We start from the raw sequence: 57,671 nt of genomic DNA, 5'->3' as shown, positions 1-57,671 counted from the left end.
CGCCGGCTCGTCACGGCGGGCGGACTCGCGCTGATGGCCGGTGACTGGCACTTCACCGGCGTCACGGCGGACGGTGAATCGATCGACTCGACCGGCACATCGGTCGAGGTCGCCCGGCAACAGCCCGACGGCACCTGGCGGTACGTCATCGACGAGCCGGCATTCCTGGGTTAGGTGTATGCCCACGAAGGTTGGTGACGGGTCGCACGCGGATGTGATCTCGAACGCGTGAGGGCCCTTGCGGCCTGGTGGTGCGCTGTCGTCGATCGGCAACGGCCCGATTCCATGCGGTAGTCGTATCTCGGGTGGTCGCCCCCGACCGCGGTGGTCCTGCGCGTCCGTGGGGGTGAGCGGCCGTCGATCGTGCGACGGCCGGGTCGGCCTATCCCCCGCTGCCGGAAGGGAGTTCGTCCACCAGGGCGGATCACCGGTGGGGTGTCGGCCACTCGCCGGCCGCACAGGCTTGCCAGTGACCCTGCTGTCGCCGCCGGCCCACGCGCCCGGCATACACACCCACCACCCGGCCGAGGCGTCGAGTCTCGATCGGGCTGGGGCCATGCACGCAAACGGGCGGATCCGCCACGACACACCGACCGAAGGGCGCGATCCGTCGCAAATCGCCCCTAATGTATGTACAACGCGGCCCGCGCCGGCAGAGCGGCCCCGTCCCGGCGGGGAGATCGCATGGCTTCGAGGGTATACACCGGCGGGTGGCCGCGGGTCTGGATCTTGGTATTGGCGATCCTGTTGCTCGGCCTGCCGACGGGTTGCGGGCCGTTCGGTCGGCACCATGAGGGAGGCGAGCCCCCGCCGAGTGCCTGGCAGAAGATCATGGATATGGCCGGTCGCAACGGCGAAGTCTCCAAGGAGATGGCGCTTGCCGCATTCGCCACAGTCTACGAACCGCTCCCCGGGGTGGCACCGGTCTCGGGCGACCGCAGCGAACTGACCTCGGGGTCGGCCGCGTTGCGTTGGGTCAAGTCCGTCTGGGACGAGATCACGCCGGAGCAGCGCGCCGCGATCGATGCCATCCGCACGCCCGACGAGCCGTCCGAGGAAGCCGAACCCGGCGGCACGAAGGGCTCGGCCAAACCGCTCGGGACACTCACGGACCTTCCGGCGAACGCCGCCTGCCCGAAGACGATGCCGAACAATCCAGGCCTTCGCACGCAGCTCGTCGGCTGGTGGATGACGGTCTCGCAAATCATCGGATTGAGCGTTCCCACGCCGAACTTCGGCGCCTGCGTGTCCGCGACGCCCGCACCCTCCGAACCATCGGAAATCATCCTCGCGGACACCCTGGGCTGGTATACGGGAAAAACCCCGCAGTGCCTGATCCATTTCTATCCGAAGTTCTTCGACACGAGCGACCCGGACCACGACGCCGACGCAGCCATCCTCCACGAAGTCACCCACTGCGCGGCGGGCGTGGCCATCGGGGATCTCAAGGCGTACCTCAACATCCCGTCGTGGGTGGCCGAGGGGCTGGCCGATTGGGTGACCGGCAAGCTGTTCGGCAGGTTCAACCAATCCTCCACCAAGTGGAACGGCTACCTCCGCCACGCCGGTAGGCCACTCGTCAAGTCGTCGTACGAAGCCATGGGATTCTGGTGGGAGTTGGACTACCGCGGGATCGACGTGCTGAACCGCTTCGTCCCGGTCGTCCGGGCGTCGGCGGATGCGGGCACCGGACACAGCGATGCCGCGTTCACCGCCGCGTTGGGCAGCAGCGCCGACGACATCCGACAGAGTTGGCCCGCCAGTTACACGCGCGATCCCGCACACGGCCCCGCGTGGACGACGCAGGGGGCGGCCATCACCGGTGCGAAGGAGAATCTGACCACGACTCTCCGCGTCGCCGACGGCACCTCCAAGGACATCGATTCATTGCCACTGGCGGCCGCGGTGACGGCGCTGAACGTCACCGCAGAGGTGCTGCGGTTCACTCCCGGCCCGAACGACGCGCCCGGCGGCAGATTCGGACCCGGCAACGCGGGCGACTTCGTCTTCCCGGCGGCGCTTTCGACGGTGTTCTGCACGATGGGGGCCGACTGCAAGTGTCCGGAGGACACACCGGGTGCGGGCACACGATTCCAGCCCATCCCCAAAGGGCGCGCCTACCTCGGCATCAGCGGAGGCGACAAGCCGGGCACCATGACATTCACCGGCATCCGACTCAATGCCTTCTGCGGCCCCGCGAAGCAAAAGCCGAAGCCCGGCACCGGTTCGGCACCGTCGGCCCCCGCGCCCGCGCCCATGCCCGGCTGTCGGCCACCGAGCCCCCCGGTGCCGCGGCCACGTCCGGCGCCCGCAGGCAACGCGGTACAGGCCGCCCCCGCACGCCCGGCCCTCCCCCGCCGCGAGGGTGAGAGTTGCGGTACGGGCGGCAGCAACGGCGATCCGCACCTGGTGACCTTCGACAACCTGCGCTACGACCTGCAATCGGTGGGCGAGTTCACCCTCGCGCGCTCACCGGCCGACGGGCTGCTCGTGCAGGCGCGCCAGAAGGCCTATCCCGGTTTGACCACGGCGAGCATCAACGGCGCACTGGCCGCGAACGTCGCCGGCGACCGGGTCGGCTTGTATCTGACCGACGGCCCGGAGGTGATCGAGGTTCATCTGAACGGCGTTACGATCGCCCCGCCGGCGGGTGACACGGCGTTGCCCCATGGCGGGGTGCTGACGAGGCAGGGCGAGGGCGCCGCCACGCTGTACAGCGTCGTCTGGCCCGACGGAAGCCGACTGCACGTGAGCACCATCGGCGCTTTCGGCCTCCGGGCGGACGTGGTCGTGCCGTCCGCTCGGCGGGGGCGCATGGAGGGCCTGCTGGGCAACTTCGACGGCCGGCCCGACAACGATCTGGACATGGGCGCGGGCAACACACTCGCCGTCCCCGCCAGGCCCGACGACCTGCACGGCCCGTACGCCGACCGATGGCGCATCACGCAGGAAGCCTCGTTGTTCGACTACGCCCCGGGCCAGTCGACGGCGACGTTCACCAATCGCCGATTCCCCACGCCTCCCACCGCCTTGGCCGCACGCGACCGGGCCGACGCGACGTGTCGGGGCGCCGGGGTCACGGACCCCGAACTGCTCGAGGACTGCGTCTTCGACGTGGCCCCGACGGGGCGCGAGGAGTTCGCCGCCGCGACCGCGGCGCAGGAGGCGTTCCAAGCGGCCACGCGCCGCACGGCACCGACCGACGAGAACCCTCCGGACCGGTCCGAATGTCGCGCTGAGGACAACGGCGACGTCACCCCCCGCTTCACGCTGATCATCGGGGACACCGAACAACTCGGCAGTGCCTTCGCCTGTACGGGCTTCCTCCCGGCGGGAAGCCCGAGGTACGAACTGCGCTTCGCGAGCGAGGGCGGGCAAAAGACGCACTTCAACCACCTGCCGGGGGGTGAATGCCGGTTCCGATGGCGGCTGTACGGGAGCGTCGACGACGAACGAAAGGGAGTGGCACCGCTGTTGCCCGCCGTCTCGATCTGCCAGGATCTGGGCGTACTCACCCTCCCGGAAACCTCGACGTACGTCATCGTCGTCGACAAGCCGGACCCGGCTCTCTCGGGCACGTACGGGTTCGGACTCACGACGCGCTGAGAGCCGAGGCCGGTGCGGGGGCGGCGACGGCGGCCGGCAGGAGGTGGTCTGTCGCAGCGCCCCCGGAGCGTGACGACGGGAGCTCCGGGGCGTTCGTGGCGTGGCGCCCGGAAGTCGAGTGGGCGCGTCGTCGAATCGTTCTTTTCGCCGGGGTGTTCCCGCCGACGGTCGGCATGCGCCGGGACTGTGCTCCGGTCCTGTGGGTCGATGGGTCGATGGGTCGGACGTCGAGGGTCCCCGTCGATGGGCAACATGGGGCGGCAGGCCGTATCGCGCGCCGGTGAAGTCCTCGAACGGCCTGGCGGTGTCGGGCTTTCCTCGCCGCCGTCCGCCGCGTGCCGGCCGACACAGGAAGGTCGAGCCCTCCCACCGGACGGTCCACGATCGTCACGGCGACCGCCACACTCCCGTACGCGCCCTCACGCACCGCCGACGATCGGTCCACGGCTCGGGTGGCGGCCTCTCGCCGACTCACCGCGACGGCCGGAGGCGGGAGCAGTCGTCCGGCGTCGGTGTTACAGGCCGCCCGCGATGGCTCGGCGTACCGCGTCGGCGCGGTCGCGGATGCCGGCCTTGGCGAAGAGGTTGTTGATGTGGGTTTTGACGGTGGCCTCGCTGATGAAGAGTTTCTCGGCGATGGCCCGGTTGGGCAGGCCCTGGCCGATGAGGGCGAGGACTTCGCGTTCGCGGGGTGTGAGGTCGTCGGGAAGGTTGTGGCTCGGCGTCGTGGCCCGGGTGCGGACGGTGGCCAGCAGGCGGTCCTGGACCTCGCGGTCGAGGACGGACTGGCCCGCGGCGGCGGCTCGGATCGCGCGGACGATGTCGCGGCGTCCGGCGTTCTTGGTGAGGTAGCCGCGGGCGCCCGCGCTCAGGGCGGCCAGGATCGAGTCGTCGTCGGCGAAGGTGGTCAGGACGACGACGGCCACCTCGGGGTGTTCGTCGGTGAGTCGGCGGGTCGCCTCGATGCCGTCGGTCCGGGGCATGCGCAGGTCCATGAGCACCACGTCCACCGGGCCCGCGGCAGCCGCGGCGAGCACCTGGTCCCCGTCCTCGGCGGCCGCGACGACGTCGATGTCCTCGGAGAGCGCGAGTACGGCCGCGAGCGGTTCGCGCACGGCGGCCTGGTCGTCGGCCACGACCACCCGCAGTCGCCGGGGCACATCGGCCGCCGGCGCGTCGTGACGCGTGGTGTCGCCTGTGTCGCTCATTCCGGGATCACCGCCTCCACCTGCCAGCCGCCTCGGTCCGGTCCCTCGGTGATCGGTCCGGCGGTCAGGGTTCCGTCCACCATGGCGATGCGTTCGCGCATCCCGATCAGTCCCATGCCGCTGCCGGCCCCGGCCGCCTCCCGGGTGGCGGGGCCGTTGCGGATCCTCAGTGTCGTGGATGCGGCGGCGAACGTCACCTCCACCCGTACGTCGCCTCCGGGCGCGTGCCGAGCGGCGTTGGTCAGCGCCTCCTGGGCGATCCGCAGCAGGTGCTGGACCACGCGGGCCGGTGGTTCGCGTACGGTGCCGTCGACGGTGAGCGCGTCCCGATGGCCCGACGACTCGATCATCGCGGTCAGGCTCCCCAGCAGCGGCAGCGTGTCCTCGCGCAGCGCGTGAACGGTCCACTGGGCCTGCTTCAGACTCTCCTTGACCAGGCTGTGCGCCCGGCCGTTGGCCTCGCGGATCCTGGTCAGGTCGCCCGTGTCGAGGAGGGCGTCCACCAGTTCGAGTTGCATGTTGATGCCGGCCAGGGAGTGTGCGAGGACGTCGTGCACGTCCCGGGCGATGCGGCTGCGCTCGGCCAGGGCGGCCGTGCGGGCCTCGGCGCGGGCGGCGCGCTCGGCGGATTCCGCGGATTCGATCACGGCGTCGATCGCCCGCTGCCTGCTGCGGCTGACGATGCCCACCACCACCGGCAGGGCGGCGCACAACCCGATCCCCCAGGACAACGACTCGTGCCCCGGGCCCAGGTGCAGATACAGCACTCCCCCGCAGAGCCCGCCGGCCAGCGCCGCGAGCGGGACGGCCCATACGGGCGGGAGCCGGTAACCGATGTGGCCGACGAGAAAGAACGCGAACAGGTAACCGGTCCCGGTACGGGCGGCGCCGATCAGGGAGGCCGCCGCGACGATGCCCAGCGACGCCCATACGACGACCATCCGTGCGGGGACCCGGTCCTGGGGAACGTTGCGGCCCAACAGGAACAGCGAGTTCAACGCGACGAGGACGACGACGGCCAGGCCGCGACCGCTGAAGCCCATCGGGCGGATCGTCGCGATTCCCACGACGATCACGCCCAGGGTGAAGGCCCACTGCACCCGGGGGTCGTGCCGGACCATCGCTCGCGGACCGGGACCGCGCCCCGAAGACGACCCGGCTACGGGAACGCTCTCGGATTCGGGCACGGCGCGACCATATCCCACCGTCAGGCCACCCGGTCCAGGGACGACACCGCACGCGCCGCCGTGTTCGCCGACCGTGCGGAGCCCACCATCCGGCTCCGGACGAAGATCGTGGCCACCCGGGTGACGACCTCGGTGAGCGCCATCAGCACGAACGCAGCCACCCACGCCTGCCCGCTCGTAATGTGGTGGTCGAGGCTGAAGCGGGCCACATCGTCGGCACCGCCGTGGTCGACCCACACCTGGAACCCCATCCGCGCGCCCATGCCCACCACCCACAACACCGCGGAGACCGCACCGGCCTTGATCAGCAGATGCCCGCCGGCGGAGCGGATCCGGGTGAAGATGCCGCCCGCCACGCCGAGCGCCGCGCCGATCGCCATCAGGGCGCCGATCAACACCGTGTCGTTGCCCGCGGTGGGAATCGTGTCCAGGTACTTCCACGCCACGAAGGCCACGATCCCCAACGGAATGAGGAAGGTCTTGCGGTCCAGCCGGTCCTCCCGCAACTGCCGAAAGACGATGAGAACGAGAAGGATGTCGGTGATCCAGTCTGTGGTGTTCATGTCCCCAGGCTGCCGCCATCGCCCGTTCCGCACCTGGACCCACGGGTGGAAACACGGGTGGAGACGCGGGTGGACCCCGGTGTGAGTCAGCCGTTTTCGAGGTGGAATGGTTCGGCGGCGCGGCGGATCCGACCGTGTCCGGGTTTCAGGGGATGTATCGGGAAGCGGAGCGTTCGATTCCCCGCGTCGTAATGTCGTACGTGGTGTCGCGGATTGTTTCGCGGCGGTTAATCTTCGGGGGTTTCGTGGGTGCGCCGCAGCGGGCATCTTTCCGGGGTCTACGCGGGACAACCGCTGGTCGTGAGCATGATCGAGACCGCGCCGAGGGCTTTCGGGACGGTGGTTTTCGGTCGACGGGGGGCTCTAAGTAGTTTCACCGATGCGCCCGGTGGGCGACTCCCCAAGACTCGAAGGGCATTCGCAATGTGGTCTCTTACGGGGAGAATGCCCATGCGTTATGAACTGCTCGGCCCCTTGCGCGTCTCGGGTGAGCGCGGCCAATCGATCCTCAGTGCGCCCAAGACCGAGGTGTTGCTGGCCGCCCTGCTCATCGGAGCCGGGCGTGTGGTGACCAAGGACCAGCTCATCAACGAATTGTGGCGGGAGAACCCACCGCGGCGGGCGACGCCCGCCCTGCACGTCTATGTGTGCCAGCTCCGCAAGTTGCTCACCGCCGTGGGCGGGCGCGCGGATGCCATCGCCACTCGGATCCCGGGGTATCTGCTGCGGGTCGAGGACGGCGAGTCGGACCTGCACGACTTCCAACGCGCCGCCGACAGCGGACGCGCGCATCACCGGGCGGGACGCTTCGCCGATGCCGTGGTCGATCTGGAGAAGGCGTTGGCGCTGTACCGGGGACCGGTCCTGGACGGTGTGGGCGAGGGTCCCATCGTCAGTGGATTCGCCACCTGGGCCGAGCAGGAGCGGCTGGACTGCGAGGAGATGTGCATCGACGCGTACATCGCGCTGGGCCGTCATCGCGAGATCCTCAGTCGGCTCTCCAGGCTGACCGCGCACCATCCCCTGCGTGAGGCGTTCTACCGGCAGTTGATGCTGGTGCTGTACCGCTCCGAGCGGCAGGCCGAAGCCCTGCAGGTCTACCAGTTGGCGCGTGGGGTGCTGCATTCGCAGTTGGGGTTGGAGCCGTGCCGGTCGCTGCGCAATCTGCACCAGGCGATCCTCGTCTCCGACGATGTCCTCGACGAGCCGGTGGCCAGCTGATCGCGGTCGCACGATCGAAGGGTTGTCTCTCACATGAACCGCACCGCGGCCGCGCCTGTGGGCGATCCGCTCGAATACACCTTCCGAGACCTGCATCGACAGCACAGATTGGCCGCCGAGTATCCCCGGATACCCGGCCTGCTGCGTGACTTGCCGCCGCCCGAACTCGTCGACGCGGGTCGGGTGTTGTCCCGGCTTTCGGTGGACGAGGTGGTGGAGCTGCATCCACGGACTCCGGTGGTGTCGGTCGCGGTCACCGGCCACGGCACCGTCACCGGGGTCACCCCGTCGCTCACCGCCGAACTGGCCCGACACGGGCTGCTGTTGCGTCCGCACGTCACCGATTTCGACGCCTACGTCTTCGAACTGTCCGATCCGAACAGCGCGCTGTACGCGGCCCGCCCCGACCTGGTGGCCTGTCTGCTCGACCACACGGTCGTGTTCGACGAGGTGCCGGTGCCCTGGGGACCGGAGCACGTGGAATCGGCCCTGGCGGCCACCGAACGCCGGTTGACCACGCTGGCCGACACGTTCGAGGCCGTGGGGCACGGCACGCTCGTGTACAACACGCTGCCGCTTCCCCGGGAGTACGTCGCGCAGTTGGTGGACCACCGCTCACGGGCCCGGCTGGGCGCGCTGTGGCGCGAGGCCAACGCGCGGGTGTTGCGCCTGATGGAGGACCATCCGCGGCTGATGGTGCTCGATCTGGAACCGTTGATCGGCTCTGGGCTGCCCGGCCGGGACGTGCGGCTGAGCACGTACACCGGGACGCACCTCTCCCCCGAGTTGACCGCCGGCTACACCCGGGAACTCGCCCACCTGGCCCGCGGCCTGTCCGGACGGGCCCGCAAGTGTCTGGTTCTCGACCTGGACAACACCGTGTGGGGAGGTGTGCTCGGTGACGACGGACCCGAGGGAATCGAGGTCGCCGGGAGCTATCGGGGCGAGGCGTTTCGCGCCGTGCAGCGCACCGCGCTGCAACTGTCCGCCCAGGGCGTGCTGCTCGCCGCCGTCAGCAAGAACGATCTCGAACCGGTCCGGGAGGTGCTGCGCGAGCACCCCGAGATGACCCTCGGCGAGGAGGACTTCGTTCGGATCGTGGCCGACTGGGCACCCAAGCACGACAACCTGCGCTCCCTGGCCGCCGATCTCAACATCGGCCTGGACAGCCTCGTCTTCGCCGACGACAGCCCCTACGAATGCGGGTTGGTCGCCCGGGAGTTGCCCGAGGTGGCGGTCGTCCGGCTCGACGGCGATCCGGCGACGCACGTACAACGCCTGCTCGCGGACGGCTGGTTCGACGTCCGCGAGGTCACCGTCGAGGACGTCGCCCGCCCGGCCAGATATCGCGAGGAGTCGCAGCGCAAGGACTTCCTCGACAGCTTCGCCTCGATCGACGACTACCTGGCGGGCCTGGGCATCGAAGTGGAATTCGCCCAGGTGACGCCCACACAGGTGGCGCGCGTCGCGCAACTGACGCTGCGCACCAACCAGTTCAACCTCACGACCGAACGTCTGGGACAGTCCGACGTGGAAGAGCGTGCGGCGGCGGCGCGGGCACTGGTGCTCGGCATCCGATCCGCCGACCGGTTCGGCGACAACGGGCTGGTCGGCGCGGTGTTCGTGGACCGGGACGAAAGCGTCTGGCGCATCGAGAACTTCCTGCTCAGTTGCCGGGTGTTCTCGCGGGGCATCGAGTCGGCGTGCCTGGCCGCCCTGCTCGAACACGCCCGCGCCGAGGGCGCGCGACAGGTGCTGGCGACCTACCGGCCGTCCGCGAAGAACGACAAGGTGCGGGACTTCTACCCGCGCAACGGCTTCGAGACGGAGAGTGTCGACGACGACGGCACGATCCGATTCCGGCACGACCTGATCCATGTCCCCGAGCGGCCGCGACACCTGCGGCTGAGCGGAAACATCGGGAGGACGCAACTGTGATGACCCTCGACGACTTCGTCCTGGTGCTCCGCGACTCGCTCGGCCTGCCGGTCACCGCCGAGGTGGTACGGGAGGACTTCGACCAAGTGCCGGGCTGGGACTCGGTACACCTGCTGGCCCTGGTCACCGTGTTGGAGCGGGAAACCGGTCGCCAGGTTTCCCTGCCGGACGCCCTGGAGGCGCGAACGCTGAAGGACATCTACGACCTCGCCACCGTCGGCTGAACCGACGGCAGCGAGCATGACTCGCCGGGCCGCACCCGCGTTCACGGGTGCGGCCCGGCTTCGTCTACCCCCCTCCTCAGTCCCCCGTCGAGACGCCCAGCTCGTCGTCCAGCGCCCGGAACAACTCGTCGTCGCCGACGTCGGCCAACGCGCTCTCGTCGTCCGTGTCCGCCTCGCCGACCGGTATCGTGCGATCCCACACACGCAGCAGACTCCGCAGCCGGGACCCGATCCGGGCATGCTCCTGCCGGTCCACGCCGGTCCGCGCCAACAGCGCCTCCAGGCGGCGCAGTTCCTCCGCCAACACCTCCGCCTCGCCGGGCCCGGCCTCGGGGGTCAGCAGCAGGCCCACCCTGGCCGCCAGCGCCGCCACGTTCGGGTGGTCGAAGACGATCGTGGTCGGCAGCCGCAGTCCCACCCGCGCGGAGAGCCGATTGCGCAACTCCACCGCCGTCAGTGAGTCGAGTCCGAGGTCCTGGAGTCCGCGCCGCGTGTCCACGGTGCCGGGATCCGGATGGCCGAGCACGTCGGCGACCTCCTGCCGGACCATGTCGATCAGCACCGACTCGCGCCGCTCGCCGTCCAGACCCGCGAGCACCGGCCCCGCCGGCCCGGCCGCCTCGCCGGCGCCCGCCGCACGGCCTCGCACCGGCGTACGCACGGCCCGGCGCAGGATCGTGGGCAACCCCGGGAACCCGGACTCGTCCGCGCCGCCGGAGGTGTCCAGCCGCGCCGCGACCAGCGTGGGCTCACCCGCGCCCAGGGCGGCGTCGAACAGCGCCAGGCCGGCGGCCGCGGACATCGGCGCGATGCCGGAGCGGGCCAACCGGGCCCGGTCGACGTCCCCGAGCGCACCCGCCATCCCGCCCTCGTCCCACAGGCCCCAGCCAATCGACAACGCGGGCAGCCCCTCGGCGGCGCGTTGTCCGGCCAACGCGTCCAAAAACGCGTTGGCGGCGGCGTAGTTGGCCTGCCCCGGCGTGCCCACGGTGGCCGCGATCGAGGAGAAGAGCACGAAGGCCGACAGGTCCCGTCCCTCGGTCAGCCGGTGCAGGTTCCAGGCCGCGTCCGCCTTCGGCCGCAGCACCGCGTCGAGCCGGGGCCCGGTCACGCCGGTGAGTACGCCGTCGTCCAGGACACCTGCCAGATGTACGACGGCCGTCAGCGGATGCGCGGCCGGCAAGGTGTCGAGCAGCCCTGCCAACGCCTCGGCGTCGCTCACGTCGCACGCCGCCATCGTGACCTCGGCCCCCGCCTCGGCGAGTTCGGCGAGCAGCTCCCGCGCGCCCGGGGCCTGCGGCCCTCGACGGCCGACGAGCAGCAGATGACGCACGCCGTGCGCGTGCACCAGGTGTCGGGTGAGCAGTCCGCCCAGGAGCCCGGTGGCGCCGGTGACCAGGACGGTGCCCTCGCTCGGGAACGACACCGCCTCGCCCCGGGCCGGTTCGGGACGCCGCGCCACCAGGCGGGGCGCGTACGGCACCCCGCCGCGCACCGCGATCTGTGGCTCCGGCGACGCAGCGGCCGCTTCGATGCCGTCCGCGGTCTCGGCTCCCGCTTCGAGGTCGAGCAGGGTGATCCGGCCGGGGTGTTCGGCCTGCGCGCTGCGCACCAGTCCCCACACGGCGGCGACGACCGGATCCGCCACCTCACCGGGATGCACCGCCACTCCCCCGGACGTCAGCAGGACCAGGGGGGCGTCGGATGCGGCGTCGTCACCGAGCCACTCCGTCAACCGCTCGACCGCGCCCAACGCCGCGGCGCGGGTCCGCTCGGGCGGTGCGCCCCGACCGGCCGCCGACTCGGACCGCAGGTCCACGACGGTGGCGGGCCGGTCTCCGCGCCCGGCGAAGCCCGTCACCGGACTCCACTCGACCCGGTACAACCCGGCGCCGTCCGCGTGGGCCGGGCCGAGTCCGTCGGCGGGCAACCCGCGAAGCACCAGCGCTTCGGCTCGGGCGATCAACGCGCCCTGCCCGTCGGCCAATTCGACGCCCACGGAGTCCTCCGCGACGCCGGGCGCGATCCGCACGCGGGCCTCGACGGCACCACTCGCGTACAGTTCCACCCCGCTCCACGCGAAGGGCAGGCGTACCCGGTCGGCCTGTGCCGGCCCGGATTGCGGATCGCCGAGCGCGAGCGGTCGCAGCGCGGCGTCCAAAAGCGCGGGGTGGATCCCGAACGTCCGGGCCTCCGGCGCGGTCTCGGCGGGCAGCCGAACCTCGGCGTAGGTACTTCCGTCCGGGTGCCGCCACACGCCCCGCACCCCCTGGAAGGCGGGCCCGTAGTCAACACCCGCTTCGACCAACCGCTCGTCCAGGTCCTGGAGGTCAAGCGGTGTCACTCCCGGCGGGGGCCACGCGGCGGTGAGCGTCGTGTGTGGCTGCGCCGCCGTGCCTATGACGGGGCGCGGCGCGAGTACGCCGTCGGCGTGCCGCGTCCAGGCCGGCGCGTCGGGCCCGACCGACGCGCCCTCGGGGCGGCTGTGCACGGTGATCGAGTGCCGACCCGCCTCCAGGGCCCGAACCACCACCTGCAGCCGCACGGTGCCCTCCTCCGGAAGGATCAGCGGTGTGTGCAGGGTGAGTTCCTCGACCAGGGCGCAGCCCACCCGCTCTGCGGCACGCGTCGCCAGATCGACCAGTGCGGAGGCGGGCAGCAGCGCGAGGCCGTGCAACCGGTGGTCGCCCAGCCAGGGCCGGTCCGCGAGCGAGAGCCGCCCGGTCAGCAGGAGTTCGCCGCCGTCGGCGACCTCGATCGCCGCGCCGAGCAGCGGGTGGTCGGCGGTGTCCTGCCCGGCCGCGGCCGCGTCGGCGGCGGCGGGCTGGTCGAGCCAGTACCGCGTGCGCCGGAACGCGTACGTCGGCAGCGGGATCGGCCGGGCGCCCCGCCGAGCGAGCGGCACGGCCCAGTCGACGGCGCCCCCGCGCAGGTGTACCGCGGCCAGCGCCCGGGTCAGGGTGTCCCCTTCCGGCCGACCGGCGCCCAGCACCGCCACGGATGTGGGCCCCTGCTCGTCGAACGTGTCCCGGACCATCGCCGTGAGCACCGGGTCCGGGCCCAACTCCAGGCACGAGTCGACGCCGTGCTCGCGCAGGGCATGCAGTCCGTCGTGGAAGCGGACCGTTTCCCGAACGTGCCGCACCCAGTGTTCGGGGGAGGCGAGTTCCTGCGGGGTCGCGATCCGGCCGGTGAGGTTGGAGACCACGGGGATGGCCGGGGTGCGGTAGTCCACACCCTCGGCGACCCGGCGAAACGCCGCCAGGATCGGGTCCATGTGCGGCGAGTGGAACGCGCGGCCGACCCGCAGCCGCTTGGTCCGTATCCCCTGCGCCCGGAACGTCCGGGCCAGGGCGTCGGCGGCCTCGGCGTCGCCGGAGACCACCACCGCCTCGGGGCCGTTCACCGCGGCCAGGCTCAGCGACCCGGCGTACGCGTCCAGGTGGGGGCGCACGAGATGTTCGGCGGCGCCGATGGCGAGCATCGCACCGCCCTCGGTCGCGCTGTGCATCAACCGTCCGCGCGCCTCGACCAGGACGCACGCGTCCCGCAGCGACAGCACCCCTGCGACGTGCGCGGCGGTCAGTTCGCCGAGCGAGTGGCCGATCACCGCGTCGGGGGTGAAGCCGAAGTGTTCCACCAGCCGGTACAGCGCGGTCTCCAGGGCGAACAACGCCGGCTGGGCGTAGCGGGTCGATTCGAGCAGGGCCGCCTGTGGGCTGCCGGGTTCGGCGAACACCACCTCGCGTAGGGGGTGGTCCAGGAGCGGGTCGAGTTCGGCGCGGACCGCGTCGAACGCCGCGGCGAACACCGGTTCGCTCTCGTACAGTTCCCGCCCCATGCCCGGGCGCTGGCTGCCCTGGCCGGTGAACAGCACGGCGGTGCGACCGGGCGGCCCGGCCACGGCCCGCAGTACGTCGGGCGAGCGTTCGCCGCGGGCCAACGCGCTCAGGCCCCGGAGCAGCTGCGCGTGGTCGGTGCCGACGACGGCCGCGCGGTGTTCCAGAAGCGAGCGAGTGGTGGTCAACGACAGCGCGATGTCGGCCGGGTGCGGCTCGGGTTCCTCGGCCAGCCACTCCAGCAGCCGTTCGGCCTGGGCCGGCAGCGCCTCGGCGGTGCGGGCGGACAGGATCCACGCCGACGTCGCGGGGTCGGGGTCCGCGCGCGGCGGGGCCGGTCGCGGGTCCTGCGCGGCCTGCTCCACGATCACGTGGGCGTTGGTGCCGCTGATCCCGAACGATGACACCGCCGCACGGCGCGGGCGGTCCGCGGCGGGCCACGGCTGTTCCTCGGTGAGCAGGCGGACCGTCCCGTCGGACCAGTCGACGTGCGGCGACGGCCGGCCCGCGTGCAGCGTGCGGGGCAGCAGGCCGTGCTGCATCGCCGATACCATCTTGATCACCCCGCCGACGCCGGCGGCGGCCTGCGCGTGACCGATGTTGGACTTGAGCGAACCCAGCCACAGCGGCCGGGCATCGGTGTGCTCGCGGCCGTAGGTGGCCAGGATCGCCTGGGCCTCGATCGGGTCGCCGAGTGTGGTGCCGGTACCGTGTGCCTCGACCGCGTCGACGTCGGCGCCGCTGAGCCCGGCCGCGGCCAGCGCCTGCCCGATCACCCGCTGCTGCGAGGGGCCGTTGGGCGCTGTCAAGCCGTTGCTGGCGCCGTCCTGGTTGACCGCCGTGCCGCGTACCACGGCGAGCACGGGGTGTCCGTTGCGCCGGGCGTCCGAGAGGCGTTCGACCAGCAGCATGCCGACGCCCTCCGACCAGCCGGCGCCGTCGGCGTCCGCCGAGAACGACTTGCAGCGGCCGTCGGGCGCCATCCCGCGCTGGCGACTGAATTCGATGAACACGCTCGGCGTCGCCATCACCGTCACCCCGCCGGCGAGCGCGAGCGAGCACTCCCCCTGACGCAGTGCCTGTACCGCCAGGTGCAGCGCGACCAGCGAGGACGAGCACGCGGTGTCGACGCTGACCGCCGGCCCTTCGAGGCCGAAGGTGTACGCGACGCGGCCGGAGGCGACGCTGTGCGCGCTGCCGTTGCCCAGGTATCCCTCGAAGCCGGCAGGCGCCTGCCTGATCCGTGAGCCGTAGTCGTTGTACATCACGCCGACGAACACCCCGGTACGGCTGCCGCGCAGCGATGCGTGCGGGATTCCGGCGCGTTCGAACGCCTCCCAGCCGGTTTCCAGGAGCAGGCGTTGCTGGGGGTCGGTGGCCAGTGCCTCGCGCGGGCTGATCCCGAACAGGTCGGCGTCGAATCGGTCCGCGTCGTGCAGGAAGCCGCCTCGGGTGGAGTAGCTCTTGCCCGCCCGGTCGGGGTCCGGGTCGAACAGTTCGGTCGCGTCCCAGCCGCGTCCGCGCGGCCATTCGCCGATGGCGTCCACGCCGCCGGCCACGAGCGCCCACAGGTCCTCGGGGGAGGCGACGCCGCCCGGGTAGCGGCACGACATCGCGACGATCGCGATGGGTTCGTCGGCCCACTCGGCGGGCCGTGTCGACGGCGTCTCCTCGGCCGGGGCCGGCTGCGCGTCGACGACCGACTCCGCCAGGTGGCGGGCCACCGCGTCCGGGGTGGGGTGGTCGAAGACCAGCGTCGCGGACAGCCGCAGTCCGGTCGCGGCGGCGAGGCGGTTGCGCAGTTCCACCGACGTCAGCGAGTCGAAGCCGGCGTCCTTGAACGCCCGTGCGCCGTCGACGCGACCGGCGTCGGTGTGCCCGAGCACCGTGGCCACGTTCGCGCGGACCAACTCGCCGATCTCGGCGAGCCGATCGGCCGGCGCCAACGCGGCGACGCGGCCGGCCCAGGTACCCTCGGCGCCCGCCCGGGCGGCCCGCCGCGCGGGGATGCGCACCATCTCGCGCAGTACGGCCGGAAGCAGCCCGGCGACGGCCTGGGCACGCAGCGCCGACCGATCCAGCACGGCCGCCACCGGTGCGGGCCGGTCGCCGCGCAGCGCCGCGTCGAACAGTGCCAGGCCCCGGTCGGCGGGCAGCGGGGCGATGCCGTTCCTGGCCATCCTGGCCGTGTCCACCCGATCCAGGTGGGCGGTCATGCCGCCGGCCGGCGCCCATAGGCCCCACGCGAGCGACAGCACCGGGCCGCCTGCCCCGTCGTGGTGGGCGAGCGCGTCCAGGAACGCGTTCGCGGCGGTGTAGTTGCCCTGCCCGGCGCTGCCGAGCGTCGCGGTGACGGAGGAGAACAGCACGAGCGGCACACCGTCGAGACGGCGGGTCGCCTCGTACAGCCACCACCCGGCGTCGACCTTGGGCCGCAGCACCGTGTCGACCCGCTCCGGGGTGAGCGCGTCGATCGTGGCATCGTCCAGGACGCCCGCGACGTGTACGACGGCGCTCAGCGGCCGCTCGGTCGGGATCCCCGCGAGCAGCGCGGCGAGTTGTGTTCGGTCGGCCACGTCGCAGGCCACGACGTCGACCTCGGCGCCCGCTTCGGCGAGCTCCGACACCAACTCACCCACGCCGGGCGCCTGCCCACCGCGCCGGGCGGCCAACACCAACCGGCGTATGCCGTGTTCGGCGACCAGATGCCGTGCGGTCAGTGCCGCGAGGGTGCCGGAGCCGCCGGTGATCAGTACCGTGCCGGCCGGGTCGAAGCGCACCGGGGGGTGCTCCGGCTCCGGCCCGGACCCGGTGGCCCGGACCAGCCGGGGCACCCGGATCGTCCCCGCGCGCAGGGCCAGTTGCGGTTCGTCGAGGTCCGTGAGCGCGCCGGCCGGGCCGGCGGCGGACGCCTCGTGGTCGTCCAGATCCAGCAGTACGAACCTGCCCGGCTGCTCGGCCTGCGCGGAGCGGAGCAGGCCCCACACCGCCGCGCCGGCGAGGTCGCGCACGCGGTCGTGGGCGCCGGTGGCCACCGCGCCCCGCGTCACGACGACCAACCGGGTCTCGGCGAAGGCGGGTTCGCGCAGCCACGCCTGCGTCTGCGCCAACACCTGCCGCACGACCGCGCCCACGCGCGCCGGGACATCGAGGCGCGGGTCACCCTCGGGCACCGCGAACAGCACCGCCGCCGGGAGCGCGGCTCCCGCACCGACGGACTCGGCCAGTGCGGCGACATCCGGATACCGCCCGGGCGGGCCCGCTTCGGTCACCGCCGCCGCGAGCGCGGCCGTTCGCGGCTCGTCGTCCCCGAGCACCGCCCAGGACTCGGGCGGTCGGCCTCCGCCGCCGGACCGGGCCGGCCAGTCCAGGGCATACAGGTCGTCACCGACCGATGCCGCCGCCAACTGCCCCGCCGGCAACGGCCGCAGCGCGAGCGAGGCCACCGTGGCGACGAGTGTGCCTTCGGTGTCGAAGACGTCCACCCGCAGTGCGTCGGTACCCGTCGGACCCAGCCGCACCCGCAAGGCCGTGGCCGTCGAACCGTGCAGACGCACCCCGCTCCACACGAAGGGCAACCGGGGTGATCCCGGTCGGGCCGAGGCGTCGTCCGCCGGCACGAGCCCGGCGTGCAGGGCCGCGTCGAACAGCGCCGGGTGAAGTACGAAGGCCGGATCGGCGTCGGCGTCCTCCTCGGTCCGCTCGATCTCCGCGAACACGCGGTCTCCGAGCCGCCAGGCAGCCCGGACCCCCTGGAAGACGGGCCCGTAGCCGTAGCCCGTCGCGGTGAGGTCACGGTAGAGCGCGTCGACGTCGAGCACCCGCGCGTCCGCCGGGGGCCAGGCATCGATCGGCGCCGCGGCCGGGCCGGGGTCGTCGGCGGATTCCGGCTCGACGATCGCCGTGGCATGCCGGGTCCAGGGCACGTCGGCCGCGGCATCGCGCTCACCCGGCTCGGACCGGGAGTACACGCTCACGACCCGCCGCTCGTCCTCTTCGAGCCGCGGCTCGACCACGAGTTGCAGCTGCACCGCCCCGGCGCCGGGCAGCGGCAACGGCGCCTCCAGGGTCAGCTCGGCCACCCGATCACACCCGACCCCGGCACCGGCGAAGACGGCCATCTCGACGAAAGCCGTCCCCGGAAGCAGGACGGTCTCGTGTACGGCGTGGTCGGCGAGCCAAGGATGGTCGGCCGTGGACAGCTGCCCCGTGAGCACGAGCGCGCCGGTGTCGGCGATGTGCACGGCGGCGTCGAGGAACGGGTGACTCGTCGTGCTCCGGCCCGGCCCGCCCGCGTCCCGCCTCCGGGGCGCGGTGAGCCAGAAGGTGTCCCGCCGAAACGGGTAGGTGGGCAGATCGCCGTCCGGCACAGCGGAGGTCGGCTCGATCGCATCGGCGCCGAGTACGTGGGCGTGCGCGAGGGCGATGTGCCATTGGCGCAGATCACCCTGCCCTCGGCGCAGGGTGGCGACGGTGGCGGCCCGGACGCTCGGAGTGCGCGCCTCGATGGTTTCGTCGACTGCGGCCGTCAACCCCGGGTGTGGGCTGGTCTCGATGAAGAGGGTGTGTCCGTCGGTGAGGAGGGCTTCGACGGTCTCCTGGAAGCGGACGGTGGTGCGGAGGTTGGTGTACCAGTGTTCGGGGGTGAGGTGGGTGCCGTCGATGGGTGCCGCCGTGACGGTGGAGTAGAGGGGGGTGGTGGTGGGTTGGGGGGTGATGGGGGCGAGGTTGGTGAGGATGTGTTGGTGGAGTGGTTCGACGTGGGGGCTGTGTGAGGCGTAGGTGACGGGGATGCGTCGGTGTCGGATGTCGTTGTCGAGGCAGTGTGCCTGGAGTTGGTCGAGTGCTTGGTGGTTTCCGGAGATGACGGTGGAGTGGGGGCCGTTGAGGGCGGCGATGGTGAGGTGGGGGTGGTGGGTGAGGAGTTCTTCGACGGTGTGTGGGGGTTGGGCGATGGAGAGCATGCCGCCGTGGGTGGTGAGGGTGGTGATGGCTTGGGAGCGTAGGGCGATGATGCGGGCGGAGTCGTGGAGGGTGAGGGCTCCGGCGATTTGGGCGGCGGCGATTTCGCCTTGGGAGTGGCCGATGACGGCGTCGGGGTGGATGCCGTGGTGTTCCCATAGGCGGGCGAGGCTGATCATCATGGCCCACAGTGCGGGTTGCACGACGTCGACGCGGTCGAGGCTGGGGGCTTCGTCGGCTCCGGTGACGACGTCGACGAGGTTCCAGTCGACGTAGGGAGCGAGGGCGTCGGCGCACTCGCCCAGCACTCGGGCGAACACCGGTGAGGTGTCCAGGAGTTCGCGGGCCATGCCGGGCCATTGGGAGCCCTGACCGGGAAAGACGAAGACCGTTTTGCCGGGATGGGTGGTGGCGTGGGCGAGGGCGGGGTGGGGGGTGTGGGTGGTGAACGCGTCGAGTGCGGCCGCGAGTTCGTCGCGGTCGTGGGTGACGATGGCGGCGCGGTGGGTGAACGCGGCGCGGGTGGCGAGGCCGGCGGCGACGCGAGCGGGCGTGAGACCCGGGTGTGTGTCCAGGTGTGCGCGCAGGCGTTCGGCGTGCGCGCGCAGGGCGTGCTCGTCCTTCGCGGACAGCGCGACCACGGCCGGGCCCGGCGGGACTTCGTGGTCGGTGTGCTGCGGGGTGGGGTCGCCCTGTTCGAGGACGAGGTGGGCGTTGGTGCCGCTGATCCCGAACGAGGACACCGCCGCCCGCCGGGGCCGATCGGGGGTGCGCGGCCACGGCCGGGCCTCGGTCAACAAGGAGACCGCGCCGGTGTCCCAGTCGACGTGCGGCGTCGGCTCGTCCACGTGCAACGTCGCCGGCAACGTCTCGTGCCGCAACGCCTGGACCATCTTGATCACACCGGCGATCCCGGCCGCGGCCTGGGTGTGCCCGATGTTCGACTTCACCGACCCCAACCACAACGGCCGCTCGCGATCGCGGTGTTGCCCGTACGTGGCCAACAACGCCTGCGCCTCGATCGGATCCCCCAACGCCGTCCCGGTCCCATGCGCCTCCACCACGTCGACCTGATCCGCCGTCAACCCCGCACCCGCCAACGCCGCCCGGATCACCCGCTGCTGCGACGGCCCGCTCGGCGCCGTCAAACCATTGCTGGCACCATCCTGATTCACCGCCGAACCCCTGATCACCGCCAGCACGGTGTGACCGTTCCGTTGGGCGTCCGAGAGTCGTTCGAGCGCGAGCATGCCGACGCCCTCGGCCCAGCCGGTGCCGTCGGCGGCGCCGGCGAACGCCTTGCAGCGGCCGTCCGTCGACAGGCCCTGCTGTCGGCTGAACTCGATGAACATGCCGGGTGTAGCCATCACGGTCGCGCCGCCCGCCAAGGAGAGGTCGCATTCGCCGTTGCGCAGCGCCTGGCTCGCGAGGTGGATCGCCACCAGCGACGACGAGCAGGCGGTGTCGACGGTGATCGCCGGACCCTCCAGACCCAACGTGTACGCGATGCGCCCGGACGCCACACTCGTGGTCGTGCCGGTGAGCAGGTGGCCCTCGTGCCCCCGGGCGGGTTCGTGCAGCCTCGGGCCGTAGTCCTGGGCCGTCGCGCCGACGAAGACCCCGGTGCGGCTGCCGCGCAGCGAGTCGGGGGTGATGCCGGCCCGTTCGACCGATTCCCACGCGGTCTCCAGGAGCAGCCGCTGCTGCGGGTCCATCGCCGCCGCCTCGCGCGGCGAGATCCCGAAGAAGCCCGCGTCGAAGTCGCCCGCGTCGTGCAGGAAACCGCCCTGCCGCGTGTAGGTCTTGCCGGTCCGGCCCGGTTCCGGATCGTAGAGATCGCGCAGGTCCCAGCCCCGGTTGTCGGGTAGGTCCCCGATCGCGTCGACGCCGGCGGCCACCAGTTCCCACAGGCGCGCGGGCGAGTCGGCGCCGCCGGGGAATCGGCAGGCCATCGCGATGATCGCGATCGGCTCGTCGGCACCGCTCGTCCCGCCGCCGGCGACGTGTTCGGGCCCGGCCTGCGACGACGGGTCGCCGAGCAATGCGTCGACCAGGTAGCGGGCCATGGCCACGGGGGTCGGGTGGTCGTAGACGAGTGAGGCGGGCAGCGAGAGACCGGTCTCGGTGCCGAGCCGATCGCGCAGTTCGACGGAGGTCAGCGAGTTGTGACCGTGCTCCTTGAAGGACAGGTCCGGCTCGACGGACTCGCCCGCGTCGTACTCCAGCACCTCGGCCGAGTGCCGGCATACCAGTTCGACGACGAGCGCCCGGCGCCGTTTGTCGTCGAGGGGGCGCAGCCGACGCACCCACTCGCCCCGGGCACCGCTCTCCTCCGCCTCGTCACCATGGTCCTGTTCGGGATCGACCGGATCGACCGCGCCGACGGGGTCCAGGGCTCCGGCCGGCCCAACCGCGGCCCCGTCCGCGCCCGGCCCGGCCGTCGCGACCGCAGCAGCCGCGGGCACCGGCCCGCCCACCCAGTGGCGCCTGCGTTGGAAGGCGTACGTGGGCAGTTCCACCCGCCGGACCGGCTCGCCGCCCAGCAGTGGGCTCCAGTCCACGGGGACGCCCGCGCCGTGTACGCGGGCAACGGCGCGACCGAAGGCGATCAATTCCGGCTGCCGTGCGGCCAGGGTGCCGATCAGCAACTCACCGGCGCCGTCCGGGGCGAACGTGTCCTTCGCCAGGCCCGTCAGCACCGGATCCGGGCCGAGTTCGACGAAGATGCCGACGCCCAGTTCGCGCAGCGTGCGCAGACCGTCGTGGAAACGCACCGGCTCGCGAACGTGCCGTGTCCAGTAGTCGGGCGAGCGCAGCAGTTCGGTGTCCGCGAGTCGGCCGGTGACGTTCGAGACCACCGGGATGGTCGGCTCGTGATAGGCGATGCTCGCGGCGACCTCGCGGAACTCGGCCGACAGATCGTCCATGTGGTGCGAGTGGAACGCGTGGCGGACCGCCAGTCGTTTGGTCCTGACGCCCGATTCGCGGAATCGACCGGCGAGTTCCTCTGCGGCGTCCGCGTCGCCCGAGACGACGACCGCCTCGGGGCCGTTGACCGCCGCCAAGCCGAGGGTGTGCGGGTGGTCCCGGAGCGCCGCCAGCACCGTCTGCTCGTTCGCGTTGATCGCGAGCATCGCACCACCCTCGCGGGCGCGCTGCATGAGCCGGCCCCGGGTCGCGACGAGAAGGCACGCGTCGTCCAGGGTCAGCACGCCGGCCGCGTGCGCGGCGGCCAACTCCCCCACCGAGTGACCGATCAGGTGCCCGGGGCGCAGCCCGAAGGACAGCGCGAGCCGGAACAGCGCGATCTCCAGGGCGAACAGCGCGGGCTGGGTATAGGCGGTCCGGTCGAGCAGTTCGGAGTCTCCTTCCCCGAACATGAGCTCGCGCAGCGGCACATCCACGTGCGGGTCGAGCCGTGCGCAGATCTCGTCGAGCGCTTCGGCGAACACCGGGAAGGCGGCGTACAGTTCGCGTCCGGCGCCGACTCGTTGGCTGCCCTGACCGGTGAACAGGAAGGCCGTCGAACCGGTTCCGACGCCGGTACCGCGTATCGCTCCGGTTCCGGTGCGGCCGGCCGCGAGGGTGGTCAGGGCGCGGAGGAGCTCGTCGCGGGTGGTGCCGACGGCGACCGCCCGCTGCTCGAACGCGGTGCGGGTTTCGATCAGGGAGTGCGCCACGTCCACGGGGTCGACGTCCGGGTTGGCCTCGACGAACTCGGCGAGCCGGGCCGCCTGTCCGCGCAGCGCGGCGGCGGTGCGGGCGGACAGCGGCCACGCGAGCAGCCGCGGCCGCGCCGGCCGGGTACGGGGGGCGCGGGCGACGGGTTCGGGAGCGCCGGCGAGCACGAGGTGGCAGTTGGTACCGCCCATGCCGAACGACGACACGCCTGCCAGGCGGGGCCCGGACGTATGGGGCCAGTCGGCGATTTCGGTCTGGACCCTCAGGCCCAGCCGATCGAGGGGGATGTCCGGATTGGGGGTGCGGAAGTTCAGGCTCGCGGGGATGCGTCCGTGGTGCAGGGCGAGTGTGGTCTTGATCAAGCCGACGATCCCCGCGGCGCCTTCGAGGTGCCCGACGTTGGTCTTGGCCGAACCGACGAGCAGGGGGCGGACGGGGTCGCGGGTCGCGGCGAAGACCGCGCCGAGGGCCGCCGCCTCGACGGGGTCGCCCACGGCCGTACCGGTGCCGTGCAGTTCCACGTAGTCGACATCGGCGGGGGTGGTGCCAGCTCGGGTGTGGGCGAGTCGGATCACCTCTTCCTGGCCGGCGCTGCCGGGCACGGTCAGGCCGGGGCCCGCGCCGTCGTTGCCGACGGCTCCGCCGAGGATGACGCACAGCACGTCGTCGCCGTCGGCGGTGGCGTCGACGAGGCGCTTGAGGACGACGACGCCGCCGCCTTCGCCGCGGACGTAGCCGTTGGCCCGGGCGTCGAAGGTGTAGGAGCGGTCGTCCGGGGAGAGGCCGCCGAACCGGTCCACCGCGAGGGTGCTCTCCGGCGCGAGGATGAGGTTGACCCCGCCCGCGAGTGCCATCGACGACTCGCCCTTGCGCAGGCTCTCGCACGCCTGGTGCACCGCGACCAGTGCGGACGACTGCCCCGAGTCGACCACCAGGCTGGGGCCGTGCAGGTCGAGCGTGTAGGAGACGCGGTTGGCGATGATGCTGCGGTGCAACCCGGTGGAGGTGTGTGCGCCGATCGCGGCCGGTCCGAGGCGGTGCACCACGGTGGCGTAGTCGTCGAGGATCGCACCGATGAACACCCCGGTGCGGCTGCCTCGGATCCGGTCCGGGATCCGGCCCGCGTGTTCCAGCGCCTCCCAGGCCAGTTCCAGGATCAGCCGCTGTTGCGGGTCCATCGCCGCCGCCTCGCGGGGCGAGATGCCGAAGAAGCGCGCGTCGAAGGTCTCCACGTCTTCGAGGTATCCGGCCTGCCGCGCCCGGATCGCCCCCGTCCCGGCGGCGCCCCGATCGGGTAACCCGGCCGGGTGCCGGCGTGCCTCGGGGGCGTCGCCGATGGCGCTCACGCCGTCGCGGAGGAGTTCCCAGAACGATCGCGGGTTCGGGGCACCCGGGAATCGACACGCCAGTCCGACCACCGCGATCGGGCCCTCGCCGGCCACCGCCGGGCGGGTGTGGGTGTCGGTGCCGGCGGAATGCATGTCGTTCGCCATGGGGCGTCCTCACACTGTGCTCGGTGGAACCGGTCACTGGGCACCGGTCCGACGGTGGGCGCGGCCGGCGCCCGGGTCGTCGCGGGGCGGTGTCGCCCGCGCCCGCGGCGGGCTCCGACCGGCGGAGGGCGTCCGGACCGCGACACACCCGTGCCGGGGAGTCGGGCCAGGGTGTTCGGCGGGGCTTAGGACGACCTTTGTCCGGACTAAATCCGCTGGTGGTCCCGGATTTTCGCGCGCGGACGGCGCGCCGAAGGGCACGGCGGGAGGCACAGCGGGGGTTAAGCGTGGTTTAAGCCGGTACCCGAACCGTGGGGGTTCGGCCCGTTCGGACCGCGCTTTCACCCCCGGCCGTTCGAAAGGTTTTCCTTCCGTGGTGAACAACGAGGACAGGTTCCGTGACTACCTCAAGCGGGCGACGGCGGACCTGCGTCGGACCCGCCGCCGGTTGGAGGAGGTCGAGGAGCTGCAGCACGAGCCGATCGCGATCATCGGCATGGCCTGTCGCTATCCGGGCGGCGTCGACTCGCCCGAACAGTTGTGGCGGCTGCTGGCCGAAGGCGGTGAGAGCATCGGCGAGTTCCCCGCGGACCGGGGCTGGGACGTGGCGGACCTGCACGATCCGGATCCGGCGGCGGTGGGCAAGTCGTCCACCCGCAACGGCGGTTTCCTCTACGACGCGGCCGATTTCGACGCGGAGTTCTTCGGCATGGGTCCCCGTGAGGCGATGACGGTGGATCCCCAGCAGCGGCTGCTCCTGGAAACCGCGTGGCGGGTGTTCGAGGACGCGGGGATCGTGCCGGAGTCGTTGCGCGGGAGCGACACCGGGGTGTTCGCCGGGATCATGTACAACGACTACGGCGCCCGGCTTCGGCCCGCTCCGCGGGAGTACGAGGGATACCTCGCGAACGGCAGCCTGGGCAGCGTGGCGACCGGCCGGATCGCCTACACGTTCGGCCTGGAGGGCCCGGCGGTGACGGTGGACACCGCGTGCTCGTCGTCGCTGGTGGCGCTGCATCTGGGGGTTCAGGCGCTGCGTCGGGGAGAGTGCGCGCTCGCGCTCGTGGGCGGGGCCACGGTGATGTCGACGCCGCACACCTTCGTGGAGTTCAGCCGCCAGGGCGGCCTGTCCCCCGACGGACGCTGCCGGGCCTTCTCGGCGGACGCGAACGGCACGGGCTGGAGCGAGGGTGTCGGCCTGCTGCTCGTGGAGCGGTTGTCGCAGGCGCGACGCAACGGCCATCGGGTGCTGGCGGTGGTTCGCGGTACCTCGGTCAACCAGGACGGCGCCAGCGCGCAGTTGACCGCGCCCAACGGTCCCTCGCAGGAGCGGGTGATCCGACGGGCGTTGGCGGACGCGGGCCTGGGCACCGAGGACGTGGACGCGGTGGAGGCGCACGGTACCGGGACCAGGCTCGGCGATCCGATCGAGGCCCGGGCGCTGATGGACGTGTACGGCGCGCGGCGCCCGGCGGATCGTCCGTTGTGGCTGGGCTCGCTGAAGTCGAACATCGGGCACACCCAGGCGGCGGCCGGGGTCGGCGCGGTGATCAAGATGGTGTTGGCGCTGCGGCACGGCCTGCTGCCGCGCACGCTGCACGCCGGGGAACCCACTCCGCATGTGGACTGGGACGACGGCACGGTGCGGCTGTTGAGCCGCGAGCAGCCCTGGGAGTACACGCCGACGCGGCCCCGGCGCGCGGGTGTGTCCGCGTTCGGCATCAGCGGGACCAACGCGCACGCGATCATCGAGGAGCCGCCGGTCGGCGATGCGGCCGACGCGCCGACCGACCCGGAGGTCGCGCCCACCGACGAGGAAGCCCCCGTCGGTGGCGGTGGTGTGGTGCCGTGGCCGCTGTCCGCTCGGACCCCGGCGGCGTTGCGGCAATCCGCCGAGGAGCTGCGGCGGTTCCTGGCCGAGCGTCCCGAGTCGGACCCGGTGCGACTGGGCCGCGTGTTGCACACCTCCCGGACCGTGTTCGAACACCGTGCGGTGCTGCTTGGCACGTGCCCTGCGGAGTTCTCGGGCGCGTTGTCGGCGCTGGCTCGGGACGAGCCGTCGCCGCGGGTGGTGCGCGGCGTCGCGGCGCCGGCTCCGCGCATCGCGTTCCTGTTCACCGGTCAAGGCAGCCAACGGCTCGGCGCCGGGCGCGAACTGTACGCCGAGTTCCCGGTGTTCGCTCGGGCGCTGGACGAGGTGTGCGCGTTCCTGGACCCGTTGCTGCCGTTGCCGCTCAAGCAGGTGTTGTTCGCTCCCGAGGGCAGCTCCGAGGCGGGGTTGTTGGATCGTACGGTGTTCACCCAGGCGGGCCTGTTCGCCGTGCAGGTCGCGCTGTTCCGGCTGACGGCGCGTTTCGGGGTCGGTCCGGACGCGGTGTTGGGCCATTCGATCGGGGAGTTGGCCGCGGCGCACGTGGCGGGCGTGCTGGATCTGCGGGACGCGTGTGTGCTGGTGGCGGCCCGAGGAGCGTTGATGCAGTCGGCACCGGCGGGGGGCGCGATGGTCGCCGTCGAGGCGTCGGAGGAGGAGGTGCGCCCGCTCCTGGCCGGACACGAGGACGAGATCGCGATCGCCGCGCTGAACGGCCCGGCGTCCACCGTGGTCTCCGGTGATGTGGACGCGGTGGAGCGTGTGGCGGGCCACTTCGTCGCGGCGGGCCGGCGGACGTCGCGGTTGAAGGTCGATCATGCCTTCCACTCCCCGCACATGGCGCCGATCCTCGACGACTTCGCCAAGGTCGCGGAGGAGTTGACCTATCACGAGCCGTCGCTGCCGGTGATCTCCGATGTCACCGGACGGGTCGCCGAGCCCGGCGAGTTGAGCGATCCGCGCTACTGGGTGCGGCACATCGTCAGCCCGGTGCGCTTCGTGGACGGAGTCCGGGCGCTGGCCGACTTCGGGATCACGGGCTATCTCGAACTGGGGCCGGAGCCGGTATTGACCGCGCTCGCCCGGCAGTGCCTGGAACAGGCTCCGGGGGAGCCGGTGTTCGCGTCCACGCTGCGCGCGCGGCACGGCGAGTCGCACACCCTGCTCGGTGCGCTGGGCACGTTGCACGCGCACGGACGGGCCGTGGACTGGGAAGTGCTGCTGCCGGCGGGTGAGCCGACCTCGGCACCCGGGTTGCCCGACGTGCGGGAGTCGCCGGAGCTGTCGGGGTTGCCCGGCTATCCGTTTCAGCGCGAGCGCTACTGGCTCGAACCGGTGCGTGGCGCGGGCGATGTCGCCTCGCTCGGGCTCGCCGCGGCCGGAAGTCCGCTGTTGGACACCGTGATCGATCTGGCCGACGGCGCGCTGCTGTGGACCGGGCGGCTGTCGGTGGCCGCGACGCCGTGGCTGGCCGACCACCAGGTGGTCGGCGCCACGCTGCTGCCGGCGACCGGTTTCCTGGACCTGATCCTGCACGCGGGCGCGCACGTCGGCTGCTCGGGCGTGGACGAACTCACCGTCGAGGCACCGCTGATCCTGCCCGAGGAGGGCTCCGTCGCGCTGCGGCTCACGGCGAGTGGCCCCGACGACAGCGGGCGGCGCACGGTGGAGGTGCACACGCGCGCGGACGCGGCCGGGGCCGATGCGGTGTGGACCCGGCACGCCACCGCGAACCTGGTCGCACCGGATCCGGTGGCGCCGCCTGCGGTGGCCGGCCCCTGGCCGCCGCCCGGCGCGAGCGAGGTGGACCTGAGCGGCGTCTACGAGCGCCTGGCCGAGCGCGGCTACCACTACGGCCCGGCCTTTCGCGGACTGGGCGCGCTGTGGCGGGCGGGCAACGACCTGTACGCCGAGGTGCGACTGCCGCAGGGCGTCGGGGCCGGCGGGCACACGCTGCATCCGGCGCTGTTCGACGCCGCGCTGCACCCGCTGGCGATGGTCCGGGCGGAGAGCGGCGGCGACGGCTTCGCCCAGGTCGCGCTGCCCTTCCACTGGGCGGGGATCCGGCTGTACGCGAGCGGCGCGAGCGAGGTGCGGGTCACCCTGACCCGGACCACCGAGGACACCACCACCATCGTGCTGACCGACCCGACCGGCGCCCCCGTGGCCGCGGTGGACACGCTCACCACCCGGCAGGTGCCGGTGTCCCGACTGGCGGCCGCGCGGCCCGCGTCCGCCGGTGCCCTGCACGTGGTGCGTTGGACACCGGCGGGCTCGGACACCGACGGCCGCGCGAGCGCGTGCGCGGTCGTCGGGCCGGACCCGCTGGCGCTGGCCGCCGCCGTGCGCACGCCCGGGGGGCCGGCGGTGCCGGTGTATCCGGATCTGGCCGCGCTCGGCGCGAGCATCGAGGCGGGCCTGCCCGTGCCCGATCGGGTTCTGGTCACCCTGGGCCGTCCCGACGCCCGGGTGGACGACGACACGAGCACGCCGGAGGCGGTGCGCGTCGCGGTGCACCGCGCCGCCGAACTCGCCCGCGACTGGGCCGGCGACGACCGATTCGCCCACGCGTGCCTGGTCGCCGTCACGCGCGGCGCGGTGGGCACCGCCCCGGGGCCGGAGATCCGCGATCTGGCCGGCGCGGCGGCATGGGGCCTGCTGCGTTCGGCCCGTACCGAGAATCCGGGCCGATTCGCCCTGCTCGACGTGGACCATCCGCCGGCCGCGGCGCCCGCGGACCCGACTGCCGCGCCGTCCCGGGACCGGGAGCCGGACCCGGCGCTGCGGGCGATCGTGGCCGGCGACGAGCCGGAGGCCGCGCTGCGCCAGGGCACCACGTACGTTCCCCGGCTGGTGCGCGCGGACACCGTGCCCGACGTGCTGACTCCCCCGTCGAATTCACCGGCCTGGCACCTGGCCACCACCGACAACGGCACCCTGGCCAACCTGGCCCTGGTGGACGCACCGCAGCTCGCCGAGCCCCTGGGGCCCGGTCGGGTGCGGGTGACCATGCGGGCCGGTGGGCTGAATTTCCGGGACGTGCTGATCGGGCTCGGCATGTATCCGGGCGACGAGGCGCGGATCGGCGGCGAGGGCGCGGGTGTGGTGGCCGAGGTCGGCCCCGGGGTGACCACGGTGGCCCCCGGGGACCGGGTGATGGGCCTGTTCCCCGAGGGGGGCCTCGGTCCGGTCGCGGTCACCGACCACCGGCTGCTCTCCCGGATGCCCGAGGGGTGGTCGTTCGGGCGGGCCGCGGTGGTGCCGGTGGTCTTCCTGACCGCCTATCACGGCCTGGTCGACCTGGCCGGGGTCCGGCCGGGCGAATCGGTGTTGGTGCACTCGGCCGCGGGCGGGGTCGGCATGGCCGCGCTGCAACTGGCCCGGCATCTGGGCCTGGAGGTCTACGGCACCGCCGGTCCCGGCAAGTGGGACGCGCTGCGCGCCCAGGGCCTGCCCGACGAGCGCATCGCGGGCTCTCGGACACCGGCCTTCGAACACACCTTCGCGCACGCGACCGGCGGGCGCGGCGTGGACGTCGTGCTCAATTCGCTGTCCGGGGAATTCGTCGACGCCTCGCTGCGGTTGCTGTCGCCGGGCGGGCGCTTCCTGGAGATGGGCAAGACGGACATCCGCGACCCGCTGCTGGTCGCCTCGGCGCATCCCGGGGTGACCTACACGGCCTACGACCTGAACCGGGTCGCACCGGAACGCATCCAGGAGATGTTGACCATCCTGGTCGAGTTGTTCGAAAGCGGACGACTCGCGCCGCTGCCGATCACCGCCTGGGACATCGCCCACGCGCCCGAGGCGCTGCGCTTCCTGTCCCAGGCCCGCCACATCGGCAAGACGCTGCTGACCCTGCCGTCCGGGCTCGACCCGGAGGGGACCGTACTGATCACGGGCGCCACCGGCACCCTGGCCCGGCTGCTGGCCCGCCACCTGATCACCCGGCACGGCGTACGCCGCCTGGTGTTGGCGAGCCGCCGCGGCGGGCAGGCCGTGGGGGCGGGCGAACTGCTCGCCGAATTGGCCTCGCTCGGCGCGGAGGTGCGGTTGTCCGCGTGCGACGTCGCCGACTTCGACGCGGTGGCCCAACTCCTGGACGGGATACCGCCCGAGCATCCGTTGACCGCGGTGGTGCACACCGCCGGCGTCCTGGACGACGCGACGGTGGACGCGCTCACGCCCGCGCGGATCGACGCGGTGCTGCGGCCCAAGGTCGACGGCGCGTGGCACCTGCACCGGCTGACCCGCCGCCTCGACCTGGCCGCGTTCGTGCTGTACTCCTCGGCGGCGGGCGTGCTCGGCAACCCGGGACAGGGCAACTACGCCGCCGCGAACACCTTCCTGGACACTCTCGCGCACCACCGCCAGGCGCTCGGCCTGCCCGGCATCTCCCTCGCGTGGGGACTGTGGGGCGCGCAGAGCGCGATGACCGGCCGACTCGACGACACCGCGCTGGCCCGCCTGTCCCGGGGCGGCATCGTGCCGTTGTCCGTCGAGCAGGGTCTGGCCCTGTTCGACGCGGCGCTCGAACAGCGGCACGCCGCGCCCGTCGCGGTCGGGCTGAACCTGCCCGCGCTGCGGGCCCGCGCCCGAGCCGGGGAATCCACTCCCCTCTTCGCCACGTTGACCGCCGTCGAGCCCTCGCGGGCCGCAGTCACGGAGACCCCGACCGCCGGGGCGCCGACACTCGCCGAACGGCTCGCGCCGCTGCGCCCGAGCGCTCGGCGGCAGTTGTTGAAGGACGTGGTGAGCGGCCATGTCGCCACCGTTCTGGGACACTCGTCGGCGGGGGCGATCAACGGGAAGCGCTCATTCAAGGAACTGGGCTTCGACTCGCTGTCCGCGGTCGAGTTGCGCAATCGGCTCAACGTCGACACCGGGCTTCGATTGCCCGTCTCCCTCGTCTTCGATCACGCCACGCCCTCCGCACTGGCCCGGCATCTGGAGGAGGCCCTGGCCGTCCCGGCCGAATCGGCCGCGCCGACGGTCGCGTTGACGTCGCTGTTCGCCGAACTGCACCGGGTCGAACTCGCCGTGGCGGACGCCGCGGTGACGCGGCCGGACGCGGATCGGCTGGCGGAGCGGCTGCGCGAACTGCTGGCGGCGCTGTCGACGCCGGCACGGCGACCCGCGGGCACCGGTGAACCCGCCGCGTCCGCACATCTCGCCCGAGCGAGCGACGACGAGATCTTCGATCTCATCGACAACGAACTCGGCCTCGGCTGAGCGCTCCCCGCGCCGGACCGGTGCCGCGTTCCCTCGTCGGCGCCGGGCCGGTGCGGCGCCGAGGACGTATCGGGCCCGACGCACATGGCTCATCCGCGCGTCGCTGATCTATACTTGCGTCGTCCACATTCCCCCAGTAGGGGAACGCTGGTCGACGAGGGGGAACAACGCGCAGGACGGTCCCGGGTGACGGGTGCGGGTTGGCAGACGCACACCCGGAGACGGAACCGTGGGGCACGCGTGGCGTCGGGCCGTGCATCGTCCGCCGGATCCGCCGCCATCCCGCGCCGGTCGCACCGACGACATCATCCCGAGTCGGCTTTCACGCACCAAGTACCGCATCGCGGTACTCGATTGCAGGACATACGGGGTGAGTTCCACGAAATCTCCATTGCGTCCGAATGCCGGGACCGTTCGTCGACACGAGATACAACGACTCGTCACCTCGCTCGATCGATTACCACGACAACGGGGCATGGTGATCGAAGTCGCCGGGGGAATCGGCAGCGGCAAGAGCAGACTTCTGGCGGAGTTCGCCGCCGAGGCACACGAACGGGACATTCCCGTGCTGCACGCCCGAGGCACCGCCTACGGGCAGAACAACGCTTTCCACGTCGTGGTGGCGGCCCTGCACAGCGACTTGGTCTCGCAACGTCTGGACCACCTTCCCACGCACACCGCGGCCTCGCTGCGCCGAGTGCTGCACGCGCCCACCCACCTCGGTGCCGCCGACCCCGACGCGGGGCCCGCCCAGGTCGGTTCCCATCGGCTGCGCCTGCTGCTGCGACACGTCACCCACGACGGCCTGGTGATCATTCTCGACGACATGCACTGGGCGGATCCGCAATCGCTCGCGTTGATCGACCAGTTGATCTCCTCGCCCCTCGACGTTCCGCTGCTCGTGGTGATCGCCGATCGCCCCCGCCAGGCCCCGCCGCAACTGCGCGAGTCGCTCGCCCACGGCCTCGTCCAGGGCACGGTGGAACGCATCGCCCTGCCCGCCCTCACCCGGGAGCAGTGCGCCGAACTCCTCGGCGTGGGCGCGGAGGATCCGCGACTGCGCGATTTGTACCGGGAATCGGAGGGCAACCCGCTGTATCTGCTCGCCGCGGCACACGGCGGCGAGCGCGGTACGCACGGCCCGACGGCACATCCTCCGTCGGCCGTCCCGACCGGCCCCGTCGACGATCCGCAAAACCAGTACGCCGCCCACCTGTTGGCCGAGATCTCCGGGTTGTCCGGCATCGAGGCGCAGGTGCTGCACGCGGCGGCCGTCTTCGCCGAACGCTTCGACCTGGTGGCGGTGGCGGCGGTGGCCGAACTCGACATGCGCCAGGTCTGCGCCGCCACCGACCGTCTGGTCCGTCGCGATCTGCTGCGTGTGGTCGACGCCGGCGTGCAGTACTCCTTCCGCCATCCGATACTGCGCCGGCTCGCCTACACCGAAAGCGATGCCTGTCGGCGGCTGCGCCTGCACCGCAACGCGCTGGCCGTACTGGTCGAGCGCGACGCGCCGGCCGCCGCGCGGGCCCCGCACATCGAGCACTCCTTCACCGGCGAGAACGCCCGCGACGCGGTCGCGACGCTCGTACGGGCCGCGGACGAGGTGATGCGCTCCGCGCCTCGCCAAGCCGGCCAGTGGCTGCGCCTCGCCGGTTCGCTGATCGACCGCGACCCGGGGGTTCGGGACCAACGCACCACGGTGTTGGCGAAGACGGCGCACGCCCTGTTCCTGGAGGGCAGGACCGCGGAGAGTCGCGAACTCCTGGAGGCGGCGCTCGCGATCCGATCCGGCGACGGTGTCGACGACCGCGTGCGGCTGATCAAGCAGCGCACGATGATCGACCTGTTCCTCGGCAACCACACCCAGGCGTGGGCGTCGTTGACCTCCGAGATCGCGGCGCTGCCGCAGCCGCGCTCGGCGACCGGCATCCTGTTCGTCCTGCGCACCGTCATGGGCGTGGTGGGCAGCGGCATGTGGCCCTCCTCGGAGGAGTTGCGCACCACCCTGCGGTCCGCCGGCAGCGGCCCCGACGGGGATCTCGAGGGCAGTGCCCTGGCGCTGTACGGGCTCTACGAGGTGATCGCCGGGGACCGGGCCGCCGGAGCCCGGATGATCGATCGGTGTGCGACTCGGCTGGATCACATCCCGAACGACGCGCTGGTCGACGGTCTGGAGGTGTTGCCGCTGCTGGCCTGGGCCGAGATCTTCCTCGGCCGGTTCACCGACGCCCAGCGGCACATGCTGCGCGGACTGGGCATCGCGTACACCACCGGCCAGGTGTACCTCCTGCCGATCATGATCGACGGCCTGTGCCACATCTGCCTGTTCGTGGGGCCGACGGCGGGAGTCGAGCCGATCATCGACGAGGCGTACGCGATCGCCGAGCGCATTGACTCCGACGAGGTCCGCGGCCTCACGCTGGCCCTCAAGGCCCTGCAGACGTCCTGGAACGGCGCGCACGACACCGGCCGACAACTCGCGGAGCAGGCGGTCGCCGCACTCCAACCGGGCAGCCTGTGGCGGGTCAGCGCGGCCCTGGCGCTGGCCCGCGCCACGGTGGTGGCCGATCCCCGGCGCAGCCGGATGCTGATCCTCGACGTCGGACGCGGGCCCGACCTGCTCAACCTGCCCGCGATGCTTCGACCGATGTGTCACCGGATGCTCACCGTCGCCACGATCGCGGCGGGCGACCCCGACGCGGCGTTGTGGGCGAAGCGGGCCCGGGACGCGGTGCGCGAGTCGGAACTGTCGTTCCAGCACGCGGAGGCGCTGCTCGCCGAGGCCGAGGTGGCCCGGTTCGCCGACGACCCGGACACCGCCTCGGACCTGTACCAGCACGCCGCCGACCGACTGGCGGCGGCCGACCTGACGCTGCCGCGGACCACCGCGCTGCTGGACGCCGCCGAATGCGAGGCCGTGGCCGGCCGGGTCGACGACGCGACGAAACTGCTGGTCCTCGCCCGCGAACTGGCCCGCCGATCCGGCGCGGACACGCTGTATCGCCGGGCCGAGGAGCGTCTGGCCGCGCTGGCCTGGACCAAGGGGTCGACCGAGCCGGGCGCCGCGACGGCGCTGTCCGTACTGACCAATCGCGAGCGCGAGATCGCCGATCTCGCGGGAACGGGCATGCGTACCCGTGAGATCGCCCAGGTGTTGCGGCTGAGCCCGCGCACGGTGGACGCCCACCTGGCCCACATCTACCGCAAGCTCGACCTGAGTTCGCGCGCCGAGCTGGCTCATCTGGTCACCGGACTGCAGAGCGGACCGGCTCCGCCAAGCTCGGCTTTAGGTCTGTCTAAGTGCGGCCCCTGAACATCGCAGCGACGGCCGGGACCGCGCCCGCGCACCGTGCGGTGCCCCCTCGACGTCCCGGCCGGACGAGCGAAGGGGAAGATCATGGCGCACCCGACGAAATGGTCCCGCGCCCGCAGTGCGGCGCTGGTCGCGCTGTGCGTGACCACCACCGCGACGGTGATGGCGTCCGACGCGTTCGCGGCGGACGGCGACAAGCGGGGCAATCGATGTGTGGAAGTCGGCGGAGTCACCGAGCAGACCGTCAAGTACAGCACGGTCGGCTCGGCGAACCCGCCGATGCAGCAGATCGGTGACACCGCCACCTACTACGACGTGATCTACGACAAGCAGGACAACATCATCGGCGACGCGGTCGGATTCGTCACGATCACCGGCCGCCGGCCCTCGGACGGCCACCTGATCAGCGAGTACCACGAGGCCGTGCATCTGCCGCAGGGCACCTTCCGGGACTCGGCCACCGGCATCGACCGGGACGGGATGATCGCGGGCGAGTGGCTGCACCTCAAGGCGATCGGCACCGGCGGCTCCTTCGCGGGCAAGCACGGATACCGCCGCTGGCACCTGATTCCGCCGCTGTCCAATCCCCCGGTGCCCAGCGAACGGGCGGCCGTGGTCATCCGGCTGTGCGGCTGACGTGGACGGCGATGTCCACATCCGGTCGATCGGCACCGCGCTGCCGGGTCCGGCGATCGACAACGCCACCCTGGGGCGGCGGTTGCGCATGGGCGGGCAGTGGGAGCAGTGGGTCGAGACGTTCATCGGCACCAGGAGCCGGCACCTGTCGATCGACCTGGACACGGCCAAGCCCGCGCACTCGTTGGCGGACCTGTGCGAGACGGCCGGCCGACGTGCCCTGGAGGGCGCGGGGCGGGCCGCCGAGGACGTGGACCTGCTGGTCCTGGCCACCGCCTCACCGGACCTGTTGATGCCCACGACGGCGAACGTGGTCGCCGACCGGTTGCGGATCAACGGCGTACCCACGTACCAGATCCAGTCGGGCTGCTGCGGCGCGTTCCAGGCGCTGAGCCTGGCGCAACAGTTGCTGGCGGGCGGCGAGTATCGCAACGCCCTGGTCCTGGGCGGCGACGTGTCGGCCAAGTTCTACGACTTCGACCTGGATTTCGCGACGCTGCCGCCCGACCAACTGGTGCACTACGTACTGTTCGGCGACGGTGCCGGCGCGGCGGTCCTGGAGCGTACGTCGGCTCCCGGCGCGGCGGTGATCCGCCAGTTGTTCACCAGGCTCACCGGTCTGGACCGGGAACCCGGGCAGACGCTGGACTGGTACGGCCCGGGGGATCGGGGCTCGGATCGGCCGCCCGCGATCGAGGACTACAAGGCGATCGAGGAGCGGGTGCCGCTGATGTCCGCCGAGATCCTGGACGAGCTCCTGGACGACACCGGGTGGCAACGCGACGAGATCGACTACCTGTTGCCGCCGCAGTTGTCCGGGCGGATGACCACGAAGATCGTGGATCTGCTGGCGCTGCCCGGAGCGTACGAGATCAGCCGGGTGCGCGAGATCGGCAACAACGGCAACGCCACCCCGTTCTTCCAATTGGAGAGCGCCTTCGAACGGGCGATCCCCGGTCAGCGCCTGCTCGGCATCTCGGTGGAGTCCAGCAAGTGGATCAAGGGCGGTTTCGCCGTCGAGACCGTCTGAGCACCGCCATCGACCCGGCCCGTGATCCCGTCATGGGGTCCGCGGCCGGGACCCGACCTCGCGACAGCGTAAGGAGCCCCTCGTGCGAAGCACTCCGGTGCCCCGGGAGCGCCGCCACACCCTGTACTTCCTGGAGCAGACCCGGGGCTTCGCCCCGGTGTTCCTGGACACCGACGTCGACATGTCCCGCGTGCGCGAACACCGCGCCGGCCACCGCGAGGCGGGGCACTCGTACTCGCTGGTGTCCTACGTGGCCCTGGCCGCCGGCCGCGCCCTGGCCGCACATCCCGACGCCAACGCCGCCATCCGCGGTCGGCTGCGGCCGAGGGTGGCGCACTACCCGTCGGTCGACGCCAAGATCACCCTGGACCGGGTGCTGAACGGCCGAAGGGTGGTGCTCGCGACGGTCGTTCCGCGCGTGGACACCGCCGGGATCGACGAAATCCAGGACCGTCTGCGGCCGTTCCGGGACGGGGATCCGGCGCAGATGCCGGAGTTCGCCAAGGTGCGCCTGCTGCATCGGTTGCCGATGCCGTTGGGGCGGTTGGCGTTTCGGCTCGCGACCCGCCCGCTGGCGCGCCGGGCGGAGTCGTTCGGCACCGTCGCGATCACCTCGCTCGGCCACCGCCCCGTGCACGGCTTCCACTCGGTGGGCGGCACCACGATCACCCTGGGCGTGGGACAGGTGCGCGACGTGGCGGTGGTGCGCGACGAACGGGTGGTGGTCCGCCCGATCATGCGCCTGAGCCTCGCGTTCGACCACCGGGTGATCGACGGGGCGGAGGCGGCCGACGTCCTGACCGACATCAAGGACAACCTCGAAACGCTCGCATCCGTCGGGGAGGGCGAGACACGGTCCGGATCCGCCGAGGACCGGCACCTCGACGCGGTCGCGCGGGAGGCCCCCTCCCCCGTCGACCCCGACCCGTCCGTCCTGGCGCGGGGCACGGGCTGACCCGAACCGACCCGGTTCGAGGGGATTCGACGCAACGACGACGTCGCCGCCGGCGGGAGATCCCACCGGCGGCGACGTCGTCGTACGCGGTGTGCGCCCTACCCCTCGAATCCGCCGACGACCTCCTCGACCCGGTCCCGCTTGGCGTACATGTCCCAGAACCGATCCGCCAGATCCTCGGGCCACACGCGCACGACGCCCTGCGCGGACGTGAACGCGGTCTTGGCGTCGAACTTCTCCTGGGCCTCGCTCTTTTCGATCAGCGCGCCGATGGTCAACGCGCCGGCGTACACACCCTTGTCCGCGAGGGAACTGTTGAGCGTGTAGATGTAGTTGCGCAGTCCGGCGAAGGCGATGCCGACGTTGCTCATGAAGGACACCGGCTGACTGCCGACCGAGCCGAGACCGAACAGCAGCCCGCCCTCGCCACGTTCGATCATGGCGGGCAGTACGTGCCGCACGAGCACGATCGGCGCGAGCAGGCGCACGTCCAGCTGTGGTTGGAGGTTGTCCAGATCCAGGTCCAGCGTGGCGACCGGCTGTTCGGTGATGCCCGCCGGGCTGTACTCGATCACGTCGATGCCGCCGAGCGCGGCGCCGATCTCGTCCACGGTCGCGCCGAGCCGGGTGTGGTCGGCGAGGTCGGCCGTGAAGGTGTGCGCCTCCACGCCCTCGATCGCCAACGCGGCACGCAACTCCTCCAGCCGCTCCCTGCGCCGGGCAACGAGTGCGACTCGATATCCCTCGGCTCCGAAGCGCCGGGCCACGGCGAGTCCCAGGCCGCTCCCCGCCCCGAAAATGGCGATGGTCTTGGACATTGGTGTGGGAACCTCTCTGCCGAGCCGAGCGCGCCGATGCCGACGGCTCGGGAACGGGAAACATGGGGGTGTGGGGGTAGGGCGCACACGGGAATCACCGGCACCGAACGCGCACCGGGGCACCGGGCGCCACCGGGCTACCCGGTCACCAGGTCACCGGGACTTCGTGGATCCCGTACATGATCGTGTCGTTCTTGAACGGCAGTTCCGCCAACGGCACGGCCAGTCGCAGATCCGGGACGCGTTCGAGGAGGGTGCCGAGCACGATCTCCAACTCCAGTCGGGCCAGGTTCTGTCCCAGGCACTGGTGGATGCCGTATCCGAACGCCAGGTGCGGTCGGGCGTCGCGGTGCGCATCGAACTCGTCCGGGTCGTCGAAGATCTTTGCGTCCCGGTTGGCCGCGCCGTTGGACAGCAGTACACCCTCCCCGGCCCGGATGGTCACGCCGTCGATCTCGATGTCGGCGAGCGCCACCCGGTTCGTGGAGTGGTCGGAGATGCTGAAGTAGCGCAGGAACTCCTCCACCGCGTCGGGGACCAGCGTCGGATCGCCCCGCAGTTCGGCGATCCGGTCCGGGTGCTCCAGCAGATAGGTGACCGCGAGCGAGATCATGTTCGCCGTGGTCTCGTGGCCGGCGACCAGGATCAACAGCGCCATCCCGGCCAGGTGTTCGTTGTCCTCGACCCCGGCCTCGCGATACTTCACCGCGAGCCGGCTGAGCACGTCGTCGGTCGGTTCGTTCTGCTTGGTGACCACCAAGTCGCGCAGGAACGTGCGCAGTTCGGTCATCGAGCCGAGCCGCTCGGGGCCGCCGGCATTTCGATCGACCATGATCCGGGCCCGGGTCTGGAAGAACTCCCGGTCCGCGTACGGCACTCCGAGCAGGTCACAGATCACCAGCGAGGGAACGGGCAGGGACAGCGCCTGGACCAGGTCGACCGGGCGGGGGCCCGCGATCAGCCCGTCCACGTGCGTCGTGACGATCTCCTCGATCCGCGGTCGCAGGCGCTGTACCCGCCGGACGGTGAACTCGCTGATCACCATGCGTCGATACGTGGTGTGCTCCGGCGGGTCCATCCACGGCAGAAAGCCCGCCGGGTTGATCCCGCCCTGCCCCGCCAGCAGCGCGGGGAAGCCGGGATGCACGCGGTTGGCACTGAGGTTGGGGTCGGTGAACAGTCGGCGTACCGCGTCGTGCGCGGTGACCAGCCAGGCCCACCGGCCGGTGGGCAGCCGAACCCGGGTGATGGGTTCGCGCTCGCGCAGCTCCGCGTACTCCTTCGGCGCACCGAAGGGGCAGGTGCGCGGCATCGGGTAGGCGAGCAGGTCCGCCACCCGGGGGTCGCCGGTTTCGATGGTGACGTCGTTGTCGCTCACGTGGCGGCTCCGTTCGGGGGTGCGTCGGGGATGGACGGCTCCGGCGCGGGCGCGGTGGCGAGCGTGATCGCTCGGGCCGGACAGCGCAGCACCGCGTCCCGGACGGCCCGCAGGTTCTCGGGCTCCGACGCGCCGGGAAGCACGAACGACAGGCCGTCCTCGTCCCCCTGATCGAATACATCGGGTGCCGCGAGCACACACTGTCCGGCACCCACGCAGGCGTCGCGGTCCACTTCCACACTCATCGCGCTCCACTTCCGCTCGGTCGCGCTCGGGCGCTCGGGGCCGTCCCGGTGCCCCGCGGCCGGGGGCCGGGTCACCAGGTCACCGGTACTTCGTGCACGCCGAACATGATCGCGTCGTTCTTGAACGGCAGTTCCGTCACCGGCACGGCCGTCCGCAGTCCCGGGATCCGGCCGAAGAGCGTGCGAAAGACGATCTCCAGTTCCAACCGGGCCAGGTTCTGCCCGAGGCACTGGTGGATGCCGTATCCGAACGCCACATGTGTGCGGGTGTCCTGGTGGATGTCCAGCACCTCGGGATGTGCGAACACGCTCGGATCCCGATTGGCCGCCGCGTTCGACAGCAGCACACCCTCGCCCGCGCGGATGGTCACCCCGCCGATCTCGATGTCGGCGATCGCGATCCGGCTGGTGACGTTGTCCGCGACGCTGAAGTAGCGCAGCAGTTCCTCCACCGCACGCGGTGCCAGTGTGGGGTCGGCGAGCAACGCGGCCACCTGGTCGGGGTGTTCCAGGAGCGCCACGGTACCCAGCGAGATCGTGCTCGCCGTGCTCTCGTAGCCGCCGACCAGGATCAGCAGCGCGAGCCCGGTCAGGTGCCCGTGGTCGTCGCGGCCCTCGTCCCGGTGCTTGACCACCAGCCGACTGAGCATGTCGTCCTGCGGCTGCTTGCCCTTGATCAGCAACAACTCGCCGAGATAGGTGCGCAGTTCCCGCAGCGCGGCAGCGCGTTCCTGGGCGGTGTGGATGCGACTGACCATGATCATCGCATGTCGCTGGATGTGGTCCAGGTCCTCGTACGGGACGCCGAGCAGGTCACATATGGTCAGTGACGGCACGGGCAGCGACAGTGCCTGGACCAGGTCCACCGGCCGCGGCCCGGCGAGCATCGCACTGACGCAGTCGTCCACGATCTCCTGGATGCGCGGGCGCATGCGGGCGATCCGACGCACCGTGAACTCGTTGATCACCATCCGCCGGTACGTGGTGTGCTCCGGCTGATCCATCCACGGCAGGAAACCCTTCGACTGCTCGTCGAAGGACTGCTTGCGCGGAGCCAGTGCCGGGAATTCGGGATGCGCGCCGTTGGCACTGAGATTGGGGTCCAGGAAGAGTCTGCGCACGTCCTGATGCCGGGTGATCAGCCAGGCGGCTTTTCCGCTCGCCAATTGCACCTGCGTGATGGGGCGTTCGCTCCTCAGCTCGGCGTACTGCGGCGAGAGGTCGAACGGACACGATCTCGGCATGGGAAACGTCGGCAGGTGTGCCGAGGCGGTCTCTGTCACGATGCAACTCCCTTACCGGCAAGTCATGAGCAGCCAGTGTCGGAGTCCGCGCTTAAACGCCCCTTAGCACCTTCTTAAAGGCGACGGCCTTGGCCCACGGCCCCCATCCGCCGCGAAACCGCAGGCCGGAGGATGTTAAGGACGTTTTAAGCGCCCTCTAAGCACCTCTGCGAACGCTGAGCGGCACGGTGCCCGACTGCTGCTCCGGTCGGCGAAACGTACGTTCTCTCCCACCTGTTGAGGCTGATACCGGATGGCGAACGAAGACAAGCTGCGCGACTATCTGCGGCGGGTGACGGGCGAGCTCCAGGAGACGCGCGACCGGCTGCGCGAGCTCGAAGCCGGCCGGTCGGAACCGATCGCGATCGTGGGGATGGGATGTCGCCTTCCGGGCGGCGTGCGCGACGCCTCGGACCTGTGGCGACTGGTTCGCGACGGCGTCGACGCCATCTCGGCGTTTCCCGACGACCGGGGCTGGGACCTGGAGTCGGCCCACGACCCGGATCCGGACGCCATCGGGCACACCTACGTCGGAGAGAGCGGTTTCCTGCACGACGCGGGCGACTTCGACGCGGGCTTCTTCGGGATCTCACCGCGCGAGGCGACGGCCATGGACCCGCAGCAGCGCCTGCTGCTGGAAACCGCGTGGGAAACCCTCGAAAACGCCAGGATCGCCCCGACCGCACTGTTCGGGGGCAACACCGGGGTCTTCACCGGGGTGATCGCCCAGGAATACGTCCCCGCCGGCCGGGACGCGGTCACCCGGGCCGGGGAGGGCTACTTCCTGACCGGGAACACGGTGAGCGTGGCGTCCGGGCGAATCGCGTACGCACTGGGCCTGGAGGGCCCGGCCGTCACGGTCGACACCGCCTGCTCGTCGTCCCTGGTCGCCCTGCACCTGGCCTGCCAGGCGCTGCGCAACGGCGAATGCGATCTCGCGCTCGCGGGCGGCGCGACGGTCCTGCCCAGTCTGAACCCGTTCCTGGAGTTCAGCCGCCAGCGCGGTCTGGCCCCGGACGGCCGCTGCAAGCCCTTCGCCGCCGGCGCCGACGGGTTCGCGCTGGCCGAGGGCGTCGGCCTGGTCCTGCTCGAACCCCTGAGCCGAGCCCGCGACAACGGTCACACCGTGCTGGCGGTGATCAGGGGTTCGGCGGTGAATCAGGATGGTGCCAGCAATGGTTTGACGGCGCCGAGCGGTCCGTCGCAGCAGCGGGTGATCCGGGCGGCGTTGGCGGGTGCGGGGTTGACGGCGGATCAGGTCGACGTGGTGGAGGCGCATGGGACCGGGACGGCGTTGGGGGATCCGATCGAGGCGCAGGCGTTGTTGGCCACGTACGGGCAGGGCCGTGATCGCGAGCGGCCGTTGTGGTTGGGGTCGGTGAAGTCGAATATCGGGCACACCCAGGCCGCGGCCGGGATCGCCGGTGTGATCAAGATGGTCCAGGCGTTGCGGCACGAGACGTTGCCGGCGACGTTGCACGTGGACGAGCCGACGCCGCACGTCGACTGGGAATCCGGTGCGGTCTCCTTGTTGACGGAGGCCCGGCCGTGGCCGCGCACCCCGGATCGGCCGCGGCGGGCGGCGGTGTCCTCGTTCGGGATCAGCGGCACCAACGCCCACCTCGTCCTCGAACAGGGCGACCCCACCCCGAACGAGGTCGGCGTCGAGGACGCCGACGGCATCTCCGTGCCCTGGCTGCTGTCGGGTCGGACCGAACCGGCGCTGCGGGCCCAGGCCGCCCGGTTACGGGACTTCGCGGTGGCGCATCCCGACGCGGATACGCGTGGAGTCGGCGCGGCGCTCGCCCGTACCCGCGCCGCCCTGGAGCATCGGGCCGCCGTGCCCGCCGACGACCGCGCCGACCTCCTGGCCGGGTTGGCCGCACTGGCACGCGGCGACCTCGAAGCGGGCGCGGTCCGCGCGATCGCGCACGAGGACTGCCGGGTCGTGTTCGTCTTTCCCGGTCAGGGCTCCCAATGGCCCGGCATGGCCCGCGAACTCCTGGACACCTCACCGGTGTTCGCCCGAGTGCTGGGCGAGTGCGCCGACGCCCTCGCCCCCTACGTCGACTGGAACCTCATCGACGTCGTCACCGGAACCGACCAAGCCCCCAGCCTCGACCGTGTCGACGTCGTGCAACCCGCGCTGTGGGCCATGATGATCAGCCTCGCCCGCCTGTGGGAACACCACGGCATCCACCCCGACGCCGTCATCGGCCACTCCCAAGGCGAAATCGCCGCCGCCCACATCGCCGGAGCCCTCACCCTCCACGACTCCGCCCGCATCATCGCCCTACGCTCCCAAGCCATCACCACCCTCACCACCCACGGCGGCATGCTCTCCATCGCCCAACCCCCACACACCGTCGAAGAACTCCTCACCCACCACCCCCACCTCACCATCGCCGCCCTCAACGGCCCCCACTCCACCGTCATCTCCGGAAACCACCAAGCACTCGACCAACTCCAGGCACACTGCCTCGACAACGACATCCGACACCGACGCATCCCCGTCACCTACGCCTCACACAGCCCCCACGTCGAACCACTCCACCAACACATCCTCACCGACCTCGCCGACATCAAGGCCGTGGCCGAGGACATCCCGATGTACTCCACCGTCACGGCGGCACCGCTCGACGGCACCGCCTGCACCCCCGAGTACTGGTACACCAACCTCCGCACCACCGTCCGCTTCCAGGAGACCGTCGAAGCCCTCCTCACCGACGGACACACCCTCTTCATCGAGACCAGCCCACACCCGGTGGTCACCGTCGGCCTCGACGAGACCATCGACGCCCACCCCGTCCGCGCCGCGGCGATCGGCACACTGCGTCGCGAACACGGGGATCTCCGTACGTTCCACGCCGCCGTCGCACACGCGCACATCCACGGCGCGACCCCGGACTGGGACACGTTCCTCCCACCCTCGATCGCGACCGATCTGCCCACGTACGCGTTCCAACGAGAGCGCTACTGGCTCGCCTCGACGACACCGACGCACACGGCGGGCTTCGATCAGCGCGAGTCGACCCATCCGCTGCTCGACGCCGGCACGGAACTCGCGGACGGACTCCTGCTCACCGGGCGGCTGTCGCTCGCCACCCATCCCTGGCTCGCCGACCACGCGGTACACGAGACCGTCCTCCTCCCCGGCACCGCCTTCCTCGACCTCGCCCTGCACGCCGCGACCCGGTTCGAGGACACTCCCGATCTGGAAGAGCTGACGCTGGAGAATCCGCTGCCGCTCTTCGAGCGACAGGCGGTTCGGCTACACGTCAGCGTGGGCCCTGCCGACGACACCGGGCACCGGCCCCTGACGATCGACTCCCGGGCCGAGACCACGGATCCCGACGCCGCGCCGCGCGCCTGGACCCGGCACGCCACCGGCACCCTCGCGCCGGCCGCCGAGGCCACCGAACCCGCGCGAGTCGACGCCGTGGAACCCCCGGCCGGCGCGCGCCCGATCGACCTCGCCGACGCGTACGCGGAACTGGCCGCGCAGGGTCACCACTACGGGCCGCTCTTCCGAGGGCTGACCGCCCTGTGGCGCGACGGCGACGACCTCTACGCCGAGATCCGCCTGCCGGACGACGCCGACCCGACCGGCCACACCATCCACCCCGCCCTCCTCGACGCCGCGCTGCATGCCGTACTGCTCACCCGGGACGACACCGAGACCACCCGACTTCCGTTCGCCTTCACCGGTATCCGGCACACGGCCACCGGTGCCACCCGTGCGCGGGTGCGCCTGGGTTCCGGCGGCGAACACGGCTTCTCGGTCGCTCTCGACACCCCGCAGGGCGACCACCTCGTCACGATCGACACCGTAACCACTCGGCCGATCGACGCCGCCCGGCTCGCCGCGCTCACGCCACGGAACGAGCAGGGTCTGCACGAGCAACGCTGGCAGCCGCTCCCGACGACAGCGGGCCCGGCGGCCGGAGCCCGTATCTGGGCGATGCTCGGTCGCCCCTCCGCCAACCTCGCCGAGGCCATGGACGCCTCCGGCACCATCTTCGACACCCACCAGGACCTCGCGGCGCTTCGCGAGGCGGTCCGCAACGGGGCTCCGGTCCCGGACGTCGTGATCGCGCACGCCGGCCGGATCCCGGCCGAAGCCGACACCTCGGACATACCCGGGCAGGCCCGTGCGGCGATATCGGGTGCCCTTGCTCTGTTGCAAGAGTGGCTCGGGTACGAGGAGTTCGCCGCGTCCCGCCTGGTGTTCGTGACCAAGCAGGCGATCGCCACCCACCACGGCGATCACCTCGACAACCTGCCGCACGCGCCACTGTGGGGCCTGGTCCGCGCGGCCCAGAGCGAGCACCCCGACCGATTCGGGCTGGTCGACGTGGCCGCGGGCACCAAGACCGCGAATGTCATCGCGGCCGTGGCCGCCGACCGGCCACAGGTCGCCGTCAGGCAGCAGCAGTTGCTCATCCCGGAGTTGGTCCCGTACCTGCCGCCGCTCACCGTGCCCACCGACGCGCCGACCTGGCGGCTCGGTATGACCGGCCGGGGCACCCTGGAGAACGTGGCGCTGCTGCCCGTGACCGAGCCGGACGGCCCGCTGACCGCCGGCCGGGTGCGAGTCGCGCTGCACGCGATCGGTCTCAACTTCCGCGACGCGCTGATCGCGTTGGGAAGTTACCCCGGCGCGGCACCGATCGGCAGCGAGGGTGCGGGGATCGTACTGGAGACCGGCCCGGGTGTGTCGGACCTCGCGCCCGGCGACGCGGTGATGGGGCTGTTCGCGGACGGCGTGGGCCCGACGGCCGTCGCCGACCGACGCGCCCTCGCCCCCGTGCCCAAGGGCTGGACGTTCGCGCAGGCGGCCGGCGCCCCGGTCGCGTTCCTCACCGCCTACCACGGGCTGGTCGACCTGGGTGGGCTGCGCTCGGGCGAATCGGTGCTCGTGCACGCGGCGACGGGCGGCGTCGGCATGGCCGCGGTCCGAATAGCCCGACACCTGGGCGCCGAGCCGTACCCGACCGCGAGCCCCGGCAAGTGGCATCTCCTGCGCGCCCAGGGCTTCGACGAGGCGCACATCGCCTCCTCGCGCAGCCTCGACTTCGAGGAGCATTTGCTGCGTTCCACCGACGGCAGGGGGGTGGATGTCGTCCTGAACTCGCTCGCCGGGGAGTACGTGGACGCCTCGCTGCGGATGTTGCCGCGCGGTGGACGATTCGTGGAAATGGGCAAGGCCGACATCCGCGATCCGGAGACGATCGCGAGCGCACATCCCGGCGTGGTCTACCGCGCGTTCGACCTGAACACGATCGGTCCGGACGAGGTTCGGCGCATCTTCGCGGTCCTTTCCCCACTGTTCGCGGACGGCACCCTCGAACCGCTGCCGACGACCGGTTGGCACGTCACGCACGCTCCCCAGGCCCTGCGACACCTGTCCCAGGGACATCACACCGGGAAACTCACGCTCACCCTCCCCCGGAGCATCGACCCCGACGGGACGATCCTGATCACCGGCGGCACCGGAACCCTCGGCACACTCACCGCACGCCACCTCGTCACAGCACACGGCGCCCGCCACCTCATCCTCACCAACCGATCCGGCAACACCCCACAAGCCCAGGCACTACACGCCGAACTCACCGAACTCGGCGCCCACGTCACCATCACCCCAACCGACGCCACCGACCCCCAACAAACCGACACCCTCCTCGCCTCCATCGACCCCACCCACCCACTCACCGCCATCATCCACGCCGCCGGCACCCTCGCCGACGCCACACTCGCCAACCAGACCACCGAACACCTCCACACCGTCCTACCACCCAAAATCGACGCCGCGTGGCACCTGCACGAGAGGACCAAGCACCTTCGACCGACACCCACCCTCATCCTGTACTCCTCCGCGGCCGGAATCCTCGGCAGCCCGGGACAGGCCAACTACGCCGCCGCCAACACCTTCCTCGACGCCCTGGCCCAACAACGCCACACCCGGGGACACCCCACCGTCAGCCTCGCCTGGGGTCCGTGGCGGCAGACCAGCAACCTCACCGCCGGCCTCGACACCGCCGACCACGAACGTCATCGCGCCCTGGGCATCACACCCCTCGGGTCGGCACACGCGCTCGGCCTGCTCGACATCGCGCTCACCACTCCCCATCCCGCCCTCGTTCCGATCAACCTCGTTCGCCGGCAGACCCGTTCCGCCCGGCCGTCGCCCTCGTCCGGGTCGACCGAAGGCGTGGTCGCCAGGCTCGCCGCGCTGTCGGAAGCCGAGCAGCACCGCATGCTGCTCGACCTGGTCCGCACCCACGCGGCCACCGTCCTCGGGCACCCCACCGCGCAGACGATCGACGTCGAACAGGGCTTCATGGACCAGGGGTTCGACTCACTCACCGCGATGGAACTGCGCAACCGGCTCAGCTCCGCGCTCGACCATCGGTTGGGCAGCACGGTCCTGTTCGACCACCCGACTCCGGTCGCCTTCGCCCGCTACCTGCGCGCCCGACTGGTCCCGGAGGCGGATCCCCCGCGCTCGGCGGCGGCCGAACTGACGCGCCTGGAAACGATCCTGGCCGACCCGCCGCCGGACGAGGCGACCCGTACCGAACTGGCCGAACGACTCTCGGCCCTCCTGGCGCGACTGAACGCACGGCAGTCCCACGCCGCGACCGAGGGTGCCCCCGGCACCGACATCGCGTCGGCCACGGACGACGAGATCTTCGAGTACATCAACGAGGAATTCGGCATTTCCTGACCCGCCAGCAGTCACCTGCTCCCACCTGTTGAGGCTGATTCCGGATGGCGAACGAAGACAAGCTCCGCGACTATCTCAAGCTCGTGACGCTCGACCTCAAGCAGACGCGCGACCGGCTGCACCAGGTCGAGACACAGCGCCACGAGCCGATCGCGATCGTCGGTATGGGCTGTCGCTTCCCGGGCGGCGTACACGATCCGGCCGACCTCTGGCAACTGGTCACCGCAGGCACCGACGCCATCACGACCGATCCGGGCACCCGGGGTTGGCGCTTGGAGGACCTGTACGATCCCGACCCGGAAGCCGACGGTCGCACCTACGCCCGCGAGGGTGGATTCCTGCACGACGCGGGCGACTTCGACGCGGGCTTCTTCGGGATCTCACCGCGCGAGGCGGCGGCGATGGACCCGCAGCAGCGGCTGCTCCTGGAGACCGCGTGGGAGACGCTGGAAAGTGCCCACATCGACCCGACCACGCTGCGCAACAGCGGCACCGGCGTCTTCACCGGCGTGATCGCGCAGGATTACGGGTCGAACGTCGCCCCCCGGGACGCCCGCGCCCTCGGGGGCTACCTGGCCACCGGCACGACCACGAGTGTGGCGTCGGGGCGGGTCGCGTACACGTTGGGTCTGGAGGGTCCGGCGATCACCGTCGACACCGCCTGCTCGTCGTCGCTGGTGGCGATCCACCTCGCGAGCCAGGCACTGCGCAACGGCGAATGCGACCTCGCGCTCGCGGGCGGCGTCACCGTCATGTCGACCCCGACCCCCTTCCTGGAGTTCAGCCGCCAGCGCGGACTGGCCCCGGACGGCCGCTGCAAGCCCTTCGCCGCCGGCGCCGACGGATTCGCACTCGCCGAGGGCGTCGGCCTGGTCCTCCTCGAACCCCTGAGCCGAGCCCGCGACAACGGCCACACCGTACTCGCCGTGATCCGGGGTTCGGCCGTCAACCAGGACGGTGCCAGCAGTCGACTCACCGCGCCGAACGGGCCCTCCCAGGAGCGGGTGATCCGCCAGGCGCTCGACAGCGCGCAATTGGTACTCGGCGACATCGACGTGGTGGAGGCGCATGGGACCGGGACGGCGTTGGGGGATCCGATCGAGGCGCACGCGTTGTTGGCCACCTACGGGCAACACCGCGACCCCGAGCGGCCGTTGTGGTTGGGGTCGGTGAAGTCGAACATCGGACACACCCAGGCCGCGGCCGGGATCGCCGGTGTCATCAAGATGGTCCAGGCGTTGCGGCACGAGACCCTGCCGGCGACGCTGCACGTGGACGAGCCGACGCCGCACGTCGACTGGGGCACCGGCGCGGTCTCCTTGTTGACCGAGGCCCGGCCGTGGCCGCGCACCCCGGACCGGCCGCGGCGGGCGGCGGTGTCCTCGTTCGGGATCAGCGGCACCAACGCCCACCTCGTCCTCGAACAGGGCGACCCCACCCCGCAGGACAGCGACCACGTGGACCCGCCGGGCCCGGCCGTGGTCACGTTGTCCGCGAAGGACGAGCACGCCCTGCGCGCGCACGCCGAACGCCTGCGCGCACACCTGGACACACACCCGGGTCTCACGCCCGCTCGCGTCGCCGCCGGACTCGCCGCCCGCGCCGCGTTCACCCACCGCGCCGCGATCGTCACCGACGACCGCGACGAACTCGTGGCCGCGCTCGACGCCCTGGCCGACGACGACGCGTCCCATCCCGCCCTCGAACGCGACATCGTCCGTCCGGGTAAGACCGTCTTCGTCTTTCCCGGTCAGGGCTCCCAATGGCCCGGCATGGCCCGCGAACTCCTCGACACCTCACCGGTGTTCGCCGAGCACCTCAACGCCTGCGCACAGGCGTTAGCCCCCTACGTCGACTGGAACCTCGTCGACGTCGTCACCGGAACCAACGAAGCCCCCAGCCTCGACCGCGTCGACGTCGTGCAACCCGCGCTGTGGGCCATGATGATCAGCCTCGCCCGCCTATGGGAACACCACGGCATCCACCCCGACGCCGTCATCGGCCACTCCCAAGGCGAAATCGCCGCCGCCCACATCGCCGGAGCCCTCACCCTCGAAGATTCCGCCCGCATCATCGCCCTACGCTCCCAAGCCATCACCACCCTCACCACCCACGGCGGCATGCTCTCCATCGCCCAACCCCCACACACCACCCGACAACTCCTCACCCACCACCCCCACCTCACCATCGCCGCCCTCAACGGCCCCCACTCCACCGTCATCTCCGGAAACCACGAAGAACTCGACCAACTCCAGGCACACTGCGAGACCCACGACATCCACGCCCGTCGCATTCCGGTCACCTACGCCTCACACAGCCCGGACGTCGAGCCACTCCACCAACAAATCCTCACCGACCTCGCCGATATCACCCCCCAACCCACCACCGTCCCCCTCTACTCCACCGTCACCACCACACCCATCGACGGCACCCACCTCACCCCCGAACACTGGTACACCAACCTCCGCACCACAGTCCGCTTCCAAGAAACCATCGAAACCCTCCTCACCGACGAACACACGCTCTTCATCGAAGCCAGCCCACACCCGGTGCTGACCACGCCGATCGAGGACACCATCAACGAGCGGAGCGTCCGCGCACACACCGTCGCCACCCTCCGCCGCGACCACGGCGACCTGCACCGGTGGCACACGGCTCTCGCACACGCCTACGTGGCCGGACGCACCCCCACCCGGTTCGCCGCACCCCAGCCCCAAGAGCAGCTGCCCACATACCCGTTCCGGCACGAGACCTTCTGGCTCGCCTCGGCACGGCACGAGCACACAGCCGGCTCCGGGCAGCGCGCCGCGACCCATCCCCTCCTCGACGCGAGCATGGAACTGGCCGACGGAGCAGCGCTGTTGCTCACCGGGCGGCTGTCGCTCGCCACCCATCCCTGGCTCGCCGACCACGCCGTACACGACACCGTCCTCCTCCCCGGCACCGCCTTCCTCGACCTCGCCCTGCACGCCGCCGGCCTCACCGGATGCTCGACGATCGAGGAACTCACCCTGGAAGCCCCGTTACCGCTGCCCGAGCACCACGCGCTCCACCTCCAGATCAGCGTCGGCGCCCCGGACGGACACCAACGCCGGGCCCTGTCCGTGTACTCGCGTCCCGAAACGCACGACCCCGAAGACTCCACCGGTTCCGACCGATCCGACAGCCCATCGGTGGCCTGGACCCGACACGCCACCGCCACGCTGGGCACCGGATTCTGGACCGAGCCGGCGTCCACGACCGAGCGCCGTCCGGCGGGCGCCGTCGCCGTGGACATCGGCAACGCCTACGCGGACTTCGCCGAGCAGGGCTACCACTACGGGCCGACCTTCCAGGGGCTGACGGCACTGGCGCGCGACGACGCGGGTTGGCACGCCGAAGTCCGCCTGCCGGATGCCGCCGACCCGACCGGCCACGCCATCCACCCCGCCCTCCTCGACGCGGCACTGCACCCGTTGCTGCTCGCCGAGGCCGGCGCCGAGGAGATCCGGCTGCCGTTCACCTTCGGCGGGATCCGGCTCTCCCCCGACTTCGTACGCGGTACGCACGCACACGCGCACATCACCGCCACGGGCAACCACGAGCACGCCATCACGCTGACCGACGACGCCGGGCGCCGCGTCGCGACCGTCGCCACGGTCACGACCAGGCCGATCAGCCGTGCGCAGCTCGCGATCTCGACGGCCCGATCGAACGAGTCGCTGCACCGACTCGACTGGCACCCCTACCCCACGAAGGTCGATACTCCCCCGGACACCGCGGGGTGGGCGGTCCTCGGCACCCCCGAAGACATCGGGGCGATTCCCGCCCTCGCCGCGCTCGATCTGCCCGCACACCCCGACGTGCCCTCGGCACTCCGGGCGGGCGCCGGCACGCTCCTCCTCGCCGCGCCGCAGGTCATGTCGCACGAACCGGCGCTGCCCGCCGCCGCGTTCCGGACCACGGCGCTGATACTGCGCGGGCTTCAGGACCGGCTCGCCGTCGACGACTCGCGCGCCTCCTCCGCTCGGCTGGTCGTCGTCACCAGCCGGGCCGTACCCACCCACCACGGCGATCCCCTGACCAACCTGGCGCAGGCCCCACTGTGGGGGCTGCTCCGGAGCGCGCAGGCCGAGCACCCCGACCTGTTCGCCATCGTGGACACCGACCCGCACGCCGACCCCGGCCTGCTGGCCGCCGCGATCGCCGCCGGCGCGACCGACGGGCAACCGCAGCTCGCGATCCGGCACCGGCAGATACTCGCACCCCGACTTGTCCGACACACATCACCGTTGGTGGTTCCGTCGGGCCCGACCCCGTGGCGGCTGGAAGTACCCCGTCCGGGCGGCTTCGACGGGCTCGCGCTCGTACCCGCGCCCGAGCTGACCCGTCCACTGGGCCCCGGTGAAGTGCGCTTGGCCCCGGCGGCGGTCGGCCTCAACTTCCGAGACACCCTGATCACGCTCGGGCTGTACCCCGGGGAGCGTCCGCACGTGGGCGGCGAGGGCGCCGGCACGGTGCTCGAAGTCGGGCCGGATGTGCCGAACGTGCGCCCTGGTGATCGGGTCATGGGCCTCCTGGAACACGGCACCGCGTCGGTGACGATCACCGATCATCGACTGCTCATGCCGGTACCGGACGACTGGTCGGACGCGCAGGCGGCGGCCGTCCCCGTAGCGTTCGCCACGGCGTACCACGCGCTGCACGACCTGGCGGCCCTGCGTCGCGGCGAGCGGTTGCTCATCCACACCGCCACCGGCGGCGTGGGCCAAGCCGCCGGCCAACTCGCCCGGTACATCGGCGCCGACGTCTACGCGACGGCGAGCCGGAGCAAGCACGAGACCCTGGCCGAGCTGGGCTATCAGGCCGACCGCGTGGCGGACTCCCGTACCCACGACTACGCCGACCGGTTCCTGACCGCCACCGACGGGGCCGGTCTGGACGTGGTCCTGCACTCGCTCGCCGACGAACACACGGACACCACACTGCGGTTGCTGCCTCGCGGCGGGCGGTTCATCGACATGGGCAAGGCCGACATCCGAGACGGCGCGGAGGTCGCGGCGCGGCATCCCGGGGTCGAGTATCGGGCGTTCGATCTGACCGACGCGAGATTCGACCGGATCGGCCGGATCTTCGCCGTACTGGCCCGGTTGTTCGCCAACGGCTCCATACGGCCGCTGCCGACGACCGGTTGGCACGTCACACACGCTCCCCAGGCCCTGCGACACCTGTCCCAGGGACATCACACGGGGAAACTCACGCTCACCCTCCCCCGGGGCATCGACCCCGACGGGACCATTCTGATCACCGGTGGCACGGGGACCCTCGGCACACTCACCGCACGCCACCTCGTCACCCAACACGGCGCCCGCCACCTGATCCTCACCAACCGATCCGGCAACACCCCGGAAACCGAGGCACTACAGGCCCAACTCACCGAACTCGGCGCCCACGTCACCATCACCCCAACCGACGCCACCGACCCCCAACAAACCGACACCCTCCTGGCCTCCATCGACCCGGCCCACCCACTCACCGCGATCATCCACGCCGCCGGCACCCTCGCCGACGCCACACTCGCCAACCAGACGACCGAACACCTCGACACCGTCCTGCCACCCAAAATCGACGCCGCGTGGCACCTGCACGAGAGGACCAGGCACCTTCGACCGGCACCCACCCTCATCCTGTACTCCTCCGCCGCCGCAACGCTCGGCAGCGCGGGACAGGCCAACTACGCGGCGGCGAACGCCTTCCTGGACGCCCTCGCCCACCATCGCCACTCCCAGGGGCACCCCACCGTCAGCCTCGCCTGGGGTCCCTGGCAGGAGACGAGCAACCTCACCGCCGGACTCGGTGCGGCCGACCATCAGCGCCACCGGGCCCACGGCATCACCCCGCTGACCACGCCGCACGCCCTCGCCCTCCTTGACACCGCACTGGGCACGCCGCATCCCACCCTCGCCCCGATCAACCTCGGACAGCACCGGAGCGAACGCGGTACACGAACGCCGGCTCGTACCGCGACCCCGACCGCGAAGCTCGTCGGGCTCTTCGAGGCGGAGCAAACGCGAACGCTGCTGGAACTCGTTCGCACCCAGGTGGCACAGATCCTCGGACACGCGACGCCGGAGGCGGTCGACGCGGATCGGCCGTTCAAGGACCTCGGGTTCGACTCGCTGACGGCCGTCGAACTGCGCAACCTGGTCAACAACGCGACCGGACTGCGTCTCCCCAGCAGCCTCGTCTTCGACCACCCCACCCCCGCTCGGCTCGCGGCATTCCTGCGCACACAACTCGCCGATGCCGAGCCGACGGCGGCCACGGCCGCGCCTGCGTCCGCGCCGACACCGAGCGCCGCGGTCGTCTCCGCCGGGAGCGAGGAGCCGATCGCGATCGTCGGCATGGGGTGCCGTTTCCCGGGTGACGTGCGGGGGCCGGCGGACCTCTGGCGGCTGATCACCGACGGGACGGACGCGATCAGCGTCCTCCCCGAGAACCGGGGTTGGGACACCGCCCGACTGCACGACCCGGACCCGGACGCCACCGGCCACACCTACGCCCGGGAGGGTGGTTTCCTGCACGACGCGGGCGACTTCGACGCCGTCTTCTTCGGGATCTCGCCGCGCGAGGCGGCGGCGATGGACCCGCAGCAGCGGCTGCTCCTCGAAACGGCGTGGGAAACCTTCGAGAACGCCCGCCTCGATCCCACCGCGCCGACCGTGCGCAACACCGGGGTCTTCACCGGCGTCGTGGCACAGAACTACGCGGACAACCCGGCGCCCCACCACGCGCGCAACCTGGAGGGCTACCTGGCCACCGGCACCACGACCAGCGTGGCGTCCGGGCGCATCGCGTACACGTTGGGTCTGGAGGGTCCGGCGATCACCGTCGACACCGCCTGCTCGTCGTCGCTGGTGGCGATCCACCTCGCGAGCCAGGCACTGCGCAACGGCGAATGCGACCTGGCACTCGCGGGCGGCGTCACCGTCATGTCGACGCCGACCCCGTTCCTGGAGTTCAGCCGCCAGCGCGGTCTGGCCCCGGACGGCCGCTGCAAGCCCTTCGCCGCCGGCGCCGACGGATTCGCACTCGCCGAGGGCGTCGGCCTGGTCCTGCTCGAACCACTGAGCCGAGCCCGCGACAACGGCCACACCGTACTCGCCGTGATCAGGGGTTCGGCGATCAACCAGGACGGCGCCAGCAACGGTTTGACGGCGCCGAACGGGCCGTCGCAGCAGCGGGTCATCCGCAGCGCCCTGACCAACGCCGGATTGACGGCCGATCAGGTCGACGCGGTGGAGGCGCACGGGACGGGCACCACGCTCGGGGATCCGATCGAGGCGCAGGCGTTGTTGGCCACGTACGGGCAACACCGCGACCCCGAGCGGCCGTTGTGGTTGGGGTTGGTGAAGTCGAACATCGGGCACACCCAGGCCGCCGCCGGGATCGCCGGTGTGATCAAGATGGTCCAGGCGTTGCGACACGAGACCCTGCCCGCGACGCTGCACGTGGACGAGCCGACCCCCCACGTCGACTGGGACACCGGCACCGTCTCCCTGCTCACCGAGGCCCGGCCGTGGCCGCGCACCCCGGACCGGCCGCGGCGGGCGGCGGTGTCCTCGTTCGGGATCAGCGGCACCAACGCCCACCTCGTCCTCGAACAGGGCGACCCCACCCCGCAGCACACCGACCGCGTGGACCCGCCGGGGCCGGCCGTGGTCACGTTGTCCGCGAAGGACGAGCACGCCCTGCGCGCGCACGCCGAACGCCTGCGCGCCCACCTCGTCGAGCGCCCCGAGACGACGCCGGCCGCGCTCGCCGCGGCCCTGCGTACACGTTCCGTGTTCGAGCATCGGGCGACGATCGTCACCGACGACCGCGACGAACTCGTGGCCGCACTCGACGCCTTGGCCGCCGACGCGTCCCACCCCGCCCTCGACCGCGACGTCGCCCGCCCGGGTAGGACCGTGTTCGTGTTCCCGGGCCAGGGCGCGCAATGGGTCGGCATGGGCGCCCGACTCCTGGATACGTCACCGGTGTTCGCCGAACACCTCAACGCCTGTGCCGACGCTCTCGCCCCCTACGTCGACTGGAACCTCGTCGACGTCGTCACCGGAACCGACCAAGCCCCCAGCCTCGACCGCGTCGACGTCGTGCAACCCGCCCTGTGGGCCATGATGATCAGTCTCGCCCGCCTGTGGGAACACCACGGCATCCACCCCGACGCCGTCATCGGCCACTCCCAAGGCGAAATCGCCGCCGCCCACATCGCCGGAGCCCTCACCCTCCACGACTCCGCCCGCATCATCGCCCTACGCTCCCAAGCCATCACCACCCTCACCACCCACGGCGGCATGCTCTCCATCGCCCAACCCCCACACACCGTCGAAGAACTCCTCACCCACCACCCCCACCTCACCATCGCCGCCCTCAACGGCCCCCACTCCACCGTCATCTCCGGAAACCACCAAGCACTCGACCAACTCCAGGCACACTGCCTCGACAACGACATCCGACACCGACGCATCCCCGTCACCTACGCCTCACACAGCCCCCACGTCGAACCACTCCACCAACACATCCTCACCAACCTCGCCCCCATCACCCCCCAACCCACCACCACCCCCCTCTACTCCACCGTCACGGCGGCACCCATCGACGGCACCGCCTGCACCCCCGAACACTGGTACACCAACCTCCGCACCACCGTCCGCTTCCAAGAGACCATCGAAGCCCAACTACGCGACGGGTACACGCACTTCATCGAAGCCAGCCCGCATCCGGTGCTGACCGCGGCCATCCTCGAGATCATCGACGAGAACGCGAACAGCGCCAAGGGCGGTCCGATACCCGCCACCGTGCAGGGCACCCTGACCCGCGACGAAGACACCCCCGCACGGGTACACACCGCACTCGCCCGCGCGTTCGCCACCGGACTGCTCCCCGAGTGGCCGCCCTCGGCCGCGGCGTTCGCGGCGGACGTGCCGACCTATCCCTTCCGGCCCGAGACCTATTGGGTCGAAGCCGGCCACACCCGGGCCGACGCCGGCGGTCTGGGACAACTCGCGTCGCCGCACCCGCTGCTGGGCGCCGCCGTGGAACTGGCGGATGGGGACGGACTGGTGCTGACCGGCCGGCTGTCCCTGGCCACCCACCCCTGGCTCGCCGACCACGCCGTACACGACACCGTCCTGCTCCCCGGAGCCGCCTTCCTCGACCTCGCCCTGCACACGATCGGGCTGCTCGATGGTCGGCACGATCTGGAGGACCTGGTCCTGCACGCTCCGTTGGCGCTCTTCGAGCAGCAGGCGATACACCTGCAACTGTCCGTCGGCGCCCCGGACGAGTCCGGGCACCGCCTGCTGGCCATCCACTCGCGGCCCGAGTCGGCAGACCCCGACTCCGCGCCCGGCGCCTGGACCCGGCACGCCGGTGCCACCGTCGCCCCGGCGGGCGCCCGGGCCACGGCCGACCGGACGACGGCCGGCGCGTGGCCCCCGGTCGGGGCGAAGCCCGTGGATCTGCTCGACCGATACGCGGACTTCGCCCGCCAGGGCTACCGGTACGGGCCGCTCTTCCAGGGGCTGACCGCCCTGTGGCGCGACGGCGACGACCTCTACGCCGAGATCCGCCTGCCGGACGACGCCGACCCGACCGGCCACACCATCCACCCCGCCCTCCTCGACGCCGCGTTCCAGCCGTTGGCGGCCGTCTTCGCCGACGGCCGCGACCTGCACCTGCCGTTCGCGTTCGGCGACGTGCGCCACACGCCGGGGGCGGCCACGTTCGTGCGGGCGCGACTGAGCCGCACCGGATCGAATACGTTCACCGTGACCGTGACCGACCCCGACGGCGCACATCTCCTCGACGTCGAGACGCTGACGACCCGGGTGATCGGCCCGGAACAACTCGCCGCGCTCGACCATCGCCCCGCGAAGGGCCTGCACGTGGTGCGGTGGGAACCGTACGACGCCGGCAACTCCCCGGCGGAGCCCACGAATCCGGTTGTGCTCGCGGAACCCGGTCACTGGCTCGCGACGGCCCTGGCCGCCGCCGGACACGACGTCGTCGCCCATCCACACCTCGATGCGCTGAACGCGGCGATCCGCGCCGGCGCTCCTGTGCCCGCCGTCGTCCTGGTGCCGGCGGACGGGCCGGCGGTCGACCCGTCCGCCGAGGAGGCGTCGGGCATGGACGTACCGCAGGCAGCGCGGTATGCCGTGGAGCGGGCACTCGCGTTGACGCGGGAGTGGCCGGCCCAGCCCGCGTACGAGCGC

Annotated in this window: 19 protein-coding genes and 1 pseudogene (2 of these 20 cut by a window edge); 12 read left to right on the top strand and 8 right to left on the bottom strand. The window is 71.6% G+C overall.

Features of this window, described 5'->3' with window-relative positions; translation table 11 throughout:
- Together ACMXN5_RS30190 and ACMXN5_RS30185 are read left to right on the top strand one after the other, a co-directional pair.
- Nucleotides 1–174, top strand: the 3' portion of a protein-coding gene (locus tag ACMXN5_RS30190; protein WP_439677896.1) for a YybH family protein. Its footprint begins 198 nt before the window's first position; 174 of the gene's 372 nt are visible here — the last part of the coding sequence; its start codon lies off the left edge, out of view; its stop codon occupies nt 172–174.
- Between the two features lie 510 nt (nt 175–684).
- Nucleotides 685–3,606, top strand: coding sequence for a VWD domain-containing protein (locus ACMXN5_RS30185; protein WP_439677895.1), 2,922 nt, complete (start codon nt 685–687; stop codon nt 3,604–3,606).
- Nucleotides 3,607–4,121: 515 nt separating this feature from the next.
- On the opposite strand, the gene ACMXN5_RS30180 is transcribed toward ACMXN5_RS30185, so the two are convergent.
- From ACMXN5_RS30180 to ACMXN5_RS30170, 3 genes are all read right to left on the bottom strand, one after another.
- On the bottom strand, nt 4,122–4,814 hold the full coding sequence (locus ACMXN5_RS30180) for a response regulator transcription factor (RefSeq protein ID WP_439677894.1): 693 nt from the start codon (nt 4,812–4,814) through the stop codon (nt 4,122–4,124).
- Nucleotides 4,811–5,914: a sensor histidine kinase gene (locus tag ACMXN5_RS30175; protein WP_439678119.1), complete on the bottom strand. Its 1,104-nt coding sequence runs from the start codon at nt 5,912–5,914 to the stop codon at nt 4,811–4,813. Before ACMXN5_RS30175 ends, ACMXN5_RS30180 begins: the two co-directional genes overlap by 4 nt.
- Before the next feature lie 107 nt (nt 5,915–6,021).
- On the bottom strand, nt 6,022–6,564 hold the full coding sequence (locus tag ACMXN5_RS30170) for a hypothetical protein (RefSeq protein WP_439677893.1): 543 nt from the start codon (nt 6,562–6,564) through the stop codon (nt 6,022–6,024).
- Nucleotides 6,565–7,014: 450 nt separating this feature from the next.
- Here ACMXN5_RS30170 and ACMXN5_RS30165 point away from each other — a divergent pair, with 450 nt between their 5' ends.
- Genes ACMXN5_RS30165 through ACMXN5_RS30155 form a run of 3 tightly spaced genes read left to right on the top strand, consistent with a single transcriptional unit; the run spans nt 7,015 to nt 9,947 of the window.
- Nucleotides 7,015–7,785, top strand: coding sequence for an AfsR/SARP family transcriptional regulator (locus ACMXN5_RS30165; protein ID WP_380001889.1), 771 nt, complete (start codon nt 7,015–7,017; stop codon nt 7,783–7,785).
- 33 nt (nt 7,786–7,818) lie between these two features.
- Nucleotides 7,819–9,723 (top strand): HAD-IIIC family phosphatase, encoded by a 1,905-nt coding sequence (locus ACMXN5_RS30160; RefSeq protein ID WP_439677892.1) that lies wholly within the window; start codon nt 7,819–7,821, stop codon nt 9,721–9,723.
- Entirely contained in the window at nt 9,723–9,947 is a 225-nt protein-coding gene (locus ACMXN5_RS30155) for an acyl carrier protein (RefSeq protein ID WP_439677891.1), read from the top strand. The genes ACMXN5_RS30160 and ACMXN5_RS30155 overlap by 1 nt, the downstream gene beginning before the upstream one ends.
- Before the next feature lie 76 nt (nt 9,948–10,023).
- Here ACMXN5_RS30155 and ACMXN5_RS30150 read toward each other — a convergent pair whose 3' ends face one another.
- Nucleotides 10,024–23,922: an SDR family NAD(P)-dependent oxidoreductase gene (locus tag ACMXN5_RS30150; protein WP_439677890.1), complete on the bottom strand. Its 13,899-nt coding sequence runs from the start codon at nt 23,920–23,922 to the stop codon at nt 10,024–10,026.
- Nucleotides 23,923–24,304: 382 nt separating this feature from the next.
- Between ACMXN5_RS30150 and ACMXN5_RS30145 the strand changes: the two are divergent.
- From ACMXN5_RS30145 to ACMXN5_RS30125, 5 genes and pseudogenes are all read left to right on the top strand, one after another.
- Nucleotides 24,305–31,024, top strand: a pseudogene (locus ACMXN5_RS30145) (SDR family NAD(P)-dependent oxidoreductase); the annotation flags it as partial.
- Nucleotides 31,025–31,217: 193 nt separating this feature from the next.
- On the top strand, nt 31,218–34,340 hold the full coding sequence (locus tag ACMXN5_RS30140) for an ATP-binding protein (RefSeq protein ID WP_439677889.1): 3,123 nt from the start codon (nt 31,218–31,220) through the stop codon (nt 34,338–34,340).
- Between the two features lie 84 nt (nt 34,341–34,424).
- The gene (locus ACMXN5_RS30135; protein WP_395800505.1) at nt 34,425–34,976 is read left to right on the top strand and encodes an allene oxide cyclase barrel-like domain-containing protein; all 552 of its coding nucleotides are present in this window, start codon (nt 34,425–34,427) and stop codon (nt 34,974–34,976) included.
- Nucleotide 34,977: 1 nt separating this feature from the next.
- On the top strand, nt 34,978–36,006 hold the full coding sequence (locus ACMXN5_RS30130) for a 3-oxoacyl-ACP synthase III family protein (RefSeq protein WP_380001877.1): 1,029 nt from the start codon (nt 34,978–34,980) through the stop codon (nt 36,004–36,006).
- An 82-nt stretch (nt 36,007–36,088) separates the two neighbouring features.
- On the top strand, nt 36,089–36,961 hold the full coding sequence (locus tag ACMXN5_RS30125) for a 2-oxo acid dehydrogenase subunit E2 (protein WP_439677888.1): 873 nt from the start codon (nt 36,089–36,091) through the stop codon (nt 36,959–36,961).
- A gap of 98 nt (nt 36,962–37,059) precedes the next feature.
- Here ACMXN5_RS30125 and ACMXN5_RS30120 read toward each other — a convergent pair whose 3' ends face one another.
- The 4 genes from ACMXN5_RS30120 to ACMXN5_RS30105 all read right to left on the bottom strand — a co-directional run bounded on the left by ACMXN5_RS30120 (nt 37,060) and on the right by ACMXN5_RS30105 (nt 40,685).
- Nucleotides 37,060–37,779, bottom strand: a complete 720-nt coding sequence (locus tag ACMXN5_RS30120; RefSeq protein WP_395800511.1) for an SDR family NAD(P)-dependent oxidoreductase — start codon at nt 37,777–37,779, stop codon at nt 37,060–37,062.
- Nucleotides 37,780–37,924: 145 nt separating this feature from the next.
- On the bottom strand, nt 37,925–39,091 hold the full coding sequence (locus ACMXN5_RS30115; RefSeq protein ID WP_439678118.1) for a cytochrome P450: 1,167 nt from the start codon (nt 39,089–39,091) through the stop codon (nt 37,925–37,927).
- Between the two features lie 62 nt (nt 39,092–39,153).
- Entirely contained in the window at nt 39,154–39,402 is a 249-nt protein-coding gene (locus tag ACMXN5_RS30110) for a ferredoxin (protein WP_439677887.1), read from the bottom strand.
- A gap of 71 nt (nt 39,403–39,473) precedes the next feature.
- A complete protein-coding gene (locus tag ACMXN5_RS30105) occupies nt 39,474–40,685 on the bottom strand; it encodes a cytochrome P450 (protein ID WP_380001869.1) in 1,212 nt (403 codons plus the stop codon).
- Nucleotides 40,686–40,977: 292 nt separating this feature from the next.
- Here ACMXN5_RS30105 and ACMXN5_RS30100 point away from each other — a divergent pair, with 292 nt between their 5' ends.
- Together ACMXN5_RS30100 and ACMXN5_RS30095 are read left to right on the top strand one after the other, a co-directional pair.
- Complete coding sequence (locus ACMXN5_RS30100) at nt 40,978–47,412, top strand: type I polyketide synthase (protein ID WP_439678117.1); 6,435 nt, start codon at nt 40,978–40,980, stop codon at nt 47,410–47,412.
- Nucleotides 47,413–47,456: 44 nt separating this feature from the next.
- A protein-coding gene (locus ACMXN5_RS30095) for an SDR family NAD(P)-dependent oxidoreductase (RefSeq protein ID WP_439677886.1) crosses the window boundary here: on the top strand, nt 47,457–57,671 show its 5' portion. Its footprint extends 1,551 nt past the window's final position; 10,215 of the gene's 11,766 nt are visible here — the first part of the coding sequence; the start codon lies at nt 47,457–47,459; its stop codon lies off the right edge, out of view.

Origin of the sequence: Embleya australiensis, assembly GCF_051903075.1 — a bacterium.
Classification (GTDB): Bacteria; Actinomycetota; Actinomycetes; order Streptomycetales; family Streptomycetaceae; genus Embleya.
The sequence above is the reverse complement of the archived record's forward strand: the minus strand, read 5'-3'. Positions and strand labels throughout refer to the sequence as shown.

Coding starts and splice junctions, on each gene's coding strand:
- ACMXN5_RS30185 (WP_439677895.1), top strand. CDS start 685: ATGGCTTCGAGGGTATACACCGGCGGGTGGCCGCGGGTCTGGATCTTG.
- ACMXN5_RS30180 (WP_439677894.1), bottom strand. CDS start 4,814: ATGAGCGACACAGGCGACACCACGCGTCACGACGCGCCGGCGGCCGAT.
- ACMXN5_RS30170 (WP_439677893.1), bottom strand. CDS start 6,564: ATGAACACCACAGACTGGATCACCGACATCCTTCTCGTTCTCATCGTC.
- ACMXN5_RS30165 (WP_380001889.1), top strand. CDS start 7,015: ATGCGTTATGAACTGCTCGGCCCCTTGCGCGTCTCGGGTGAGCGCGGC.
- ACMXN5_RS30160 (WP_439677892.1), top strand. CDS start 7,819: ATGAACCGCACCGCGGCCGCGCCTGTGGGCGATCCGCTCGAATACACC.
- ACMXN5_RS30155 (WP_439677891.1), top strand. CDS start 9,723: ATGACCCTCGACGACTTCGTCCTGGTGCTCCGCGACTCGCTCGGCCTG.
- ACMXN5_RS30150 (WP_439677890.1), bottom strand. CDS start 23,922: ATGGCGAACGACATGCATTCCGCCGGCACCGACACCCACACCCGCCCG.
- ACMXN5_RS30135 (WP_395800505.1), top strand. CDS start 34,425: ATGGCGCACCCGACGAAATGGTCCCGCGCCCGCAGTGCGGCGCTGGTC.
- ACMXN5_RS30120 (WP_395800511.1), bottom strand. CDS start 37,779: ATGTCCAAGACCATCGCCATTTTCGGGGCGGGGAGCGGCCTGGGACTC.
- ACMXN5_RS30115 (WP_439678118.1), bottom strand. CDS start 39,091: ATGCCGCGCACCTGCCCCTTCGGTGCGCCGAAGGAGTACGCGGAGCTG.
- ACMXN5_RS30110 (WP_439677887.1), bottom strand. CDS start 39,402: ATGAGTGTGGAAGTGGACCGCGACGCCTGCGTGGGTGCCGGACAGTGT.